The following is a 57,671-nucleotide window of genomic DNA, read 5'->3' as shown; positions in this document are numbered from 1 at the left end:
CAGAAGCCTGCATCAGCGCGTAGCAAATGGTCGGGCCGACGAAGGTGAAACCGGCCTTTTTCAGGCCTTTGCTCATGGCCACGGCTTGCGGGGTGATGGCCGGGACTTCGCTGCGATCCTTGAAATGATTGATCACCGGTCGGTTATCCACAAACGACCAGAGGAAGGCCACCGGATCTTCCAGCGCCAGCCAGGCCTGGGCGTTGCGCCGGGCGGCATTGAGCTTGAGACGGTTGCGGATGATCCCCGGATCGAGCATCAAGTCATCGATTTCCGCGTCGCTCATCTGCGCCACTCGTTGTACGTCGAAGCCGTACAACACCTCGCGATATCGCTCGCGCTTGCGCAGCACGGTGATCCACGAAAGCCCGGCCTGGAACCCTTCGAGCAAAAGCAACTCGAACAATCCCTGCGCATCGCGTAGCGGCGTACCCCACTCCTGATCGTGGTAAGCCATGTACAGCGGATCTTCGTTGCACCAAAAGCAGCGTGGCATAAGGCTCCAGGGGGTGGAGGTGCGACTGAATCGGGTATACTCCCGCTCTTTAAATCGCAGCCCAAGAAACAGGTGAATTTCGTGAGCCAGCCTACGCCAGCCGTGCGTACCTTCCAAGACTTGATCCTCGCGCTCCAGCAATACTGGGCCGAGCAAGGTTGTGTGGTACTTCAGCCCTACGATATGGAAGTAGGCGCCGGCACTTTCCACACCGCGACATTCCTGCGTGCCATCGGCCCGGAAACCTGGAACGCCGCTTATGTACAGCCAAGCCGCCGTCCGACTGACGGCCGTTACGGCGAAAACCCGAACCGTCTGCAGCACTACTACCAGTTCCAGGTAGTCCTGAAGCCGAACCCGGACAACTTCCAGGAACTGTACCTGGGCTCCCTCAAGCATGTCGGCCTGGACCCGCTGGTCCACGACATCCGCTTCGTCGAAGACAACTGGGAATCGCCGACCCTCGGCGCCTGGGGTCTGGGCTGGGAAGTCTGGCTGAACGGCATGGAAGTGACTCAGTTCACTTACTTCCAGCAGGCGGGCGGCATCGAGTGCTACCCGGTGACCGGCGAGATCACCTATGGTCTGGAGCGTCTGGCCATGTACCTGCAGGGCGTGGATTCGGTCTACGACCTGGTCTGGGCTGACGGTCCGTTCGGCAGAGTGACCTACGGCGACGTGTTCCACCAGAACGAAGTGGAGCAGTCCACCTACAACTTCGAACACGCCAACGTCGACAAGCTGTTCGAACTGTTCGATTTCTACGAAAGCGAAGCCAAGCGCCTGATCGAGCTCGACCAGCCGCTGCCGTTGCCAAGCTACGAAATGGTCCTGAAGGCCTCGCACACCTTCAACCTGCTGGACGCACGCCGGGCGATCTCGGTGACTGCGCGTCAGCAATACATTCTGCGCGTTCGCACCCTGGCGCGTTCCGTCGCCCAAGCCTACCTGCTGGCCCGCGCCAAGCTGGGCTTCCCGATGGCAACCCCGGACCTGCGTGACGAAGTACTGGCCAAGCTGGAGGCTGCACAATGAGTGCTCAAGATTTTCTGGTTGAACTGGGCACCGAAGAACTGCCACCCAAAGCCCTGAACACCCTGGCCGAAGCGTTCCTCGCCGGTATCGACAAGGGCCTGCAGGCTGCCGGCCTGAACTACGAGACCAAAACCGTCTACGCCGCGCCGCGTCGTCTGGCCGTGCTGATCACTGCGCTGGCGACCCAGCAGCCGGATCGCAGCATCAACCTCGACGGCCCGCCACGTCAGGCCGCGTTCGATGCCGAAGGCAACCCGACTCAAGCGGCACTGGGCTTTGCCAAGAAGTGCGGCGTCGAGCTGAGCGAAATCGACCAGAGCGGTCCGAAACTGCGCTACAGCCAGAACATTGTGGGCAAGCCGACTGCAAGTCTGCTGCCGACCATCGTCGAAGACTCGCTGAACGACCTGCCGATCCCGAAACGCATGCGTTGGGGTGCGCGCAAGGAAGAGTTCGTACGTCCGACCCAGTGGCTGGTGATGCTGCTCGGCGACCAGGTCATCGACTGCACGATCCTCGCTCAGAAGGCTGGCCGTGAGTCCCGTGGCCATCGTTTCCACCACCCGCAAAGCGTGCGCATCGGTTCGCCGTCGAGCTACCTGGCCGACCTGCGTGCCGCTTACGTGCTGGCCGACGCCAACGAGCGTCGCGAGATCATCAGCAAGCGCACCGAAGAGCTGGCGACCCGTCAGGAAGGCACTGCCATCGTGCCACCGGCGCTGCTCGACGAAGTGACTGCGCTGGTCGAGTGGCCAGTGCCGCTGGTGTGCTCGTTCGAGGAACGTTTCCTCGACGTGCCGCAGGAAGCGCTGATCACCACCATGCAGGACAACCAGAAGTACTTCTGCCTGCTGGATGCCGACGGCAAGTTGCTGCCACGCTTCATCACCGTGGCCAACATCGAATCCAAAGACCCGCAGCAGATCATCGCCGGTAACGAGAAGGTGGTTCGCCCACGCCTCACCGACGCCGAGTTCTTCTTCAAGCAGGACAAGAAGCAGAAGCTCGAAGCGTTCAACGATCGCCTGCAGAACGTGGTGTTCCAGGAAAAACTCGGCAGTGTCTACGACAAGGCCGAGCGCGTGTCGAAACTGGCGGCCTACATCGCCGCACGTATCGGCGGCAACGCTTCGTGGGCTGCCCGCGCAGGCCTGCTGTCCAAGTGCGACCTGGCCACCGAAATGGTTGGCGAGTTCCCGGAGATGCAAGGTGTCGCCGGCTACTACTACGCCCTCAATGACGGCGAGCCGGAAGACGTCGCGCTGGCGCTGAACGAGCAGTACATGCCGCGCGGTGCCGGCGCTGAACTGCCAGCCACCCTGACCGGTGCAGCCGTGGCCATCGCTGACAAGCTCGACACCCTGGTAGGCATCTTCGGTATCGGCATGCTGCCGACCGGCAGCAAGGACCCGTATGCCCTGCGCCGTGCGGCACTGGGCGTGCTGCGGATCCTGATCGAGAAACAACTGGATCTGGACCTGAACGACGCCGTGGCTTTCGCCGTGAACTCCTTCGGTGCGAAGGTCAAGGCTGCCGGCCTGAACGACGCGGTGCTGGAATTCATCTTCGACCGTCTGCGTGCGCGTTACGAAGACGAAGGCGTGGATGTGGCCACCTACCTGTCGGTTCGTGCCCTGAAGCCGGGTTCGGCGCTGGACTTCGACCAACGTGTGCAAGCGGTTCAGGCCTTCCGCAAACTGCCGGAAGCGGCAGCGCTGGCGGCGGTGAACAAGCGTGTGTCGAACCTGCTGAGCAAAGTCGAAGGCTCCGTGCCGACCGACGTTCAGGCCAAGTACTTCGACAACGCCAACGAGTTCTCGCTGTACTCGGCGATCCAGCAAGCGGACCAGGCTGTACAGCCAATGGCAGCGGCGCGTCAGTACAACGAATCGCTGGCCCGTCTGGCCGCCCTGCGCGAGCCGGTGGACGCGTTCTTCGACGCGGTGATGGTCAATGCCGAAGACGCCAATGTGCGGGCCAACCGTTACGCGCTGCTGGCGCGTCTGCGTGGCCTGTTCCTGGGCGTTGCCGACATTTCGCTGCTGGGTTGAGGGATTGCTGTTGAAACTGCTGATTCTCGATCGGGACGGAGTGATCAATTACGACTCCGACGCTTACATCAAGTCGGTGGAGGAGTGGATTCCGTTACCCGGCTCGATCGAAGCGATTGCGCAGTTGAGCAAAGCCGGCTGGACGGTGGCGGTCGCCACCAACCAGTCAGGCATTGCTCGCGGCTACTATGACCTCGCCACCCTCGACGCCATGCACGCGCGCCTGCGCACGCTGGTGGCGGAGCAGGGCGGTGAAGTCGGGCTGATCGTGTATTGCCCGCATGGGCCGGATGAGGGTTGCGACTGCCGCAAGCCGAAACCGGGGATGTTGAAAACCATCGCGCAGCATTACAACGTCGCGCTGACAAATGTCTGGTTTGTCGGCGACAGCCTTGGTGACCTGGAGGCCGCCAAAGCCGTCGATTCACAGCCCGTTTTGGTAAAGACCGGGAAAGGCGAAAAGACTCAGGCCAAGACCTTGCCGGTGGGCACCCTGATTTTTGACGATCTCGCGGCGATTGCCGCAGAACTTATCCACAACTAGAGTACTTCTGAAGTTCCTGACCAGGGATTGATCGGGAGTGCGCTTGAACAGTCGGGCATCGCCCGTAACGGTAAACGTCGCCATGTCGATACTGCAGGCCATCAGAATCTTCCTCTTTTACCTGCTACTGGGCACCACCGCTCTGCTGTGGTGCAGCCTGAGCTTTTTTATCGCGCCCTTTCTGCCGTTCAAGGCGCGCTATCGTTTCATCAACGTGTACTGGTGCCGTTGCGCCTTGTGGTTGACCAAGGTGTTCCTCGACATCCGTTACGAAGTCAAAGGCGCAGAAAACGTGCCTGACCGTCCCTGCGTGATTCAATCGAACCACCAGAGCACCTGGGAGACGTTCTTTCTCTCCGCTTATTTCTCGCCCTTGAGCCAGGTGCTCAAGCGCGAATTGCTGTACGTGCCGTTCTTCGGCTGGGCGATGGCCATGCTGCGGCCGATCGCCATTGATCGCGACAACCCGAAAGCTGCGCTCAAGCAAGTTGCGACAAAGGGTGATGAGCTGCTCAAGGACAATGTCTGGGTGCTGATCTTCCCCGAAGGCACTCGCGTTCCCCACGGCACCATCGGCAAGTTTTCCCGCAGTGGCAGCGCATTGGCGGTGAATGCGGCGCTTCCGGTGCTGCCGATTGCGCACAATGCCGGCAAGTTCTGGCCGAAAATCGGCTGGGGTAAAAAGCAGGGCGTGATTACCGTAGTCATCGGTGAACCGATGTATGCCGAAGGGTCCGGCCCCCGCGCCATCGCCGATCTGAACGACCGGGTGCAGGCCTGGAACGAGCAGGCTCAACGGGAAATGGGTTCGTTGCCACCGGCACCACAAGCCCCGGCAGCCAACGATCAGGTGACTGTCTGAATTTTGTGGATAACCTGTGTACGGTTTGTTGGCAATATTTCGAAAAAATCAATTAAGTGACTGATTTTTATATATATTTCCGAAGCTGACAAAAAACCGTAAAAGGTGCATAAGTTTTTTTCGGAAGTAAGAAAGCCGGCTGATATAGCCGGTTTTTTTATGCCTGCTCCTCGGCGATCAGCGGCAGTTCAAGACGGAATGTGGTGCCCTGATCGATGACGCTGATGCATTCGATCCGCCCACCATGGTGATCCACCACGGCCTTGACCATCGATAACCCCAGCCCCACGCCATCGATGCCCTTGGCGGAAGAAAAGCGCCTATATTGGCTGAACAGATCAGGTAGTTCTTCAGCCGCAATGCCTTTGCCCTGATCGGTCAGTTCGCAGTGCAGCCAGTCATCGTGGCAACGAACGCGCAACCGAACCGTTGACCCGTTCGGGCTGTACTTGATCGCGTTTTCCAACAGATTGAACAGCGCACGGGTCAGCAAGCCCTGGTCCGCCAGCACCAGACGTTCCTGGGATTGTTCATCCATATCGTTCAGCAGCTCGATACACTTTTGCTGGGCAATGGGCAGAGCCTGATCCAACACGTCCATCACCAACATCGCAAACAGACTCGGCTGGAACTGATAGGCCTTGGATTCGGCCCGCGCCAGCAGCACGAAACCATCGGTCAGCTCCAGCGCCCGACGTACCTGGCGTTCAATCTGCTCGAACAACGGCGAATCGGTCCCGGCCTGATGTCGATGGACATCGAGCAGAGCGAGGATCGCCGAATGTGGCGCACGCAGGTCATGGGACAGAAAACGCAGCAGCACGCCGCGCTGTTCTTCGGCGGCACGCTCGGCGCTCAGATCGGTAAGGCTTAGCAGCCAGCCAATCGGTGTGTCGCCGTCCACCGGTAACAATGCTGCGCGTTCCAGCCGCAAACTGCGCTCCTTGTGATCACGAAACTCCACTAGGGGCAGGTCGGACAACAGTGGGTGCGACGCTGTGGATAAATCCGGATAGCCAAGACGCGCCAATCGATCGAGGACTTCATCACCGACCAGATCACTGCCGAACAAGTCACGCGCCTTGCGGTTGCCCAACAGGATCTGACCTTTGGGATCACTGATCAGGGTCGCGACCGGCAGATACTCCAGACCATCGGCGATGAAGCGACGGGTGTCACGCGTGCGGCTCATGGCCTGTTCAAGGGCCATGATCTGGCCCTGCAGTCGGTCGCCACTGGCAAATTGGGTACGGCGACGCTCGGGGAACACCTTCGGTTCATCGTCCAGCCGGGACAACTCCCAGCCGAAGTAGGTCAGCACGACACTCAGACGTCGCCAGTTCCAGATCAGATAACCGAACAGCATTCCCAGCACGGCCGGCGTGGGCGACCACCAACGCTGGATTTCTGCCAGGCCGGCACTGGTCAGCAGCACGCCAACCATGCCGATCAGCGTGAGCCAGAGCGCCAGACGCGGTCGCCACAGCAATAACCCCAGTACGATGGCCACCAGCGCGGTAGACAGCAGTGCGCCACTGACTGGCGCCGGATCATGCAGATTGATCTGCGCACGCCAGGACAACAATGCAGTCAGCGGCAACAGCACTAGACTTATCCACACCCACTCGCGCACCAGTTGCCGAAACAGGCGTTGAACCTGACTTTGCACACGGCTTTCGTGGCGGCGTCGGTTAATCATGGAAAACAGGGCAGGGCGGGTTGAATGGTTTCATAGGCGACAGGTCTGAGGACGTGGACCCGAAGAATCATAGCGGCTCACCCCACGGCGTGCCGCTTACTTTCACTGCTTTGGTCGAACCGCCGGTGTCGACCCCCCATTACCCAAGCGACAAGGAATCCCGCGTATGCGCGTTGCGATACTGGACGATGAACCCGCCGAACTGCGCCGGGTCGAGCAGACCCTGCAACAAATGGCCGAGGCCGGCGAACAGCCCTGGTCGCTGCACAGTTTCGAACGCGGAGAAGACCTGCTGCGACAACTGCGCCGGGAAACCTTCGACCTGCTGATCCTCGACTGGCAGCTTCCCGACCTCACCGGCCTGTCGTTGCTGCGCTGGACCCGCGAGCACATGGAAGCCCCGCCGGCCGCCATCATGCTGACCAGCCGCGACGGCGAAAGCGATATCGTCCAGGCCCTGAATGCCGGCGCCGACGATTACGTCAGCAAGCCCTTTCGTCCTAACGAGTTGAAGGCCCGTGTCACCGCCGTGCTGCGTCGACACAGCCATCAGCGCCCATCAGTCGCCAACGTTCTGCGTTTCAACGATCTGGTGTTCGATGACGCCGAACTGACCGTCACCCGCGAAGGCAAACCGATCATGATGACCGAGCGTGAGTATCGGCTCGCGCATTGCCTGTTCAGTAATCTGGGCCGGCCGTTGTCACGGGACTATCTATACGAAAGGTTCTGGCCCCATGAAGAAATGGCCTTGTCACGACCACTGGATACTCATATCTATCGGCTGCGTAACAAGCTCGGGCTGACAGCAGACAGGGGTTGGCAGTTGCTGACGATTTATGGGTATGGGTATCGGTTGGAGAGTGTGGTGTCTACAGGCGAGTGAACCGCAGGCAATAAAAAAGGCCAACGCATATGCGTTGGCCTTTTCGTTGGTGCCGACCGGGATCAGAAATCCAGGTTGGACACCGCCAGAGCATTGCTTTCGATGAAGTCACGGCGAGGTTCGACCGCATCACCCATCAGGGTGTTGAAGATCTGGTCTGCGCCGATGGCGTCTTCGATGGTGACTTTCAGCATGCGGCGCACGCTTGGGTCCATGGTGGTTTCCCACAGCTGATCCGGGTTCATCTCGCCCAGACCTTTGTATCGCTGGATGGTGTGGCGCTTGGTGCTTTCGGCCATCAGCCAGTCCAGGGCTTCCTTGAACTCGGTGACCGCTTTCTTGCGCTCGCCACGCTGGATGTACGCGCCTTCGTCGAGCAGGGTGCTCAGTTGAGCGCCGAGGGTGACGACGGTCTTGTAGTCGTTGCTGCCGAAGAAGTCGCGGTTGAAGGTGACGTAGTTCGACAGGCCGTGGGAGATCAGTTCGACCTCTGGCAGCCACACGCCACGTTCGCGGTCTTCACGCAGGCTGGCCTTGTAGACCAGGCCCGACTTCTCGACGGTGCGCAGACGGACTTCGTACTGGGCCAGCCAATCTTGCATCTTGGCGTGGTCGCCGAGCATTTCCAGGCTGACGGCCGGCAGGTAAATGAAGTGCTCGGTCAGCTCCTGCGGGTACAGGCGCGACAGACGCTTGAGGGTCTTCATCACCATGCGGAAGTCGTTCACCAGACGTTCCAGCGCTTCGCCGGAAATGCCCGGGGCGTCTTCGTTCAGGTGCAGGCTCGCATCTTCCAGGGCCGACTGCGTCATGTACTCTTCCATGGCGTCGTCGTCTTTGATGTATTGCTCTTGCTTGCCTTTCTTGACCTTGTACAGCGGCGGTTGGGCGATGTAGATGTAGCCGCGCTCGATCAGCTCCGGCAACTGACGGAAGAAGAAGGTCAGCAGCAGGGTACGGATGTGCGAACCGTCGACGTCAGCATCGGTCATGATGATGATGTTGTGATAGCGCAGCTTGTCGATGTTGTACTCTTCGCGACCGATACCGCAGCCCAGCGCGGTGATCAGCGTGCCCACTTCCTGGGACGAGATCATCTTGTCGAAACGGGCTTTCTCGACGTTGAGGATCTTGCCCTTCAGCGGCAGGATGGCCTGGGTCTTGCGGTTACGTCCCTGCTTGGCAGAGCCGCCCGCGGAGTCACCTTCCACGAGGTACAGTTCGGACAACGCAGGATCTTTTTCCTGGCAGTCAGCCAGTTTGCCCGGCAGACCGGCGATGTCCAGCGCACCTTTGCGGCGGGTCATCTCACGGGCCTTGCGCGCCGCTTCACGGGCACGGGCGGCGTCGATCATCTTGCCGACGACCAGCTTGGCCTCGTTGGGGTTTTCCAGCAGGAAGTCCGAGAAGTATTTACCCATTTCCTGTTCGACCGCGGTCTTCACTTCGGAAGACACCAGCTTGTCTTTGGTCTGGGAGCTGAACTTCGGATCCGGCACCTTCACCGAGATGATCGCGGTCAGGCCTTCGCGGGCATCGTCACCGGTGGTGGCGACTTTATGTTTCTTCGCCAGACCTTCCTGCTCGATGTAGTTGTTCAGGTTACGCGTCAGTGCGGAACGGAAGCCCACCAGGTGGGTGCCGCCGTCGCGCTGTGGAATGTTGTTGGTGAAGCACAACAGGTTCTCGTTGAAGCTGTCGTTCCACTGCAGGGCGATTTCCACGCCGATGCCGTCTTCACGCTGGATGTTGAAGTGGAACACCTGGTTGACCGCAGTCTTGTTGGTGTTCAGGTATTCAACGAACGCACGCAGGCCGCCTTCGTACTTGAACAGCTCTTCCTTGCCGCTGCGCTCGTCCTTGAGGACGATACCGACACCGGAGTTGAGGAAGGACAGTTCACGAATACGCTTGGCCAGGATGTCCCAGCTGAAGTGAATGTTCTTGAAGGTTTCCTTGGAAGCCTTGAAGTGAATCTGGGTACCGGTGGTTTCGCTGTCGCCAACGATCGCCATCGGCGCTTGAGGTACGCCGTGGACGTAGGTCTGCTCCCAGATTTTGCCGCTGCGGCGAACGGTCAGGACCAGCTCTTCGGACAGCGCGTTTACTACCGAAACACCTACACCGTGCAGACCGCCGGACACCTTGTAGGAGTTGTCGTCGAACTTACCGCCGGCGTGGAGGACGGTCATGATGACCTCGGCGGCGGAAACGCCTTCCTCTTTGTGCACGTCTACCGGGATGCCACGACCGTTATCTTTGACGGTAATGGACTCATCCGGGTGGATGATGATGCTGATGTCATCGCAATGGCCGGCGAGGGCTTCGTCGATCGAGTTGTCGACCACCTCGAACACCATGTGGTGCAGACCGCTGCCATCGTCGGTGTCACCAATGTACATACCGGGACGTTTGCGCACGGCATCCAGGCCTTTCAGCACTTTAATGCTCGATGAGTCGTACGTATTTTCTTCGCTCAATGCCTTCACTCCCGATGGTCGTGGGTCTGGGTGATACGGCCCTGTTCCACGTGGAACAGAGCGACTGGCGTTTCCGTCTGCCAGCCTTCCCTCAATAATTCGTGATCTACACAGGTAATAAAAACCTGGCAGCGTAAGTCTTCCAGCAAGCGGCACAGCGCACGACGGTGGCTCTCGTCCAGCTCGGACGGCAAGTCATCCACCAGATAAATACACTGGCCGCGTCGGGCCTGGCTCACCAGATGTCCCTGGGCAATACGCAACGCACAGACCACCAGTTTTTGCTGACCCCGGGACAAGATGTCCGCGGCATTGTGTGCGCCCAATCTAAGACGCAAGTCAGCGCGTTGCGGTCCGGCCTGGGTATGACCCATCTGCTGGTCCCGCTGCAGGGATCCGGCAAGTACGGCACTTAATTCCCGATCCTTGTCCCAGCCTCGGTAATAGCTGAGCGTCAAACCTTCGAGCTCAACCAGTTCGCTCAAGGTTTGTTCAAAGACTGGTTTCAAGGCTTTGATGTAAGCGCGGCGGTATTCATCGATTTCAGCGCTGGCCTGGCACAGTTCCCTGTCCCAAACCGCTTGCGAAACGGCGTCAAGTGTACCATGCCGCAGCCAGGAGTTTCTCTGGCGCAAGGCCTTCTGCAAACGCTGCCATGTGGCCATGAACCGCGGCTCGACGTGGAATACGCCCCAGTCGAGAAACTGCCGGCGAATCTTTGGCGCACCTTCCAGCAGACGGAAGCTGTCGGGGTTGATCAACTGCAGCGGCAGGATCTCCGCCAGTTGCGCGGCACTGCGGGCATTCTGACCGTCGATGCGGATCTGGAATTCCCCCTGACGATCGCGAGAGATCCCCAATGCACTGTGGCCACCTTCGGCAAGCTCGACCTGACCGAATACGGTACAGGCAAGCTGTTCATACTGGATGACCGGTAATAGCCGGGTGCTACGAAACGAACGGGCAAGCCCCAGCAGATGAATGGCTTCCAGAACACTGGTTTTGCCGCTGCCGTTGGCGCCGTAAAGAATATTGATTCGGGGGGAGGGGGAGAAGGTCACCGGGTGCAGATTGCGCACCGCGGTGACCGAGACGCGACTTAGCGACATCCAGAGTCAGCTGATTACAGACGCATCGGCATGACAACGTAAGCCGAATCGTCATTGTCGGACTCTTGCACCAGCGCACTGCTGTTGGAGTCGGACAGAATCAGGCGAACCTGCTCGGTGGTCATCACGCCCAGCACATCGAGCAGATAGCTGACGTTGAAGCCGATTTCCAGGGAGCCGCCGTTGTATTCCACGCCCACTTCTTCTTCCGCTTCTTCCTGCTCCGGGTTATTGGCCTGGATTTTCAACTGACCGCTGGCCAGTTGCAGACGGATGCCGCGGTACTTCTCGTTGGACAGAATTGCAGTACGGCTGAACGCTTCGCGCAGCGCCTGGCGATCGCCGAGAACCAGCTTGTCGCCGCCTTTCGGCAGAACGCGCTCGTAATCCGGGAACTTGCCGTCCACCAATTTCGAGGTGAACGTGAATTCGCCAGTGGTCGCACGGATGTGGTGCTGACCCAGGACGATGCTGACGTTGCCGTCCGGCTCGGTGAGCAGACGTGCCAGTTCGAGAATACCTTTACGCGGCACGATCACCTGATGACGATCCTGCTGACCGATGTCGGCCTGCATCGAGCACATCGCCAGACGGTGACCATCGGTGGCCACGGCACGGATTACACCGGTCGAGACTTCCAGCAGCATGCCGTTGAGGTAGTAACGCACGTCCTGTTGGGCCATGGCGAAACTGGTGCGTTCGATCAGGCGACGAAGCTTGCTTTGATCCAGGCTGGTGGTCAGCGAGCCCGGGCCTTCTTCCACAGTCGGGAAGTCATTGGCCGGCAGGGTCGACAGGGTGAAACGGCTACGGCCGGCTTTCACCACCAGCTTCTGCTCGTCAACCTTGATGTCGATCAGCGCATCGTTTGGCAGGCTTTTGCAGATATCCATCAGCTTGCGCGCAGGCACAGTGATGGAGCCCGTTTCAGCCGGCTCCTCGAGTTGCACGCGACCGACCAGTTCGACTTCCAGGTCGGTACCGGTCAGCGACAGTTGCTGGCCATCGACAACCAGCAGCACGTTGGACAGTACCGGCAAGGTCTGTCGGCGCTCGACGACGCCTGCGACCAGTTGCAGGGGTTTCAACAGGGCTTCGCGTTGAATGGTGAAATGCATGGTCTAGTCCCTTGCCTTAATAAGCTGCGCTGGTGTTCATCAAGTGGTCAGAGTACGCAGCAGGTTCTTGTAGTCCTCGCGGATGTCCGCGTCGGATTCCTTAAGCTCGTTGATCTTGCGGCAGGCGTGCAACACCGTCGTGTGGTCACGACCGCCAAACACATCGCCGATTTCCGGCAGGCTGTGGTTGGTCAGTTCCTTGGACAGTGCCATGGCGACCTGACGCGGACGAGCGACCGAGCGCGAACGGCGCTTGGACAGCAAGTCGGAGATCTTGATCTTGTAGTACTCGGCGACGGTGCGCTGAATGTTATCCACAGAGACCAGTTTGTCCTGCAATGCCAACAGATCTTTCAGGGATTCGCGAATCAACTCGATGGTGATGTCGCGGCCCATGAAGTGCGAGTGGGCGATCACGCGCTTCAGCGCGCCTTCCAGCTCACGGACGTTGGAGCGAATACGCTGGGCAATGAAGAACGCCGCATCGTGTGGCAACTCGACTTTGGCCTGGTCAGCCTTCTTCATCAAGATGGCTACACGGGTTTCCAGCTCCGGCGGCTCGACGGCGACCGTCAGGCCCCAGCCGAAGCGGGATTTGAGGCGCTCTTCAAGGCCTTCGATTTCTTTCGGGTAGCGATCACTGGTGAGAATGACCTGCTGGCCACCTTCAAGCAGGGCATTGAAGGTGTGGAAAAACTCTTCCTGGGAACGTTCCTTACGGGCGAAGAACTGAATGTCGTCGATCAGCAAGGCGTCAACCGAACGGTAGAAGCGCTTGAACTCGTTGATCGCGTTCAGTTGCAGCGCCTTGACCATGTCGGCCACGAAACGCTCGGAATGCAGGTACACGACCTTGGCATTCGGATTCTTCTTTAATAGATGGTTACCCACCGCGTGCATCAAGTGGGTTTTACCCAGACCGACGCCGCCATAAAGGAAGAGCGGGTTGTAGCCGTGCTTGGGGTTGTCTGCCACTTGCCAGGCCGCCGCACGGGCGAGCTGGTTGGATTTACCTTCGACGAAGTTCTCGAAGGTAAAGGTGCGGTTCAGGTAGCTGGTGTGCTTGAGCGCGCCTTCGACCTGGACGGTACGCTGTTCGGCACGCACTGGCGCTTGCTGAGAAGCCGCGCCGGCCATCGGGTCGAAGCTGTCGCGGGACGGCTCTTCGCTGACTTCCTCGGTTTTTTGCGTCGCACGCTTAGCCGGGGTTGGAGCCGATGCTGGTGCCGGAGCGCTGACGGGTGCGGCATTGGCCTGAGCCAGGGATGCAGCAGCGGCGGCCAACGGTGCATTCGGCGCGGCACGCGGTGCAGAACTGCGCTTGCTGCCTATTAATAAGGAGAGCGACGGCGCCAAGCCGTTGCCATGCTCATCCAGCAGTTCGAGGACGCGTCCCAGGTACTTTTCGTTGACCCAGTCCAGAACAAAACGGTTCGGTGCGTAGACACGCAACTCGTCGCCTTCGGCTTCGACCTGTAATGGACGGATCCAGGTGTTGAATTGTTGGGCTGGCAGCTCTTCGCGCAAAAGCTCCACGCACTGCTGCCAAAGTTCCACTGACACGGAAATCCCCTAAGTTGAAAGCCGGTGAGGCAAAAACAAGCGGCCATTGTAGCGGCGGGACGTTCACTTATCCACATGCAGGTTGCCCGGTGGACATGATTTATCAATGCCTTAACCGGTGAAAAAGCGACCGACGGTGTGTGAATAAGCTCTGTGGATAACCGTAACTGAGGGCACTGGACAAGTGGGGGCGAAACTCGGTGGATAACGCGCCTGTGGATAACAGCACTTTCCACACACAGGTTATCCGACAGCGCAGCACAGGCTGAACACGGTTTTCCACCGTAGTTGTCATTCTCTGTACATCACGCGGAACAAGGTCTCAGAGCAGTTATCCACAGAAGAGGGCCGTCCCAGCTTTTACAAGCTTTACAGAAAAGCTTTAAATAATTCCCTTCTTTATTTTTATGTCTGGCGTACAAGGTTTCGATCCTGGAGGCATCGGAGATCTATTTATAAGGAAACGTTGGTTGGAAATTGACCTATTGCCTTGCTTTCTCTAGAATCCCCGGTCTCTTAAAACGGGGGCCATTCCGGCCCGTTGTGGACGAACCAGGTAACACGACATGAAACGTACTTTCCAACCAAGCACTATCAAACGCGCTCGTACCCACGGTTTCCGTGCTCGCATGGCTACCAAGAACGGTCGTGCCGTACTGTCGCGTCGTCGCGCCAAAGGCCGCGCACGTCTGGCAGTTTGATAATCCGGCACTGGAGGTGAGTCAGGACTTCAGTCGGGAAAAGCGTCTGCTTACTCCCCGGCATTTCAAGGCAGTCTTTGACTCCCCTACCGGCAAGGTTCCGGGGAAAAATCTCCTGCTCCTTGCGCGCAACAACGATCTCGATCACCCCCGTCTCGGGCTGGTCATCGGGAAAAAGAGCGTAAAGCTCTCCGTCGAGCGCAATCGCCTCAAACGTCTGATGCGCGAATCGTTTCGCCTGCACCAGGATTCACTGGTCGGCTGGGACATTGTGATCGTCGCGCGCAAAGGTTTGGGTGACGTAGAAAACCCCGAATTGATTCAGCATTTCGGCAAACTCTGGAAGCGTCTGGCACGTAACAAGCCGGTACCAGCAGTCAAAACCGAAACTGTAGGGGTAGACAGTCCTGATGCGTAAACTGGCACTCGTTCCGATCCAGTTTTATCGCTACGCCATTAGTCCCCTGATGGCTGATCACTGTCGTTTCTACCCCAGTTGTTCCTGCTACGCGTTGGAAGCCATCGAAAATCATGGCCTTCTGCGCGGTGGCTGGCTGACCTTTCGTCGTTTAGGTCGCTGTCATCCGTGGAATCCCGGTGGTTATGACCCGGTTCCACCTATCCCTACCTCCCGTTCTTCTTCGATGGCCGAGTAATCATGGATATCAAACGCACGATCCTGATCGTCGCCCTGGCAATCGTGTCCTACGTCATGGTTCTTAAATGGAACCAGGACTACGGCCAGGCTGCCCTGCCGACTCAGAATGTTGCTTCCAGTACGACTACATCCGGTTTGCCGGACACAGCCACTGGCAATAGCGCTGCAGCCAGTGACGATATTCCGCGCGCCGCAAGCGATACTAGCGCACCTGCCGAAACACCGGTCGCCGCCAGCAAGGATCTGATCCAGATCAAAACCGACGTGCTCGATCTGGCGATCGATCCACAGGGCGGTGACGTTGCGCAACTGACCTTGCCACTGTATCCGCGTCGTCAGGATCGTCCGGATGTTCCGTTCCAGCTGTTCGACAACGGCGGCGAGCGTACTTACCTGGCACAAAGCGGTCTGATCGGCGCCAACGGTCCGGACGCAAGCCCGGCCGGTCGTCCGGTTTACGCGTCGGAGAAGAAAAGTTATCAACTGGCTGACGGTCAGGACCAATTGGTCGTCGACCTGAAGTTCAGCAAGGACGGCGTCAACTACATCAAGCGTTTCACCCTGAAACGTGGCCTGTATGACGTGACCGTGACTTATCTGATCGACAACCAGAGCGCTCAGCCTTGGTCCGGTTCGATGTTTGCCCAGCTGAAACGCGATGCAAGTGCCGATCCTTCGTCGACCACTGCTACTGGCACTGCGACTTACCTTGGCGCCGCCCTGTGGACAAGTTCCGAGCCGTACAAGAAAGTGTCCATGAAAGACATGGACAAAGGTCAGCTCAAGGAAACCGTCACCGGTGGCTGGGTAGCCTGGCTGCAACACTACTTCGTAACTGCATGGGTTGCTCCGAAGGGCGAAAACAACATCGTCCAGACCCGTAAGGACAGCAAAGGCAACTACATCATCGGTTACACCGGTCCTTCGTTGACCGCTGCACCGGGTGCAAAAGTCGAGACCAGCGCTGTTCTGTACGCCGGTCCGAAAAGCCAGGCAGTGCTGAAAGAGTTGTCCCCAGGTCTGGAACTGACCGTCGACTACGGCATTCTGTGGTTCATTGCCCAGCCAATCTTCTGGCTGCTGCAACATATCCACGCCATCGTCGGCAACTGGGGCTGGTCGATCATCTTCCTGACCATGCTGATCAAGGGGATTTTCTTCCCTCTGTCGGCTGCCAGCTACAAGTCGATGGCCCGCATGCGTGCCGTGGCGCCGAAACTGGCTGCACTGAAAGAGCAACATGGCGATGACCGGCAGAAAATGTCGCAAGCCATGATGGAGCTGTACAAGAAAGAGAAGATCAATCCACTGGGTGGCTGCTTGCCGATCCTGGTTCAGATGCCGGTTTTCCTTTCGCTGTACTGGGTTCTGCTGGAAAGCGTGGAAATGCGCCAGGCGCCGTTCATGCTGTGGATTACCGACCTGTCGATCAAGGATCCGTTCTTCATCCTGCCGATCATCATGGGCGCGACCATGTTCATCCAGCAGCGTCTGAACCCGACTCCTCCGGATCCGATGCAGGCCAAGGTGATGAAAATGATGCCTATCATCTTCACCTTCTTCTTCCTGTGGTTCCCGGCGGGTCTGGTGCTGTACTGGGTTGTGAACAACTGCCTGTCGATTGCTCAACAGTGGTACATCACGCGTAAGATCGAAGCGGCGACGAAAAAAGCCGAGGCGTAACTTACTCTGTGGATAACACCACTCAAAACGCCCCCTAGTGGGGCGTTTTGCTATCTGCCATTTTTGTCTGGATACCGGTTTATGAGCGCACCTCGTGAAACCATCGCAGCCGTCGCTACCGCCCAGGGCCGTGGCGGCGTGGGCATCGTTCGAATTTCCGGGCCGCTGGCCAGCGTTGCGGCCAAAGCCATCAGCGGCCGCGAGCTGAAGCCCCGATTTGCCCACTACGGCCCCTTCTTCAGTGACGATCAACAGGTGCTGGATGAAGGTCTGGCGCTGTATTTCCCCGGGCCGAACTCTTTCACCGGTGAAGATGTGCTGGAACTGCAGGGCCACGGCGGTCCGATCGTCCTCGACATGCTGCTCAAGCGTTGCCTGGAACTGGGTTGCCGACTGGCGCGGCCGGGTGAGTTCAGCGAACGCGCCTTCCTCAATGACAAACTCGACCTGGCTCAGGCCGAGGCCATTGCCGATCTGATCGAAGCCAGTTCTGCACAGGCTGCACGCAATGCTTTGCGTTCCTTGCAGGGCGCGTTTTCCCAGCGTGTGCATAACCTCACCGAACAACTGATCGGTCTGAGGATTTACGTCGAGGCAGCCATCGATTTCCCGGAAGAAGAGATCGACTTCCTTGCCGATGGCCATGTATTGAGCATGCTCGACAAGGTACGCGGCGAGTTATCCACCGTACTACGTGAAGCCGGGCAGGGTGCGCTGCTGCGTGATGGCATGACGGTGGTGATTGCCGGTCGTCCGAATGCCGGCAAATCCAGCTTGCTGAACGCACTGGCCGGGCGAGAAGCCGCCATCGTGACGGAAATCGCCGGCACGACCCGGGATATCCTGCGCGAACATATCCACATCGATGGCATGCCGCTGCATGTCGTAGACACCGCCGGATTGCGCGATACCGACGACCATGTGGAAAAAATCGGCGTCGAACGTGCGTTGAAAGCCATTGGCGAAGCCGATCGGGTGCTGTTGGTGGTCGATGCCACGGCCCCGGAGGCGGCCGACCCGTTCGCGTTGTGGCCTGAATTCCTCGAAACCCGACCAGATCCGGCAAAGGTCACCCTGATTCGCAATAAAGCGGATCTCACCGGTGAAGCGATAGCCCTGGAAGTCAGCGACGATGGGCACGTAACTATCAGTCTGAGCGCCAAGGCTGCCGGCGAAGGCCTGGATCTGCTGCGTGATCACCTCAAGGCCTGCATGGGCTACGAACAGACCTCAGAGAGCAGCTTCAGCGCACGCCGTCGTCACCTGGAAGCACTGCGTCATGCCAGCGCGGCCCTGGAGCACGGTCGTGCACAGCTGACTCTGGCAGGGGCTGGCGAACTGTTGGCAGAAGATCTACGTCAGGCTCAGCAGTTCCTCGGGGAAATTACCGGGGCGTTCAGCTCCGATGATCTGCTCGGGCGGATCTTTTCCAGCTTCTGCATCGGTAAATAACCCTTCCGTTGTCCACAGGCAGGTCCATTCGCGACCTGTCTGTTTCTCCTTTTCGCATTCCTTCCCTTCCAGTGCCGGGCAAATTCCTTCTCCCTGAGCGGATTTCCCCTGTCCGCAGCATGCTCATTCATCCGATTTCTGTGGATTAAGCCCTGTGAATAACTGCCGCTGAGGGCAGTTGATAACAGGGCCTGGAAACTGAACATAACTGCATCTGTGGATAACCGCACCATTCATCCACAGGCTTACACCGGTTATCCAAGGGCCTCATGGCTCCATGGACACAGGGTTTTAAATCTCTGTACATATTGAAAATAAAGGTCTGTAGCAATCTATCCACAGAAAGCATGGGCAGTAAGAATAAGCTTTAAAACAAAGGTTTTATAAATTTCTCTCTTTTTTATTCTTTTAACCGCGAGTTCTCCACAGCTGGTTAAATTTTGTGCAAAGGGTTCTTTAGGAAGGGCGAAGTCCCTATACTTGTCGACCAGGTCCAGAAACCTGATCTCAAACTATTCCTGAATTACCTACTTAAGCAGGCACGAGGTGCGTGGTGGATTTCCCTTCCCGTTTTGAAGTGATCGTCATCGGCGGCGGTCATGCCGGTACCGAGGCAGCACTGGCCTCAGCACGCATGGGTGCAAAAACCCTTCTGCTGACGCATAACGTGGAAACCCTCGGTGCCATGAGTTGCAACCCGGCCATCGGCGGCATTGGCAAAAGCCATCTGGTCAAGGAAATCGATGCCCTCGGCGGCGCGATGGCCATCGCTACCGATCTGGGTGGCATCCAGTTTCGCGTGTTGAACAGCCGTAAAGGCCCTGCCGTACGTGCAACCCGTGCACAGGCCGACCGGATTCTTTACAAGGCAGCTGTCCGCGAAATCCTGGAAAACCAACCGAACCTGTGGATATTTCAACAAGCCGCCGACGATCTGATTGTCGAGCAGGAACAAGTACGCGGTGTCGTTACGCAAATGGGTCTGCGTTTCTTCGCCGATTCCGTTGTGTTGACCACCGGTACTTTCCTGGGCGGACTTATCCACATCGGTTTGCAGAATTTTTCCGGCGGTCGCGCCGGTGACCCGCCATCGATCGCCCTGGCGCATCGTTTGCGTGAACTGCCGCTGCGTGTCGGTCGCCTGAAAACCGGTACGCCTCCGCGTATCGACGGCAAGTCTGTGGATTTCTCGGTGATGACCGAGCAACCAGGTGATACGCCGATCCCGGTGATGTCGTTCATGGGCAACAAGGAACAACATCCACGGCAAGTCAGTTGCTGGATTACCCACACCAACGCCCGTACCCACGAAATCATCGCGGCAAACCTCGACCGTTCGCCGATGTATTCCGCTGCAGGCGAGATCGAAGGCATCGGCCCGCGTTACTGCCCGTCCATCGAAGACAAGATCCACCGCTTTGCCGACAAGGAAAGCCATCAGGTGTTCATCGAGCCGGAAGGCCTGACCACCCATGAGCTGTATCCGAACGGGATATCCACAAGCCTGCCGTTCGACGTGCAATTGCAGATCGTGCAATCGATTCGCGGCATGGAAAACGCGCACATCGTGCGTCCGGGTTATGCGATCGAATACGACTACTTCGATCCTCGCGACCTGAAGTACAGCCTGGAAACCAAAGTAATCGGCGGTCTGTTTTTCGCTGGCCAGATCAACGGCACCACCGGTTACGAAGAAGCCGGCGCCCAGGGTTTGCTGGCTGGTGCGAACGCTGCACTTCGTGCGAAGGGCAAAGAAGCCTGGTGCCCGCGTCGCGATGAAGCGTACATCGGGGTATTGGTCGACGACCTGATTACCCTCGGTACTCAAGAGCCGTACCGCATGTTCACTTCCCGTGCCGAGTACCGCCTGATCCTGCGTGAGGACAACGCCGACCTGCGTCTGACTGAAAAAGGTCGCGAACTGGGTCTGGTCGATGACGCGCGTTGGGCGGCGTTCTGCAAGAAGCGCGAAAACATCGAGCTGGAAGAGCAGCGTCTGAAAAGCACCTGGGTTCGCCCGGGCACCCAGCAGGGCGATGCAATTGCAGAAAAATTCGGCACTCCGCTGACTCACGAATACAACTTGCTCAATCTCTTGAGCCGTCCGGAAATCGACTACGCTGGTCTGGTCGAAGTAACCGGGCAGGGCGCCGAAGATCCACAGGTCGCCGAACAGGTCGAGATCAAGACCAAATACGCCGGTTACATCGACCGTCAACAGGACGAAATCGCCCGTCTGCGTGCAAGCGAAGACACGAAACTGCCTGTGGATATCGATTACACCAACATTTCCGGTCTCTCCAAGGAGATCCAGAGCAAGCTGGGTACCACACGTCCCGAGACGCTGGGCCAGGCTTCGCGGATCCCGGGTGTGACCCCGGCAGCGATTTCGCTGTTGATGATTCATTTGAAGAAACGCGGCGCGGGCCGTCAGTTGGAGCAAAGCGCTTGAGTTCTAAGGTCACTTCGCAACACGCCGAAGAGTTATCCACAGGAGCCCGCGAGCTCGGTGTCAATCTCACTGAAACCCAGCACGAATTGCTGCTGGGCTATCTCGCCCTGTTGATCAAATGGAACCAGGCCTACAACCTGACCGCCGTTCGCGATCCGGATGAAATGGTGTCCCGTCACTTGCTCGATAGCCTCAGTGTGATGTCGTTCATCGAAAACGGTCGCTGGCTGGACGTCGGCAGCGGCGGCGGCATGCCGGGGATCCCTTTGGCGATCCTGTATCCGGACTCGCAAGTGACCTGCCTGGACAGCAACGGCAAGAAAACCCGCTTCCTGACTCAGGTCAAACTCGAACTCAAACTGGACAACCTGCAAGTTATCCACAGTCGCGTCGAAGCGTTCCAGCCTGCACAGGCATTCAACGGGATCATTTCCCGGGCATTCAGCAGCATGGAGAACTTCACCAACTGGACTCGCCACCTCGGCGACGCCGATACGCGCTGGCTGGCAATGAAGGGCGTTCATCCGGCCGATGAGCTGGTAGCATTGCCGGCAGACTTCAAACTCGATAGCGAACACGCCCTGGCCGTACCCGGTTGCCAAGGCCAACGCCATCTGCTGATACTGCGCCGCACGGCATGATTGGGAACACAAGCAAGAATGGCTAAGGTATTCGCGATAGCGAACCAGAAGGGTGGTGTGGGCAAGACCACCACCTGCATCAACCTCGCAGCATCCCTGGTCGCGACCAAGCGCCGGGTGCTGTTGATCGATCTCGATCCACAGGGCAACGCCACCATGGGTAGCGGTGTGGATAAACATGGCCTGGAAAACTCGGTCTACGACCTGCTGATCGGCGAATGCGATCTGGCCCAGGCCATGCACTACTCCGAACACGGCGGTTATCAACTGCTGCCGGCCAACCGCGACCTGACAGCGGCCGAAGTGGTTCTGCTGGAAATGCAGATGAAGGAAAGCCGTCTGCGCAGCGCGCTGGCGCCGATCCGTGAAAACTACGATTACATTCTGATCGACTGCCCGCCGTCGCTGTCGATGCTCACGCTGAATGCGCTGGTTGCCGCTGACGGGGTCATTATCCCCATGCAGTGCGAGTACTTTGCGCTCGAAGGTTTGAGCGACCTTGTGGATAACATCAAGCGCATCGCCGAATTGCTGAACCCGAACCTGAAAGTCGAAGGCCTGCTGCGGACCATGTATGACCCCCGCCTGAGCCTGATGAACGATGTATCGGCCCAGCTCAAGGAACACTTCGGCGATCAGTTGTACGACACGGTGATCCCGCGCAACATCCGCCTGGCCGAAGCCCCTAGCTACGGCATGCCGGCGCTGGCCTACGACAAGCAATCGCGTGGCGCGCTGGCCTATCTGGCCCTGGCGGGCGAGATGGTTCGCCGTCAGCGCAAAAATTCACGCATCGCCGCTGCTCAGCCAACTTAAGGAATCCCCATGGCCGTCAAGAAACGAGGTCTCGGACGAGGACTGGATGCACTGCTGAGCGGTCCGACTGTCAGCTCGCTGGAAGAACAGGCGGCGCAGGCTGACAGCCGTGAGTTGCAGCACCTGCCGTTGGACCTGCTGCAACGCGGCAAGTATCAGCCACGCCGGGACATGGATCCGCAGGCGCTGGAAGAGCTGGCGCAGTCGATCAAGGCCCAGGGCGTGATGCAGCCGATCGTGGTTCGCCCGATTGGCGGTGGTCGTTTCGAGATCATCGCCGGTGAACGTCGCTGGCGCGCAAGTCAGCAGGCCGGGCAGGAAACCATTCCTGCGATGGTTCGCGACGTGCCGGATGAAACCGCGATCGCCATTGCGCTGATCGAGAACATCCAGCGCGAAGACCTCAATCCGATCGAAGAAGCGGTAGCCCTGCAGCGCTTGCAGCAGGAATTCCAGCTCACCCAGCAACAGGTCGCCGAGGCTGTGGGTAAGTCCCGCGTCACCGTGGCCAACCTGTTGCGCCTGATTGCGCTGCCAGAAGTCATCAAGACCATGCTGTCCCATGGCGACCTGGAAATGGGTCATGCCCGTGCGTTGCTCGGTCTGCCGGACAATCAGCAGGTGGAAGGGGCGCGACATGTTGTCGCACGCGGTCTTACCGTGCGCCAGACTGAGGCACTGGTTCGTCAGTGGCTGAGCGGCAAACCCGAGCCTGTGGAACCTGCAAAACCGGACCCGGATATTGCCCGCCTCGAGCAGCGTCTGGCCGAGCGCCTAGGCTCTGCGGTGCAGATCCGCCACGGGAAGAAGGGAAAGGGTCAGTTGGTGATTGGTTACAACTCCCTCGATGAGCTTCAAGGTGTGCTCGCACACATCCGCTGAAACAATTCCTCTTGTAGCGCGCAGTCGGAAATCACTACCTGACAGTTGAATAGGGGCAGAACCGCCCCTATACTCTGCGCGCATTTTGTCGGCACAAATTATGCCAAGTTATTGAATTTCGGCAGCCGACCATTGGAGAGCAATAGTGATGGAAACCCGCAAGCCAAACCGCCTGCCGTTCCATCGCCTGGCGGTTTTTCCGGTGTTAATGGCTCAATTTGTCATTTTGCTCATTGCCGCTTTGGCGCTCTGGCAATGGCACGGAGTCGTTGCCGGATACTCGGGACTTTGCGGAGGCCTGATAGCCTTGCTGCCCAATGTTTATTTCGCTCACAAGGCATTTCGGTTTTCCGGCGCCCGAGCAGCCCAGTCCATCGTCCGGTCTTTCTATGCCGGCGAGGCAGGCAAACTGATTTTGACGGCAGTGCTGTTTGCACTGGTGTTTGCAGGTGTGAAGCCACTGGCGCCGATCGCTGTATTCGGCGCCTTCGTGCTGACTCAGTCGGTCAGCTGGTTCGCTCCCCTGCTGATGAGAACAAGACTTTCGAGACCTTAGGGCGTTTGAGGCAACCATGGCAGAAACAACCGCTTCGGGCTATATCCAGCACCACTTGCAGAACCTGACCTTCGGTCAGCTACCCAACGGCGGCTGGGGCTTTGCCCACTCCGCAGCAGAAGCCAAGGAAATGGGCTTCTGGGCTTTCCACGTCGATACCCTCGGCTGGTCGGTCGCATTGGGCCTGATCTTCGTCATTCTTTTCCGCATGGCGGCCAAGAAGGCGACTTCCGGTCAGCCAGGCGCACTGCAGAACTTCGTTGAAGTCCTGGTCGAATTCGTCGATGGCAGCGTGAAAGACAGCTTCCATGGCCGTAGCCCGGTGATCGCACCGCTGGCACTGACCATCTTCGTATGGGTGTTCCTGATGAACGCCGTCGACCTGGTACCGGTCGACTGGATTCCTCAGTTGGCCATCCTGATCTCCGGCGACCACCACATCCCGTTCCGTGCCGTGTCGACTACCGACCCGAACGCGACCCTGGGCATGGCGTTCTCGGTTTTCGCACTGATCATTTTCTATAGCATCAAGGTCAAGGGCCTCGGCGGCTTCATCGGCGAGCTGACCCTGCACCCGTTCGGCAGCAAGAACATCTTCGTTCAGGCGCTGCTGATCCCGGTGAACTTCCTGCTGGAATTCGTGACCCTGATCGCCAAACCGATCTCTCTGGCTCTGCGTCTGTTCGGCAACATGTATGCCGGCGAGCTGGTGTTCATCCTGATCGCTGTGATGTTCGGCAGCGGCCTGCTCTGGCTCAGCGGCCTGGGCGTTGTCCTGCAGTGGGCGTGGGCTGTGTTCCACATCCTGATCATCACCCTGCAGGCGTTCATCTTCATGATGCTGACCATCGTCTACCTGTCGATGGCGCACGAAGAAAACCATTAAGACCAGTCTCGACTAGTCTGATGTCCTTCCCGGTAAAACGGGGAGGGGCTCCTCACGGGGCACCATGAAACGATTTGTTTTACCGCTTTAATCTAAAAAACCTAAACCATACGACGTAAAAGTCGGGAGGAAAGATGGAAACTGTAGTTGGTCTAACCGCTATCGCTGTTGCACTGTTGATCGGCCTGGGCGCACTGGGTACCGCAATTGGTTTCGGCCTGCTGGGCGGCAAGTTCCTGGAAGGCGCAGCGCGTCAGCCAGAAATGGTTCCAATGCTGCAAGTTAAAATGTTCATCGTTGCCGGTCTGCTCGACGCCGTAACCATGATCGGTGTTGGTATCGCTCTGTTCTTCACCTTTGCGAACCCGTTCGTTGGTCAAATCGCTGGCTAATCATTCGGATTTTCCGAGTGATTTGGTGTGATGGACAACGTAACTGCGAGGTGTTGGCGTGAACATTAATGCGACCCTGATTGGCCAGTCCGTTGCGTTCCTGATTTTTGTACTGTTCTGCATGAAGTTCGTATGGCCTCCGGTCATCGCAGCTCTGCACGAACGTCAAAAGAAGATCGCTGATGGTCTGGACGCTGCCAGCCGTGCAGCTCGCGACCTGGAGTTGGCCCAAGAGAAAGCGGGTCAGCAACTGCGCGAAGCGAAAGCTCAGGCAGCTGAAATCATCGAGCAAGCCAAGAAACGCGGTAACCAGATTGTCGAAGAGGCCGTTGAAAAGGCCCGTGTCGACGCTGACCGTGTGAAGGTTCAGGCTCAAGCCGAGATCGAACAGGAACTGAACAGTGTCAAAGACAAGCTGCGCGCCCAAGTGGGCTTGCTGGCTGTCGGCGGCGCCGAGAAGATCCTGGGTGCCACAATCGATCAAAACGCGCACGCAGAGCTGGTTAACCAACTGGCTGCTGAAATCTAAGCGAGGGCGATCATGGCAGAACTGACCACGTTGGCCCGACCTTACGCTAAGGCGGCCTTCGAGCACGCTCAGGCCCACCAGCAACTGGCCAATTGGTCAGCCATGCTCGGCCTGGCTGCAGCGGTGTCGCAAGACGACACCATGCAGCGCGTGCTCAAGGCCCCGCGACTGACGAGCGCAGAAAAGGCCGCCACGTTCATTGACGTGTGCGGCGACAAGTTTGATGCCAAGGCACAGAACTTCATCAATGTCGTTGCCGAAAACGACCGTCTCCCGCTTCTGCCGGAGATCGCTGCTCTATTCGACCTGTACAAGGCCGAACAAGAGAAATCGGTAGACGTTGAAGTGACCAGTGCTTTTGCATTGAACCAAGAACAGCAAGACAAACTCGCCAAGGTTCTCAGTGCACGACTCAACCGGGAAGTGCGCCTGCAAGTTGCGGAGGACGCTGCCCTCATAGGTGGTGTCGTTATCCGCGCCGGCGACCTGGTTATCGATGGCTCGATTCGCGGCAAAATCGCGAAACTTGCCGAAGCATTGAAATCTTGAGTTTGAAGGGGCAGCAGAGCAATGCAGCAACTCAATCCTTCCGAAATAAGTGAAATTATCAAGGGCCGCATCGAAAAACTCGATGTGACCTCCCAAGCCCGTAACGAAGGCACTGTCGTCAGCGTATCTGACGGTATCGTGCGGATTCACGGTCTGGCCGACGTCATGTACGGCGAGATGATCGAGTTTCCGGGCGGCGTCTACGGTATGGCCCTCAACCTGGAGCAAGACTCCGTAGGTGCCGTTGTACTGGGCGCATACACGACTCTGGCTGAAGGCATGAGCGCCAAGTGCACCGGCCGCATCCTCGAAGTTCCGGTTGGTAAGGAACTGCTGGGCCGCGTTGTCGATGCACTGGGTAACCCTGTTGACGGCAAAGGTCCACTGGGCAACACCGAGACCGACGCGGTCGAGAAAGTTGCTCCGGGCGTGATCTGGCGTAAGTCGGTAGACCAGCCTGTACAGACTGGCTACAAGGCTGTCGATGCCATGATCCCTGTCGGCCGTGGCCAGCGTGAGCTGATCATCGGTGACCGTCAGATCGGTAAGACCGCTCTGGCGATCGACGCGATCATCAATCAGAAAGACAGCGGCATTTTCTGCGTCTACGTGGCAATCGGTCAGAAGCAATCGACCATCGCCAACGTGGTTCGCAAGCTGGAAGAAAACGGTGCACTGGCTAACACCATCATCGTTGCAGCGAGCGCTTCGGAATCTGCAGCACTGCAATTCCTAGCTCCGTACTCCGGTTGCACCATGGGTGAATTCTTCCGCGACCGCGGTGAAGACGCGCTGATCGTTTATGACGATCTGTCCAAGCAAGCAGTGGCTTACCGCCAGATTTCCCTGCTGCTGCGCCGTCCACCAGGACGTGAAGCTTACCCAGGCGACGTTTTCTATCTCCACTCCCGTCTGCTGGAGCGCGCATCCCGCGTTTCGGAAGAGTACGTAGAGAAGTTCACCAACGGCGCAGTGACCGGCAAAACCGGTTCCCTGACCGCACTGCCGATCATCGAAACCCAGGCTGGCGACGTTTCCGCGTTCGTTCCGACCAACGTGATTTCCATCACCGACGGTCAGATCTTCCTGGAATCGGCCATGTTCAACTCGGGCATCCGTCCTGCAGTGAACGCCGGTGTTTCGGTATCCCGTGTGGGTGGTGCCGCTCAGACCAAGATCATCAAGAAGCTGTCCGGTGGTATCCGTACCGCTCTGGCTCAGTACCGTGAACTGGCAGCATTCGCCCAGTTCGCGTCTGACCTGGACGAAGCGACCCGCAAGCAACTTGAGCATGGTCAGCGTGTTACCGAGCTGATGAAGCAGAAGCAATACGCACCTATGTCGATCGCTGACATGGCGCTGTCGCTGTATGCCGCTGAGCGTGGGTTCCTGACTGACATTGAAATCGCCAAGATCGGCAGCTTCGAACAAGCGCTGATCGCTTTCTTCAACCGCGATCACGCCGATTTGATGGCCAAGATCAACGTTAAAGGTGACTTCAATGACGAAATCGACGCTGGCCTGAAAGCCGGTATCGAGAAGTTCAAGGCCACCCAAACCTGGTAAGCCGCAGCGGGAGCCGCAAGGCTCCCGCTTGCTAACCTGATAGGTGTTACATGGCAGGCGCAAAAGAGATTCGCAGTAAGATTGCGAGCATCAAAAGCACGCAAAAAATTACCAGCGCCATGGAAAAAGTGGCGGTCAGCAAAATGCGCAAGGCACAAATGCGCATGGCTGCTAGCCGTCCTTATGCGGAGCGTATCCGCCAGGTAATTGGGCATCTGGCCAACGCCAACCCGGAATACCGCCATCCGTTCATGATCGACCGCGCCATCAAGCGCGTCGGCTATGTCGTGGTGAGCAGTGACCGTGGTCTGTGCGGCGGCTTGAACACCAACCTGTTCAAGGCCCTGGTCAAGGACATGGCGGTAAACCGCGAAAACGGCGTCGAGATTGATCTGTGTGTCGTTGGTAGCAAGGGTGCGGCCTTTTTCCGCAACTTCGGCGGTAACGTCGTTGCAGCTATCAGCCACCTGGGTGAAGAGCCGTCGATCAATGATCTGATCGGCAGCGTCAAGGTGATGCTGGATGCCTATCTGGACGGCCGTATTGACCGCCTGTCCGTGGTATCCAACAAGTTCATCAACACCATGACGCAACAGCCTACCGTGGAGCAGTTGATTCCACTGGTAGCGACCCCGGATCAGGATCTCAAGCACCACTGGGACTACCTCTACGAACCAGACGCCAAAGAGCTGCTTGACGGCTTGATGGTGCGTTACGTGGAGTCGCAGGTGTACCAGGCGGTGGTCGAGAACAACGCGGCCGAACAAGCTGCGCGGATGATCGCGATGAAGAACGCTACCGACAACGCCGGTGATTTGATCAGCGATTTGCAGCTGATCTACAACAAGGCGCGTCAGGCTGCGATCACCCAAGAGATCTCGGAAATCGTCGGCGGCGCTGCCGCGGTTTAACGGTTCAAATATTCAGAGGATCCAGCTATGAGTAGCGGACGTATCGTTCAAATCATCGGCGCCGTTATCGACGTGGAATTTCCACGCGACAGCGTACCGAGCATCTACGACGCCTTGAAGGTTCAAGGCGCCGAAACCACTCTGGAAGTTCAGCAGCAGCTGGGCGACGGCGTGGTTCGTACCATTGCGATGGGCTCCACCGAAGGCTTGAAGCGCGGTCTGGACGTCAACAACACTGGCGCAGCCATTTCCGTACCGGTCGGTAAAGCGACTCTGGGCCGGATCATGGACGTACTGGGCAACCCGATCGACGAAGCTGGCCCGATCGGCGAAGAAGAGCGCTGGGGGATCCACCGCGCCGCTCCTTCCTTCGCAGAACAAGCTGGCGGCAATGAGCTGCTGGAAACCGGCATCAAGGTTATCGACCTGGTTTGCCCGTTCGCCAAGGGCGGTAAAGTTGGTCTGTTCGGTGGTGCCGGTGTAGGCAAAACCGTAAACATGATGGAACTGATCCGTAACATCGCCATCGAGCACAGCGGTTATTCCGTGTTCGCCGGTGTGGGTGAGCGTACTCGTGAGGGTAACGACTTCTACCACGAGATGAAGGACTCCAACGTTCTCGACAAAGTAGCCTTGGTCTACGGTCAGATGAACGAGCCACCAGGAAACCGTCTGCGCGTAGCGCTGACCGGCCTGACCATGGCCGAGAAGTTCCGTGACGAAGGTAACGACGTTCTGCTGTTCGTCGACAACATCTATCGTTACACCCTGGCCGGTACCGAAGTATCCGCACTGCTGGGCCGTATGCCTTCGGCAGTAGGTTACCAGCCGACCCTGGCTGAAGAGATGGGCGTGCTGCAAGAGCGCATCACTTCGACCAAGCAAGGTTCGATTACTTCGATCCAGGCCGTATACGTACCAGCGGACGACTTGACTGACCCGTCGCCAGCGACCACGTTTGCTCACCTGGATGCCACCGTCGTTCTGTCCCGTGACATCGCTTCCCTGGGTATCTACCCGGCGGTAGACCCACTGGACTCGACTTCGCGTCAGCTGGACCCGAACGTGATCGGCAACGATCACTACGAGACCGCTCGTGGTGTTCAGTATGTGCTGCAGCGTTACAAAGAGCTGAAGGACATCATCGCGATCCTGGGTATGGACGAGCTGTCGGAAGCCGACAAGCAGTTGGTAAACCGTGCTCGTAAGATCCAGCGCTTCTTGTCGCAGCCGTTCTTCGTGGCTGAAGTCTTCACCGGTGCTTCGGGTAAATACGTTTCCCTGAAAGACACCATTGCTGGCTTCAAAGGCATCCTCAACGGTGACTACGACCACCTGCCAGAACAAGCGTTCTACATGGTCGGCGGCATCGAAGAAGCGATCGAGAAAGCCAAGAAACTGTAATCCCGGCGCCCGGCAACGGGCGCTCATTTAGGTTGAGGCAATCAGATGGCTATGACAGTCCATTGCGATATCGTCAGCGCGGAAGGAGAAATCTTTTCCGGCCTGGTCGAGATGGTGATTGCGCACGGTGCTCTGGGTGATCTTGGTATCGCTCTGGGTCACGCGCCGCTGATCACGAATCTCAAGCCGGGTCCGATCCGCCTGATCAAGCAAGGCGGGGAAGCCGAGGTGTTCTACATCTCCGGTGGTTTCCTCGAGGTTCAGCCGAACATGGTCAAGGTGCTTGCCGATACCGTGCAACGTGCCGCCGACCTGGATGAAGCTCAGGCTCAGGCAGCTCTCAAGGCTGCCGAGGCCGCTCTGCATGAGAAGAGCGCAGATTTCGACTACGGAGCTGCGTCCGCACGTCTGGCCGAGGCTGCAGCTCAGCTGCGCACCGTCCAGCAGATCCGCAAGAAGTTTGGCGGTTAATCCGCCAGCCACTTGTTGTGCGATTGATAAAAAAGGGTAGCCTCGGCTACCCTTTTTTCTTTTCAGAATTCTACAAACCCGGTCGCAGTTGCTGACCACCCAGGATTGGTAGCCAGTCATGTCTCTTGAAATCGTAATCCTCGCGGCCGGTCAAGGCACACGCATGCGTTCGGCACTGCCGAAAGTGCTGCACCCGATTGCCGGCGATTCCATGCTCGGTCATGTTATCCACAGCGCTCGTCAGCTCGATCCGCAGCGCATCCACGTTGTCATCGGCCACGGCGCTGATGTGGTACGCGAACGTCTGGCTGCCGATGACCTCAATTTCGTCCTGCAGGACAAGCAATTGGGTACCGGCCATGCGACTGCCCAGGCCGTACCGTTCATCACGTCCGATACCGTTCTGATCCTCTACGGTGACGTGCCGCTGATCGAAGTCGAAACCCTGCAGCGTCTGCTCAAGCACGTCGTTCCCGGCCAGATGGGGTTGCTGACCGTCGAACTGGACGATCCGACCGGTTATGGTCGCATCGTGCGTGATGCCAGCGGCAAGGTCGCGGCCATTGTCGAGCACAAGGACGCCACTGAAGCTCAACGCGCGATCACCGAAGGCAATACCGGGATTCTCGCGGTACCTGCCAGCCATCTGGCTGACTGGATGGGGCGCCTGTCGAACAACAACGCCCAGGGTGAGTATTACCTGACCGACGTGATTGAAATGGCGGTCGGTGACGGCCTGGTGGTCGCGACCGAGCAGCCCCACGATCCGATGGAAGTGCAGGGCGCCAACGATCGCAAGCAACTGTCCGAACTGGAGCGTCATTATCAGTTGCGTGCCGGTCGTCGCCTGATGGCGCAGGGCGTGACTCTGCGCGACCCGGCCCGCTTTGACGTGCGTGGCGAAGTGACCATCGGGCGCGATGTGCTGATCGACATCAACGTGATTCTCGAAGGCAAAGTCGTCATCGAAGACGACGTGGTGATCGGCCCGAACTGCGTGATCAAGGACAGCACCCTGCGCAAGGGTGTGGTGATCAAGGCCAACTCTCATATCGAAGGCGCGGTGCTGGGTGAAAACAGCGACGCCGGCCCGTTTGCCCGACTGCGTCCAGGCACTGTGCTCGAAGCCCGTGCCCATGTGGGTAACTTCGTCGAACTGAAGAACGCCCGTATGGGTGAGGGCGCCAAGGCCGGACACCTGACTTATCTGGGGGATGCCGAGATTGGTGCCCGCACCAACATCGGCGCCGGCACCATCACCTGCAATTACGATGGCGCCAACAAGTGGAAAACCGTGTTGGGCGAAGATGTGTTCATCGGCTCCAACAATTCGTTGGTGGCACCTGTGGATATCTCTGCCGGTGCCACCACGGCGGCCGGTTCGACCATCACTCAGAATGTGGATAACGCCCAATTGGCCGTCGGTCGAGCGCGGCAGAAGAACATCGATGGCTGGAAGCGACCGGAGAAGATCAAGAAGAGCTGAGTTATCCACAGCGCTTCAATCTGAAAGATCGCTGCCCTCGGGCAGCGATTTTTTTTCATCGTCGGCTTGACGGTTTTGCTTCGATAGGTTTTGATTACTTTCATTATCTTTCGAATCGAAACTTATCGCACCATGTCGAAACGCAACACACCCCAACGTCGCCACAACATTCTGGCCTTGCTCAATGAGCAGGGCGAAGTCAGTGTCGATGAACTCGCCAAGCGTTTCGAAACGTCGGAAGTTACGATTCGCAAGGATCTGGCCGCGCTGGAAAGCCATGGTCTGCTGCTGCGCCGTTATGGCGGAGCGATCACCATGCCCCAAGAACTGGTGGCCGATGTCAGCCAGAATGTTTCCAAATACAAGCAGGCGATTGCCCGCGCTGCGGTTACACGCATTCGCGAACACGCCCGCATCATCATCGACAGCGGCAGCACCACAGCCGCGATGATTCCCGAGCTCGGCCAGCAACCGGGGCTGGTGGTGATGACCAATTCCCTGCATGTCGCCAATGCGCTGAGCGAACTCGAACATGAACCGGTCCTGCTGATGACCGGCGGCACCTGGGATCCCCATTCGGAATCCTTTCAGGGCCAGGTCGCCGAGCAGGTACTACGCTCCTACGACTTCGATCAATTGTTCATCGGTGCCGACGGCATCGATCTGGTGCGTGGCACCACCACCTTCAATGAGCTGCTCGGCTTGAGCCGGGTGATGGCGGAGGTGGCGCGGGAAGTGATCGTGATGGTCGAGGCCGACAAGATCGGCCGCAAGATTCCAAACCTGGAGCTGCCATGGAGCAGCGTCCATACCCTAATCACCGATGATCGCCTGCCGCAGGAGGCACGGGATCAGATTCAGGCTCGCGGTATCAATTTGATTTGCGCGACGGTCAGTCAGGAGAAATAAGCATGTGTGGAATTGTCGGCGCGGTAGCTGAACGTAATATCACCGCCATCCTGGTCGAAGGCCTCAAGCGCCTCGAATACCGGGGTTATGACAGTGCCGGTGTGGCGGTGTACACCAATGAAGGTACGCTGGAACGCACCCGTCGTGTGGGCAAGGTCAGCGAACTGGATGCGGCCCTGGCGGAACACCCGCTGGTAGGCCGTCTCGGCATTGCCCACACGCGTTGGGCAACCCACGGTGCGCCGAGCGAACGCAATGCCCACCCGCATTTCTCGGGCAACGTCGCGGTGGTGCACAACGGCATCATCGAAAATCATGAGGCGCTGCGCGAGCAACTGAAGGCGCAGGGTTACGTGTTCTCCTCCGACACCGACACCGAAGTCATCGCCCACCTGCTGACCGAAAAACTCAAGGCGCTGCCGGACCTGACCGACGCCTTGAAGGCTGCGGTCAAGGAACTGCATGGCGCCTACGGTCTGGCGGTCATCCACGCGCTGCAACCGGATCGTCTGGTCGCGGCTCGCAGCGGCAGCCCGCTGGTGATCGGTCTGGGTCTGGGCGAGAACTTCCTCGCTTCCGACCAACTGGCCCTGCGTCAGGTCACTGACCGTTTCATGTACCTGGAAGAGGGCGATATCGCCGAAATCCAGCGTGACAAGGTGCAGATCTGGGACGTGACCGGCAAAGCCGTCGAGCGCCAGACCGTGCAATACACCGACGGTGCCGAAGCCGCTGACAAAGGCGAATTCCGCCACTACATGCTCAAGGAAATCCATGAGCAGCCATCCGTGGTGCAACGCACTCTGGAAGGTCGATTGAGCTCGGATCAGGTGCTGGTGCAGGCGTTCGGCCCGCAAGCCGCCGAACTGTTCGCCAAGGTGCGCAACGTGCAGATCGTCGCGTGCGGCACCAGTTACCACGCCGGCATGGTTGCCCGTTACTGGCTCGAAGAGCTGGCGGGGATTCCTTGTCAGGTCGAAGTCGCCAGTGAGTTCCGCTACCGCAAGGTGGTGGTGCAGCCGGACACACTGTTCGTCACCATCTCCCAGTCCGGCGAAACCGCCGACACCCTGGCTGCCCTGCGCAACGCCAAGGAGCTGGGTTTCCTCGGCAGCCTGGCGATCTGCAACGTCGGAATCAGTTCGCTGGTGCGCGAATCCGACCTGACCCTGCTGACTCAGGCCGGTCGTGAAATCGGCGTGGCCTCGACCAAGGCGTTCACCACGCAACTGGTCGGTCTACTGCTGCTTACCCTGTCCCTGGGCCAGGTGCGCGGCACTCTGGAAAAAGGTGTCGAAGCCCGACTGGTCGAAGAATTGCGTCGCCTGCCGACCCGTCTGGGCGAAGCGCTGGCCATGGACAGCACCGTGGAAAAAATCGCCGAACTGTTCGCCGACAAGAATCACACCCTGTTTCTCGGACGTGGCGCGCAGTATCCGGTAGCGATGGAAGGGGCCTTGAAACTCAAGGAAATCTCGTACATCCACGCGGAAGCCTATCCTGCCGGTGAACTGAAGCATGGCCCGCTGGCGCTTGTGGATAACGACATGCCGGTGGTGACCGTGGCGCCGAACAACGAACTGCTCGAGAAGCTCAAGTCCAACCTGCAGGAAGTCCGTGCCCGTGGCGGCGAACTGATCGTGTTCGCTGACGAGAAGGCCGGGATGACCAACGGCGAAGGCACCCACGTGGTGCAGATGCCACACATCCACGACATCCTGTCGCCGATCCTCTACACCATCCCGCTGCAACTGCTGTCGTACTACGTCGCAGTGCTCAAGGGCACTGACGTGGATCAGCCGCGTAACCTGGCGAAGTCGGTGACGGTGGAATAAGTTATCCACACGCCGTAATAGACGACTGGTTTCAGACAATAGATTTTGACAATAGACAAAATATTCTGACATCAGACAATAGATTTTGACACAATGCTCAAAGCCCCTGATTTCAGGGGCTTTTCTATTTTACGTCCTCCACCATATGTCCGATTTTGGATTGTGACCCTGCTTAAGGTTTAGTCTGTTACCAATGATCAGACTTATTCACAGGGCAGATAATTTCCTAGGACTTTTTTGTGCACATTCCATTTGAGGATATGTGGAGGCTGCAGAAGGCATGGGAGGTTGGCTTGCGTGGTCGTAGCTTCAAGACGCAGTCCGATATCGATCGGCATATCGAAAAAGGCTTTGGGCAAGGAAGCCAGGAGCTGTATGTGCCATGGCTGCGTGTGCAGGACGTTCAATCTCACGGCCGCTCACGTAAGGTGCACGGAGTAAAGGTTGATAGGCTTCATCATCTGCTATCAGATCTTGAATATGGGTACTTGCTCGTAGCCGAGTTTTCCCCAGAGGTTTTGGATATCCGTGAGCAATTTCCCCTACTGCCGGTACCAACCCTTCAGTCGATTGCCCATGCTTTGAGTATTCGTTATCCCGTTTATCTAGGCACCAAGGTGCCCTTTGTGATGACGACGGATTTTCTGCTCACTATCAAGCAGCCAGATGGAAGCATGCGCTTGGCAGCGCGTACGATCAAATACACCGAGTCGTTGAAGCCTGGTAAAGGACTTGAACGCACCTTGGAAAAGTTTCAGATCGAGCGAGCCTACTGGTCCGATCGAGGAGTGGACTGGAACATTGTTACGGAGAAAGATCTCCCGGCCCCTTTGATCCAGAATCTTGACTGGCTGCGTAAGTCAGCGACCCTCCAACGACATCTTCAGCAACGTCCACTGATCGAGTCATTTCTGGAAGAGATAACTCGCGTAAGGGAGTACCCGTGGTCGCTTGAGCGCGCATTGCGGCACATAGCGGGTGTCTTGTTCATCCCCTACGCCGATGCCAAGGCCATGTTCATGCATTTGGTATGGCACAAACAGATCCTCCTGGATCTGACTGCCGAGCGTCTTTCAATGAAGAGCGCGGTGCCGGCATTCAGGGTTGTATGGCCTTCCATCAATCATGACCACGAACTAAAGGTTGGTTGAAATGGCAGATCTCGGAAAGAACGATGTCCTTCAGGCTGTGACAGAACCTCCTCTGCTGAAGGGCCTAGTGAGGGTTCTTTGGGTTGATCGGCGAAGTGATCAGATTGTGCTGATTACGATTGAGCCATCGCCAAAGCGACCTTGGGTCATGCGTTTGTCTGATTTGAAGACCTGGTTGAACGCCGGCGATATCAAGACCATCACGATGGCGTCCCCGACCTATATGTTGAAGGTGGAGGATGACCTGTCGGACAAAGAGAAGGCTTTCCGGGATAACAACTGGGCTCGTATTCAACCGCTGGTCGACACTGATCCCCCCGATGAGATTTTTCAGCCAGGTTCTATGGGACGGATGGTCAGTGATCAGGCTTTAAAACTAGAGATACCGAAAAAGACCCTCTACCGCTTGCTGTATCGCTTTTGGGTGAGCGGGCAGGTGCGTAACGCGTTGCTTCCGGATCGAGTTAATGCTGGAGCGCCGGGCAAGCCTCGACAATACCGTGAAGGACAGAAGCCTGGACGGCCGGCTGTATTTCAGGGAGTGAAGGCTTTGACTCAATCGAAGGTGCTCAATCAGGCCGATAAAAGCTGTATCAAGACTGGTTTTGCGTTGTTTGCAAAGGGGTCTGTAGGAACCATATCTGATGCTTACATCAAGATGCTGCGCCGCTTTTATACCGTGAAGCCAATGCCGGGGGACTTCGTTGAAGATGCCCCTTTGCTTCCAGTCAGTGAGCTTCCGACAGCTAGACAGTTTGCTTATTGGGGACACAAAGCCTTCGATGACATTGCGGTTCTGAGAGGCCGTAGTGGGGAGCGTAATTGGCAAAAAGACCATCGGCCTCTGAGCGGCACTGTTCGGGAAAATCTGCGTGGGCCAGGCCATTTATTTGAGATCGACGCCACCATTGCAGATGTCTATCTCGTCAGTCGTTACAACCGCAATTGGATCATCGGCCGTCCAGTTGTGTATGTCGTTATCGATACTTTTTCGGGAATGATCACGGGGGTATTCGTTGGACTGGAGGGGCCAAGCTGGAATGGTGCCCGGCAAGCGCTTTACAACGCGTTCACCTCAAAAGTGGAGTTCTGCGCTGCCAACGGCGTAGAAATCGAAAATGCCGATTGGCCTTGTCATCATCTACCGCATGAAGTTTTCGCGGATCGTGGTGAGATGCTTGGGCAAGCTGCTGAGGGGCTTGCCTCTGGCTTACGCATTAATTTGGGTATCGCGCCTCCTTATCGACCAGATTGGAAAGCGATCGTGGAAAGCTCCTTCAAGGTCCTAAATACCACGACGCAAATACACTGGATCGCTGGTGCCGTGCGTAGCAGGATCATGGAAAGGGGAGAGCGTGATTGGCGACTCGACGCCACGCTGAATCTTGCTGAGTTCACCAAAATCATCATCGAGGGAATCCTTCACTACAACAGCCAGAATCGACAGCCAGCTCGGCTCAATAAGGAGATGATTGCTGATCAGGTCGATCCAACCCCTATGGGGATATGGAATTGGGCACTGAAGAATGATCGAATCGAGGCCAATACCCAGACGGAGGAGTCGATCTATTTACACCTGCTGCCTCGCGACAATGGCTCGGTGCAGAAAGGCGGGATCAAATTCAAGGGGATGTACTACGTTTGCGACTGGGCCATAGAACAGAACTGGTTTGCACGTGCCCGACATCGCGGCGTTAGCAGCATCGTCTGCTGGTATGACCCAAATAGTACTCAACACATCTGGATTCAAGGCCCTGATCGGCACTTCATACGTTGTGACCTACGAAACTCTGAGGAGCGTTATCGTGGTGTCCGGTTTGAGGAAGTGATCGACATGTTGGCGATCGTCAAGCAAGAGTCTCCTGAGCTCAAGTACACAAAGTTGGCGAGTCGTGTCGCGCTGGACGCGACAATTTCGGACGTAGTGTCGAACGCTGTGAAGGAAAAAAAGTCGACGATGGAGCTAGGCTCGAAATCGCAGAAGCTTGGTGACATTCGGACCAACAGGTCTCTCGAGCGCATGCAGGAGCGTTCTGAGTCGGTAGTGCCTGAGGACTTGAGAGCCGCTACTTCACATCAGAATTCTCAAGCCCCCAACACAGGTCTTGGCGTAGCTGAAAATTACGCTGGCACCCGTAGTGCTGAAGTTATTGATCTGCTCAGTCGCTTCCGCCCGGGAGGTAGCAAATGAATCGAAGTGCCCAGGATCTCGCGAAATACCATGAATCTCCCGTTCTGGAGTTTCAAGGTAATCCGTTGATTGAGGCTTTACCTCCAATTCTCTCTGAGAGTGATGCCGCATCGCTGATCTCGCACTTTCCTCCTGTGGTCGAGGAAGAGCGAAAGCACGATAAGTCTGTCAGGCTTCATTGCATCGATCGTCTGCGTTCAGTTGTTCAACCACTACCAATTCATCTTGAGTTGGAGTCTGCATTTTCCTCACTGCTGCGTAGTGGTTATGTAGGACGGAATCCGATGTCTACTGCCACTGTAAGACATTTGCACTCGCTGTCGACATCAGGAGGTTCAGATGGATTTCGTTCAACGGCAACTACTTTCAGCCTTGTAGGGTTGAGCGGAATCGGGAAGTCCACCGCTCTTGAGTCAATTCTTCGGCTCTATCCGCAAACGATCGTTCACCAGCGCTATGAAGGTCGAGCCTTTGTGCAAACGCAGATCACATGGTTGAAACTGGACTGCCCCTTTGATGGATCGCTCAGCGGTTTATGTCGTGCGTTTTTCCGAGCTGTCGACCAAGCGATCGGCCAAGATCGATATGCGAACAGCTATCGTGCGCGGAATGGATTACCTGACCTCATCCAGCGCATGGAGCAGGTGGCGAGTACCTACTTTGTCGGTGCCCTACTGATCGATGAAATTCAGCATCTACGCTCCGCCCGGACTGGCGGCAAAGACAACATGCTCAATTTTTTCGTAAACCTGATCAACTCCATCGGCATCCCGGTCGTCTTCATCGGCACCAATTCGATGATCAGTCTCTTCTCTGATGTTCTGAGAAACGCCAGGCGAGGATGTGGCCTGGGCGTTACCGAATTTCAGAGATTCGAAAAAGAGGATCCAGTGTGGAGAATGTTGGTTATGTCTCTGTGGGAGTATCAGTGGTGTCGTGAGATCAGCCCACTGTCGGATGAGTTGTTTGATGTGCTCTACGACTTGACCCAAGGAGTCACTGACTTTTTGGTGAAACTGCTGATTCTTGGGCAGCGCTTTGCGATCCAGAGCGGAGAGGAACGCCTTACACCCAGTACGTTCAGGCGCGTTTCTGACACCAAAATGCAGATACTCAAGCCGGCGCTCTCGGCTTTGCGCAGCCGAGATTCCCGCCAGCTAAGCCGCTTTGAAGATCTGCTACCGATTGATGATCAGCTTCAAAGCATGATGACTCTGAACGCTAATGAGGTAATTGATCGACTGGCTTTATTGCGCAGTATTACGCCAGTCCCTCGGATGGAGGCTCCCTCAGAGAAAGTCTCAAGCACACCGAAAGCCAAACCGGCTCAGGTCGATTCTAAAAGGTCACCAACGAAAGCAGCTGAGATTGCGCAAGATGAAGACCCGTTGCAGAGGCTAAGAGAGGAAGGTTGGTTGAACACTGATGTGTTCGAGTTTTCTCCTCTGCATCGGGAGGTGTAGTTCGTGAGGTTGAAATGGATCATGAATTTCATTTCTTTCCTGCTCCCTGTCCCGATGAAACGCTGCACAGCCTTTTATCGAGGTATGTTCGCCTATCTGGATTAGGATCTTGGGCTGCGGTATTCAACGCAGCCCAAGGTGACGGAAGCTTCGCGCGTGACCTTCCATTCCCGTGCCATTTGATTGATCTGGTGCACGCGTTGCCATCGGGCGCGAATCTCAGACTCGATTCAATCATTTCCAGGCATACGCTACTGCCGTACTACCAACCCTTCCTCACCGAGCAGCAACTGGCCGACGCCCAGTTTCAAATGGCCTATCGGGGAGGGATTGGCCTTAAAACCAAACTCGGAATAATCGCTAGCCGACTGGAAGCAACTTCCAGAACTCGGCTTTGCCCAATTTGTTTGGTAACAGATATCCGTGATTACGGAACGGCGTATTGGCATCGCGTACACCAATTGCCTGGAGTGTGGATCTGCCCCCGCTGCCAGGCGCCTCTTTCAGTAGTCGATCATCACTGGCTAGCCAAAGGGCTTAGGAAGCTTTATTTGCCACAGGATGAGGACGTCCAAGCACATGCATATCGGTTTTTGGTCAACAAGCGTCAGCACCAAGCCCTGCTTGCTCTTGCCCGAAACTCTCTACATCTACTTGAAGCCAACGCTCCGCCTCAACCAGCCGCACTGATCCGCCAGTCATTGTTAAACGTGGTCATTGAGCGAGGGCTCGCCTCTCCGTCTGGCCGGCTATGCCTCAGTGAAATAGCCCATTTTTTACATAGGCATATTGAAGCGTTCCCCACGAGTGGAGAGTTCCTGATATTGAGAGGTGAGTTGGATAGCCTGCCTGCGTGTTGGGTGACCAAGATTTTGCGCAAGCCGAGGGGAACACATCATCCCCTCAAATATTTGATGCTGGCGGATGCTTTCGGTCTGGACCTCTCTACCGTTTTGAACGCCAATGAAATGTCTTCTTGTAAGCCCTCGAATGGTTCAAACGATGTATTGGGCTGTGGCCGGTTGCACTCATGCAGTGGGAAGCCCCTGCGACCGAGCCAGCGCGTGCATGTTTCGATAAAAGTCGAGCAGATAGTTTGGGAGGACGCCATAAACGGGGTGGGAGCTACAGAAATAGGTGGTTCTCGAGGGGTGTCGGCAGCGACTGTTTACCGATCCATCCGAGCTATTTCAGGCGGCCCGGAAAGATGGAAAAAATTGAAATTTACGAGAGAACGTGCAGCGAGACGTAAGCGGTTCTCGGAACAATACCGGATAGCTTTAGCACACCAGTGCCAAGACTACATGTGGTTGTATCGCAATGATCGGCTGTGGCTTAAGAAGCACTTAGGGAAGATCGTTGCTTGTAAGGAGCAACGGCAATCGGATAATTCATTCGCCGAACTTGATTCACTTCTGGCAGAAAAAATCGTTCTGTGTGTCCGTTCTATTTTTTCGCGAACTGGAAAGCCCGTACGTGTTTGCAAAAATCGGATCGGCCGCGAGCTAGACGCGTTATCACGATTTGAAAAGCAGCTTGATCGGTTTCCAATTTGTGCGGGGGTGTTGGCCGCCGTCAGTGAAAGCACGGATAATTTTCATCGTCGTCGCTTAGATTGGGCAACGCAGGAGCTCATTCGCCTTAAAATGCCGCTCACCTGTTCAGCACTTTACAGACTAGCCTCGATCAGACCGCCGGTTCGAGAGAAAGGTTGAGTGGATGGCTACAGTCAACTTAATTCCGAGAAAGCCGTAGGTGCGCGGCTTTCTCGGAGTAAAAACTGCGCTTGGCCATCCATCGCAGGACAAGGCGTTAATCAAAGCTCCTTCTTATCCTCGCTTTTGCTTTTCGTTGTTCTCCGCCGACGAGTGAGCGGCATGCGAGTGACTGTAGTCGCGGGCCGTGTCGCCTCGTTGCTTATCGCATTGACACCTTCAAGAACTTGGCGAGCAGCAATTTCTCCTGCTTGGCGAGCCACGGCATCAACGCCTCCGGCGATCCCGAGGCGATACTCACGAGCTGCTGCCCCGTATAGCCACCGCTTTCCGTCCCAAGCTTTATCACACCATGAATCTTTCATGTTTTCACCTCGTGGGTGATCTGCGTTGATATGCCGCCTTAGCGACTGTTCCTAAGAATGCTCAAATCCTTGGCGACCAGAGACTGCGAAACGCCTAGCAGATCGGCGATTTCAGATTGAGTCATGCCTTCGCTGTACATCTGACGTTCTATATTTCGGCGTTCCGCCACAGATATTTCGGCGGGATCAAACTGCGTGAGTTGGCGAAATGAATTCCCGCGAACTCGAGCCGAAAGGACTTGCCCGGAAGGTTTCGCTACGTGAGCGACTACAACACCTGCCGCCCCCATGATCTTGAAAGTATCGTTACGAGGGTCAATTGACAGTTCCTCCATAGCCTCAAGCAGCGTTTTACTTGCGCCAGGGACGGTTAGAGACCTACGTGGTGGAAGGGCCATCGGCTCTCTCTACAATGTCTTCATGGGAATCTAGGAATTCCTAGATTTCCATGAAATCTAGTACAGAAATGGCGTGTGTCAAATCTATGGACCGATTTCGGATTTTTTTGATCGCCACCCCGTTCCACCACGTAACCTAATCCTCAAATGGAGCGCTGATTCACTCGTTTCGACAGCTCTTCAGCTGACTCTTTGCGTTCAGAGTAACGGTCTACCAAGTAGTCCTGACGGTCACGCAGCAGCAGGGTGAACTTCACCAGTTCCTGAGTATTCGCATTGGTTCCGACATCAATTCGCATGCCTAACCGACACTGATTCGCACGCAAAACCGATACAACACGGTTCTTCAAAACCGACAGCCATTCGCGCCCGTCGACACCTATTCGCATTCTCCGACAGCCATTCGCACGCCCCGACACCTATTCGCACACGCCGACAGTTCGCTTTGCCGACGCCCGGAGATATCCAGTCACTGACTCGCAGTACCAAATGGCCTCTCGCTGATGACTGCTGCCGGCCAATAGCGGACTTTTCTGCAGAGTCTTATCATGCCTCTGTTGAGGCTCGGAAGCTTCTACGAAACTAGGGGCGATTCAGTTGCGACAGTTTTACCCTTTCTCAACATGCCGCTGGAGCCCGCGAATTTCGGGCTCAGCTGCGACAGTTTTAATTATCAAAATCCAAGGGAGATGGGTGGAGCTAATGTTGCCCCCCCAACCGTACAGGGTCCACGCGATTGGCCCCCGCCGATTTCTACCCTGTGCGACCGGCAGTTACGGGTTGACTGCCGCCCTCCGTGCACCAGGGGCATGCTGGACCTCCACCAACGGAGGTAATGCCATGAACGTAAAAACCACTTCCTGGTACGCGATCGGCTTTTCGATGTCGTCAGTTAGCTTTGTCATCGACAGCCTACCAAATCAGGGGTAGAGCTTGTAGCTACTTCCGGAGCAGCGTTGCTCCGCATCGAGATCGCCGGTTTCCAGACCGTATGTACGCAGCAGCCAACGAGCCTCCCCGCCTACTTCGCCGCCCACTTCTGAGCGTCCATGTAAGCCAATGCGATTGTTCACCAAGAGAATGTCTCCAGGATTCAAGACCACGCTACGCACCCGCTCGCGGCACCGAGCCATGAATGCATTACGTGCAGAGCTAGCCGCGTTTTTCGCATCAACATCCATGCCGTCAGTGCCGTCCTGAATTGGATCCACAACCGAGCTGTGACTAAAGCGAATCCAGAAGCCCTCTTGCCGCCTAAAAAGCACTCGGCGGTTATCGATTCGAGGGGGGCGAGCGTGAGGCCAGTTCATCGCCTGCTTCACCCCCGCAAGGAAGGTTCGCTGCGGAGCAAGGGTGAATTGCGGTTTGCAGAGCTCTTCAATCTCTTGCTCCGAAAGTCCCAGCAGCACCTCGTTCAACGGCATCACCGTCGTGCCCGTGGTATCAGGGTTGCGCAGTCCGGACAGGCATACGAAATCTGGGGATGGCGCGAATCTCGGGTACTTCTCGTCCCGCTCACCACGGATAGGGAAAAACACACCGTCCGTGTGACCTCGCATCTCGCCTTTCGATTTATCGGCCATAGCGCTATCCCCTTCCAGAGCAACGAGGTTCACGAACAAGTGACCCTCATTTTCGGATGCGTAGGAAACGACCGATGACTCGATGGCAGCAATACATGCCACCGAAGAAATCCTGGCGGCGATTGTTGCCTGACAGTCAGGTATTGGAAGAAACGCACACGGCGTTTCAGGCAAAGCTTCGCCTGCGACATCGACCGAGAAGACGGCTTGCAAATGAATGCAGGGCTCACTCCAGGCCAAGCTCTTCAGCTGAGGCAAGGTAACGCCGCGTGCTTCAATGTGTTCCTTAACACGAGGCAGCAGCTCATCGGCAAGCGTCACTGGGTCATCTAAAGACGCAGCGCACTGCTCAAGCGACCGTTCTGCTATCCAGTTCGCAACGGCAGTGCGAATAGCTTCTGCAAAAATGTAATTTAATTGCATACACCAACCTTGGTGATATAGTGTTGATATATCAAGCCTGCGGGCTAACATACACGCATCCGTGACCAGCCCCAAGCCTACCATGAAAAGTGATATCAGTTTGACCTCGCTCCCCTTGCGGAAGTGGGCTGAATACTTCTTGCGCGTCTCAGCAGAGGCGATGTTCACAGACGCTCGCGGTAGGCATGAATGCTCCCTTGGTCTACCCAATGGAGAAGAGCTGAACGTTGTCGCGGATACACCAGACCAATTGGCAAGGAAGGTCATGGCTGAGCTCACCAGCGCATTGGCCTCGCCGCCACCTGTGTCTGAGTGCTCCGGAATGGAAAGCTGTTCAAGCGCAGTTACTCAGGGAAGTCCGAAAGAGACGACGACAATGCACTCTAATGATCAAGCATCAGTACAGGCATCAAAGACGTACTCAAAAGCCAAACAAGTGACTGTCGGGGTTAGCAGTAGTCGAGGCATGTACGACACCCTGGCCAGACTTGCCGAAAAGCGCGGTGCGTCTGCTGCCGAAGTCACACGGCAGCTCGTTGAGCAGAGCCTCGAAAGCTTCTACACCCTTGTTGAGAGCAAAAGCCCTCGCAAGATTTTCGAATGCTATGAACAGCGGCTTCGAAGCTACGAAGGCGAGGCCTATCAGTGGATGGCTCGCCTTGACCATGACTTGGGCGTGGACGTGAAGATCGCCGCTCAGGAGTTCAAGAAGTCAGCCTCCCAGATCGTTGGCTACTTCGTTGCAGAAGGTCTGGCGAACTGCGCAGATGCACAGGAGTTCGTAACAGACGAGTGCTCAGATGAAGAGGTCGAGAAAGCCTTAGTAACCATCGAGGATTTCAAAGGCCCTAGGGCAAAGCAACTGGCACAAGATGTCGGGCTCGGTAAACGCAGAGAGCTCATGAATCAGGTATTAGCAGGTACTGTTTTAGCCCCAACTCGATTGCTGGCGGCATTGGCAAAGCAATTGGAGCTTTCAACTTCATCCCTACGCCGGGCGTTTTCTCTGACGCTGAACCAGTCAGTTGTCCCCTCGCATAAGGCCGAAGGCAGCCCAACGGTATGTGTAACAGCCAAAACCTGGCGAGAAGGCGTTGAAGCGTTACGCCTTCCCAAGGAAGAAGAACAGCAGCTGTTAGAGCTTGAGGATTGACGTGAATCCATTTGATCGAGCCCGGCGCAAGGCTATCGAGATACGCGGTCAGTTGCTGTCGCATTGCCAGGAAGGCATCCCCGACAGTGATGAATTACTGGCCAATCTTGAAGACGTCGTTGAAATCGCTATTGAGCCCGTCCCGCACGATCACTTCGAACTGGGTAACGGCGATGCGGTGCTAAAGCGCTCGATCAAAACCATCTACATCCGAAACGACGCCTCACCTGAGGAGTACGCCTATCTACTTGCCCATGAGCTTGGGCATTGGTTCCTGGACTTCGTTGAAGGCAAGAAAACGATCAGCCAACTCTCCATGCTTAACCCACAAGTGGAGCCTGGCGAGGCCATTATCGTTGAAGGCTATGGCGCCTGGGAACGACAAGAACTACAAGCAAACGTCTTCGCCCGCGAGCTTCTGCTGCCCAGAGAGCTTGCATTTGAGCTGTGGCAGGAGGGAGGGCGCTCTCGCAGTATTGCGAAACGCCTACACCTCCATCTGGAGCTTGTAAGGCAGCAACTCGCCGATGCTCTCCTACTGCCTCGCATCCCGATCCCACCTGCACCCATTGCGCCCACACCAAGCAAAGCTCAATTAGATGCAGCGGAAGCGAAAGAGAGGTTCGTCAACGTTGTAGCAGGGCCTGGCACGGGTAAGACCACCACGCTCGTGCATCGGATCACCTACCTACTCAACCAGGGTGTTCCACCCAACAAGATTCTGGTTCTGACCTTTACTACCCGTGCAGCTCATGAACTCGTCGAGCGTCTGAGGATTGCGAACGTCACTGGCGCCTCGCAGATTTGGGCAGGAACATTCCATGCCCTAGGCCTGGAGTTCCTCCGCAAGTACCACACCCTTTTTGACTTAACACCGCAGATCCGCATCGCAGACGATCTCCAGCAGGTCAAGATGATGGTTCAAGAGCTGCCCAAGATTGAACTCCAGTACTACCGCCGGCTCCAGAACCCGTACGACTGGCTACCAGAGGTACTCGGCATCATCAGCAGACTGAAGGAAGAGCTCGTTACTCCGGACGACTACGCCAATATCCTCGCAAAGCTACCTCCTATGGATGATGAAACCACGCGGAACCGCAAGGATATCGAGCTCATCTACCGCGCCTATGAAGACGCGCTGCAACGAGAAAAATGGGTCGACTACACCGATTTGCTTGTACGCCTTACCCGGCAGGCAGAGTCGAATCGCCCAGCTATCGCACAGTTTGTTGATCTCTTCGAACACGTACTCGTGGACGAGTATCAGGACGTGACCCATGTAATGGTCGAGTTGGTGAAGCTGCTGGGTTCGTCGACCAAGAACCTTTGGGTGGTCGGCGACATTCGTCAGGCGATTCATCACTGGCGTGGCGCCTCAATCCAGAGCTTGCTGAAATTTGAACAAGCTTTTGTATCAGGCACCTCGGCCTCTATTCGCCGGTACTCTCTCGACGTAAACCGACGAAGTACCCCAGAAATTCTCCGGGTCGTGGATTTGGCAGGTCGACTTCATGCACTGCAGCCACGAATCGCAGCAGACGTAGTCACGCCAAATCGCCCACCGAGCGGACAAATACCGGCTCGCTATCAATGCGAAGATTCGGACTCTCAGACTCTCACAGTGGCTCAGCAGATACTTTCTGCCGTCTCGAACCAACACCCGTTCCGAAATCAATGCATCATCAGCGCCACCAACGCGCAGCTCGATGAACTGGCTGACGGCCTTGCCCGTGTGGGTATACCTACGCTTCACATTGGCGATGTTCTTCAGCGTCCCTCAATTCAACGATTCCTCTGCCTGATGCAGTTGCTCAGCCATAAGTGCCCTACCGCACTATGGGGGCTGCGTAGCGACCCTCTGCTGGGGATGCCAGAGGCAGATATCGCTCACTTGATAGCGATCTCAAAGGCTGACAAGCAATGGCACAAGGGAGGTTGGGCAGGAAAGAACGTCCCTGGGTTGTCACCGGCAGGCATTCAGGCCAATGAGCATCTCGGCCACCTTTTCAAATCTCTGAAGGCACACAAGCGACCCTGGGATTTCGTGTGCGAGCTGATTCTGGAACTTGGCTTTGGAATGCCCAGCCTTGATGACGATACAACACCGCGTCAAATCGAGCGCCTGGCTCTTTGGCTGTTTCTGTACGGGGTACGCAATGGTGATGGCTCCGCGAGCCAGGCAACGCTTTCCAAGTTCCTGGAGCGCGAGGACATGCGCCGCCGCATAAAACAGCGTATTGATCGGACGATTCCGCCAGAGGCTTCAGCAATTAATGCAGTCCGGCTCATGACCATCCATGGCAGCAAGGGTTTAGAGTTTCCGGTCGTTCACTTTCCCAATGTCGACAACGCCCGTTTCGGTAGCCGAGGAGGCCATAACGGAGAGAACGATAACGGGGCATTGCTGCTGCCACCCGAGGTACTTAACAGCAACGCTGAAGAGCGGGCGTTTGAAGCGAATGTTGAGCAGAACAACCTGCTCTACGTAGCCCTGTCGAGAGCCAAAGACTGCCTCAACATCTACTGCACTAAAGTGGATATCCCCGCGTGCATTCGTGACGGCAACACAGTTCAAACCCTGAACGGCGTGGCCGGCGTACCGACAAAAAAAGCGAAACCAGCCAAGGCGGTGAAGCCTGCAACGACGCCGACATACTCTTTTGCAGCTATTGAAACCCTGATCGGCTGCCCTAAGCAGTTCAATTACTCTCACGAGCTAGAGCTGCCCCGTGAGCAGGAAATTGATGTATCGATGAGGGCCCGATCAGCCCTACTTGATGCCCTTGAGCGGGTATTCAGGGACGGCGCACCAGCGACAGATACGTTCAATCAGGTGTGGGAGGAACGTGCACTTCCAGCCGAGTCGACAGATCAAAACTTGGTAGCTGAGGCATTCGGAGCGTTCAACATAGGCTTGGGCATTCAGGCAGCAACCAAAGCGCGTTATGTGCCACCACAGAAGGCATTAGTCGAGGGTGTGCAAATAGAAATGCCATGGATGTTGGAGGCGGCCAACGGCAACCTGCATTGGCTGCACACTGGAATGAGCTTGAAATATCTGAGTAGTCACGTCAGGCCATTGATGCTGAACCTGGTCGATAAACCCCAGCACGTGATGCACCTGCACTCACTCTCAAGTGGAAATCACGCAGAATGCCTCCCCTCAGATAGGCCTGGGAACACGTCTCTAGTGAAAGCAGTAAAAGCCCTTGGCAAGCCAGAACGGGGACCCATCAAGAAGTCCTGCAATCGGTGTGCTTACAGAGCGATTTGCACCAGTTGACCCTGGGGCAACGCCAAGCATAAGACATGCAGCCCCACCACGAACCGAGATAAGAAGATGTCACCGGCCCAATTCGCCTGGGAAGCCCTTTCGAACACAATGCGCCTTTATGCGGAGTCGAGCGCGAGATTTCACGCTCTGATGAAGGTCGATCAAGAAGAGGCCGTTGCCAACCATGATCGGGCCTTTGAAGCGAAGCTGGAGTCATTCCATCGACTGTACGATGTCACGAAGAACCTTCCAGGCTTTGATTATTTCAATCATGCGGATACGTCACTGCTGATCGTTCTTCGTAACGCGCTACACCATCGCGATCACAGCCTGTTCACCAGTTGGAATCGAATGATGTCCTCCGATGGCGGTGTGTCGAGCAAGGCTGGGGCCGCTTTTCTAATAGGTGAGTACGAGCGACAAGCTGAGCGGACTTCGCGGTATCCACTTCCTTTGCACGACTTCTATCAGCGACTTTCTCATAGCTCTCTTCGAAGGCCAGACACGCTGCGTAAGCTTTGGAATGATGACCTGGCCTTCGCAAAGATCGCAGACCACGCGCAGCAGAAGGAATATCCCGCCCACCAAGTGTACGTAGATGTGCTCCCAGTCTTCTGCTCGGCACTCAAGCGGGTGACCTCATGGATCCACACCGCAGAGCTTGCTTCGGTCGGCTTTGATAGCAAAACCTACGCTGCTCACTTTTCCCGATCCCCAGCGCTGGATCTACGCGTACCAGTCTTCAAAATCGTGCGGATTCCTATGTTTCTTGCCGATATCGAGGCACCTTGCAACTAAGTCTGATCAGGTTTGGGGCTGGAAGATCTGAAGCGCTCTGAATCAGCCCTGCATCGGTAGATACGCGATGACCACTTTTGGCCGACTGCTGCCGGCCAAAAGCGGACGCTTAGCAAACCTTCGGTAATGGGCTGCGAAGAAGAGCGGGGACTAGCGGTTTTTCTCGATTACTAATCTCGGATAAGCCCCGCTATCCAATCAGCGAATGCGCTGACAGCCGGCGACAAAAAGCGCTGATGCGGATATACCAAGTGCACAGGAACCGAGGCAGGCTGCCAGTCAGCAAGCACTTCGACCAACCGACCCTCTTGCAGGTGTTCGCTGACGACGTTCTCAGCAAGCTGAATCAACCCGAAACCATCAAGGCACATTTTGATGTAAAGCCCAGTCTCGTTGACGGCGGCTGTACCGTTTACCGGTACTGAGATCTTTTCAGTACCGCGTGCGAAGCGCATTTCGCCCGCTTGCTTAGCGCGGCTCGAAAAGTAATGGATGGCCCGGTGGTGTGACAAATCTAGTGGTGTCTGCGGAGTACCGTTTTCTTCGAGATAGGCGGCAGATGCACAGGTCACCCAGCGAAACCGGCCGAGTGGGCGGGCAACGAGCGTTGAGTCATCGAGCTCGCCTGTTCGAACAACGCAGTCGATACCCTCCTGAACAAGATCTACCCGCCGATCATTGACGCCTATCATCAGGTAGATGTCCGGGTAGCGCCGGTAAAAATCCTGCAGGTTGGGCATGACAATGAAGTGTGCAATGCCGCCTGGCATATCGACCCGCAAACGCCCCTGTGGCCGTTTTACGGAGTCCGTCAGACTGGTCTCCGTGTGTTCGATCAGCTGCAATATTTCTCGGCATTGCGCCAGATACTGTGCACCCTCAGGCGTCAGACTAACCCGCCGCGTGGTTCTGTTGAGCAGGCGCACCTGCAGGTACTTCTCAAGATTTTTAACGCTGCTGGTAACCGTCGAGGCCGGCAAAGAGAGCGTCTGCGCCGCCTGGATAAAGCTTCCTGCCTCAGCCACACGGACGAATACTTGCATCGCTTGAATACGATCCATGACTGTTAGCAGCCTCAAAGCAGTGACCGGGGAATGCATTATTATTCGTCATTTTTGAATAATAAAAACAGTTTAACCATCTTTTTTCTGCAGTATCGCCTTGCGTACATTTCTTCCAACGAAATTTGAAGAGGTGTAGCGCAATGACTGAATACAACCGCAGCATCATGCAAGCCCCGGCCGCTTCGGCCGCTCGTACACTTATTCGCGGCGCCACCGTGCTGAGCATGGATGGCGATATCGGCAATCTGGCGTGCGGCGATATCCTTATCGAGGGCAGCACCATCACGGCCATTGGTGAAAATCTCGACGCCTGCGATGCCGTTGTAATCGAGGCGTCCGGCATGATTGCCATGCCCGGCATGGTCGACACGCACCGCCACTCTTGGGAAGGGCAACTACGTCGAATCAATCCGAACGCCGCAACCCTGGAGGACTACTGCAACGCAACCCACTTCTCGTTCGCCAAATACTATCGCCCGGCAGACATGTATATCGGCAACCTCCTGACCGCATTGGGCTGCATCGATGCCGGTATCACGACCCTGGTGGACAACTCGCATAACAGCCGCACCGGTGAGCACTCCGATGCCGCTGTCGAAGCGCTGCTCGATGCAGGCATACGCGCCGTACACGCCTCGGGGGCGCCGGTTGCGGGTGAGTGGGACAAAGCCCACTGGCCGGGCAATCTGGAGCGTCTGCAGGAAAAATACATCAAGAAAGGCGACAACCCGCTGCTCTCTCTGGCGGTAATGGCGCAGCTGGAGCCTGAGCTGTGGGCTGAGGCCCGACGCCTAGGGCTGCCTATCATCACCGAGTTTTTTGGCGGGGACATGGCGGCTGAGTTGGAAGGATTGCATCGGGAGGGGCTGCTGCGCTCCGACAACATCTTCAACCACTGCACCGCGCTGCCGGACGCCGGCTGGAAAATCCTTCGCGAGGCTGGCGTTCGAGTCAACGTATGCCCGCGTTCAGATGCCCACTACGGCATTGAAGATGGAATGTTCGCCATGCAGTCTGCCCAGCGTCACGGTATCAGCCCGGGATTGAGTGTCGATAACGAAACCTCCTACAGCGGCGACATGTTCATGGAGATGCGGGTGGCGTTCTATCTGCAGCGCGTTATGGGCATGCACCATCAGCGCTGCTGCGGCGCAGACCATCATCCGGCAGTGACCCTGCCAGCTCATGACCTGCTCAAAGCCGCCACGGTCGACGGCGCCGCCTGTGCCGGCTTGCTGGACAAAGTCGGCAGCCTGGTCCCCGGCAAGCAGGCTGATCTGATTCTTATCAACGCGCAGGACATCAACCTTTACCCATCAGGTAACGCCTTCGGCACCGTGGTACACGCGGCCGAACGCAGCAACGTCGACACGGTCATGATTGGCGGACGCATCGTCAAACGTGGTGGCAAGGTGCTGGGCGTGGACGGCGAAAGTTTGCGTGCGGCAATCGACGAGTCCCGTGAGCATCTGTTTGCTGCTGCAGGCTACCAGCCGGACATCTTTGCCGAGAAATTCCTGCCGCTTGAGTCAGCCAAGTAAGGAGGCAAGAGATGAACGCAGTCTACTACCTGCTGGCTCTCTGCGCCGGGCTTGGTATCACCCTGCAGACCACGCTGAATGGTCGACTCGCTAAAGGTGTGGGTGGAGATTCCGTAGCGGCGGCACTGTTCTCTTTTATTGCCGGTGCGGTATGCCTGGGCATCTTTTCATTGATGCGAGGTGGGATAGTGGCCTCATTGGCGGCTATCCCTTCCCAGCCCTTGTGGAGCCTGCTGGGCGGTCTGCTGGGTGCCGGTGCGTTGCTCAGTTATGTGGTGCTCGCGCCAAAAATCGGCCTGTCAGCACTGCTTGGCCTCGCTATCGCTGCGCAGATCATTTCATCACTGATTATCGATCACTTCGGATTGATGGGGGCATTGGAAAGACCTGTGTCTCCCATCAAGTTGGCAGGGGCTATGGTGATGCTCGCAGGCCTGGCTGTCGCTTTGCTCGGTGACAGGTGGTCAGCGCTTTTCTCCGGCTAGTGAGGTGCGGATGAAAATTGCAATACCGAAGGTCCGCTTTTGGCCGAGTGCAGTCATTTCGAAGCGGTTGCTCTCGGCCAGAAGCGGCCTTTCGTATGGGGCAAAACCCTTGCTCCTTGGCCTCAGGCGCCAAAGTCAGGTACGTGCTTATTTTCCTTCTTTTTAGAAAAGCCTTTGATCACCAGATACAGAAGTGGCCCCAGAGACACGAAGATCAGGGTGATCAGCAAATGGGGCAAGACGCTGAGCCGCCGTACACCTGCATGACGGCAAGAGTTTTACCCTGGGTCGGACGCACAGCGCCCATCGCTAAAGGCACCCAGTCGATCTGAGCTTGAAGACGGAGATCATCGACCCGTGACGCTCAGGTGAGCACCACACTTGGCCTTCCGACCACTGCATCAGTTCACGCAGTTCAGCGACCTTCGGATGGGTATCCGGAGCATCATCTGGCAGGGGTAATCCTGATGGCTACTTAACCTTTTTGCTTGGTGTAGGCTCGTCCTCCGAGGGACATTTGGTAACCAGGAGGGCCCTCCCATTGGCGGGTGACGTTTGCTTTGGCCAGTTCTTTTTCAACATCTATTCCTTCGCTCACCATTTTTTCCACATCCCATTCGAAGTAGCTAATGAGTGCTTTCCAAGCTTGATTAGGCAAAGACGATAGTTGAACCAAGCTCGTAATATTGGGAGTTAATTTCAGACGGTGCATTTCTGATAGCGCTGAAATAATTCTGCGCAAACGGAAGTGCCACACTGATTCAAAATTAGTTTCGAGTTGTTCGGATACCAGTGGAAATAGGCTTTTTCGTTGAGGGAAGCCTGGTATTCTCTTCGGAAGCAATGCAAGCATGTTTCCAAGATTAACGCGGATCTGTGTTTTGCTGATTTTATAAAGCTCATTAACACCATTTTTAATGATGTCTGCGTATTCGCTATCGAGTTTATTAGTATTAGATTCTCTTAACGCAGTATTTGCTTTTTTTGAGAGTGCACCTAAAAGCCATTTTTTATCGTTTGCTGTGAGCCAAAGGGTAGCTTGATACGCATGTTTCCATAAGTAGTCCAGGGTTGCTCCCGTGCGGGCTTCTATGATGTTGTTAACTTTTAGGCGATGAAGTGCTTTGGTGGCGTTAGGGGTTGTTTTGTTGTATGGTTTTCTGGACTTTGTTCCAGTAAATAGTATTAGCTCTTCCGTAATTCTCTTTTCAAATGTCCCCACGTCCCCAAATAAATGAAGAGCAATGATGAGGTGTCGGGTGATGGGCATATCTAGCTGATCATTAACAGTGGTGGTTCTTATCCACTGATGGTACTTGCCTGACGCGTACGCGTTATCAATTCTAGACAAAAAATCATGACCAAATTTTGATTGGATACTTTCGAACATTTTCGTCGTCGCCATTAGGTTTCCACGAGCAAACCCACTTTTCTTGGCTTGTCGACGATAACATGCGGCTAATACCCCAGATGGAACTGCCGGCAAGTCGCTATGCAGAAGGTCCTTTGCAAACTGCGCAAATTTTTGCTCGATTTCCGACACTCTCGAAGGAGAGTGTGAGCCCAATGGTCTCCAGCCGCATACGCAGGAGCTGGTTAACAAAGGTAATAGCTTGTTTTTTCGGTAAAACGGATGCGTGCAAGTTGGACAGGCCTGCAATAAAGTCTCACCGTGTCTCCAGCAAGCTGTTACACCAGGAATGTGATGAGACCGGTGCCAGTACGAATGTCCTGTCTCAATAAGATCCGATTGGGCGCAGGAAAGGCAAATCTTAGCCATGCTATGAAAACTTACCTCTCTACGAGGAAGTCTGGATACGAGCGAAATGCTATTGCCATCATTGACTTTGGAGATGCCTAAGAACGGCTTGTAAGCAGGAAGAATGGTGTTGCTCGCAAGCAACTCATTTAGATTATCGCTCTTGTCGCCAGGAAGCTTCTCCGCAAGGTCTTCGATTCGTTTAGGGATAATTTTGATAACAAATGGTTCGGCACCAAAAAGATCTTTAAAAGTCTCACGCTCAGTTCTATTTCCCGAAAGTAAATGATATCGGGTAACTCGTGAGTGAAAGGTCTCGTCTGGCATGGACATCGGGAAGAACAGAATTTTTTGAGACATTCGTAAGACTTTAGGTGATGGTCAATTTTCTCAGACTTTACAGGTCTAGAGAGGGTGCGATTTTTCGGGAGAAGGACAGCTTTTTCTATTTCAGCAGCATTTGCTTGGCAGATATTCGTCACGGCTAAGGTCTTTCAGACCGAAGCGTTGTTCGGTGGCTTTGGCGAAGCGGCGTAGCATTTCGATCGCGCCATCACGAGCTTCTTTCGATAAGTCGCAGGCTAGATTACGAGCTTCTCCCACCAAGTCCGACCGAATGCTTTCATAGATGGCCATGCCTTCGGGGGTCACGGTGATTGCCAGTGCGCGGCCGTCACTTGCGTCCGGTACACGTTGAACCAGGCCCTGCTTGGCAAGCGAATCGACCAGCCGGCTGGCATTACTCTTGTCGAGAAAAAGCTCGCTGGCCAGCGATTGAACCCGAACAGGCCCAGCCTTGATCACATGCTCCAGTGCGTAGCATTGAGTGACGGACAGTCCTTCGCAGCAGCTGCGATCTCTGTCACGAAACTGGTAGACGCGAACCAAATGACTCAGCGCTTCATAGAGCTGTTCGGCGTCCTGGTCGATCTGATCGATCTTTGGCCTATAGAAAGCCGCATGTACAAGACTACCCCGAGGTACTCAGGTGTCCATCCAGTCGCTATGTAGTACTGTTGGATGGCTTCTTATATCCAGGCGCAAAGATTGCGCTCTCCACACCATACAGAGCCAGCGGATCACTCAACCATAAACGGTAAGCTAGATCGCTGATGCTGTGATCAGGTGAGCAGTCAATATGGTATTGCTGCAGCACGTAGCCGGCCATCGCGGCGCGAACACGAAGCCGCATGACTCCATCTTCCATTCCGAAATCTCGGATGACCAACTCGGTTGAGTCTTTGTCAGGATGAGGGACTATAGGAAGATCCAACATCCGATTCCACTGATCATCCTGCCCCCAGCTTTCTTCTGCTCGTGGCTTTTCACCGAGAAGAACTTCAGCGCTGCTCATCCGGGTAAATACGAAGTCTGCAAATTTTCCGTTCTTGCGATCAAATGCCCTAGCATGCCAACGAAGCCCGTCACAACCGATGGCAAAGGGAACAATCTCTCGCGTTGAAGACCCTGATTTCGACGTGTACTCAATTCTTACCACTTGGCCAAGGTGAATCGCGCGCGTGACGGGGGCGAGGATTTCAATCTTGGGACGACTGAGTAAGGACACGGATTCGTGGCGAATCAATGAGCCTTCCCCTGAGTCGACGCCATCGCCAAACCCTTGCGAGAGAGTCACTAATACACGCTCGGAAGCATGCATTACCTGAGGGGCGAACTGCTCACGAATAACATAGTGCTTACTCACTGGATCAAGTTCAGTGTTTTCGGGCGCGAGTTCACGGTAGAGCGCAAAGTCGCGTGTGGCGGCTGCTGAAGCCACCCCAAAACGTTCCATTAAATCCGAGCGCGATACGACTCCCAAAAAATAGAGACGGAAGTCTATGAAGGCTAAGCGCTCCTGCTGTGCCTTGCTGTAATCGCTGAGGTCAATCATGTTTTCTCCGTTCGGTCATCAACGGCCGCAACCAATCATTCATGTGTCGAGGATAACACATGATGGGTTGACGTAATCAAAATGATGATGATAGTATTAAATTATGGATTGGTCTCATGCTCTCTGTGAGCATGCTATCAAATCTCTAACGGAGGTTTGTAGTGGCAGCTTGAGGCCAGGAAATAGAAAAGCCGACCAAGGTACGAACTTGATCGGCTTTTGGGAAAAGACGTCTGAACTGGCTCCAGATGTCTCTCGCGCTTCAGGAAAAGCGTTGTGATGGTATCCCCAATGGGTACCGTTCGCAAGGGAGCGAGTTTGTGTTCGAGCCAATCTCTGTGAGAGACGACTATGTCCCAGCAAGAGATGTTCGAAAAGCCAGACGAGGAAGGGGAGGTTATCTATCGTATGACCATCCGCACTAAGTCTGGAAAGGTGATTCGACGTGCGAACGGCCAGCCGTTCCGCATTGTTCTTCGCCCTAAAGCGGCTTAATAGGCCGTCCACTCGAAACCAGGGCATCAATCGATGCCCTGAATCCCCCTTCCAGAATGGATAATTCCCATGAGCCTAGATTTTTACGATCGTAGTGGCACTCCCATCGCATATACCGACGACGGTGCGCATTTGTTCACGTTCAGTGGACGACCAGTTGGGTACTTTCATGATGACTCCCTCTATTCATATGAGGGACAGCATCTCGGTCGCATTTCCAACGGACTGATTCGTGACAACCGCGGCCACGTTGTCTTCTTCTCAAGCGAGGCGACAGGTGGCCCCATGAGACCTGTTCGCCGATTGAAGCCGCTCAAAGGTCTCAAGCGATTAAAGCCTCTTAAACGCCTGCGGCGACTCGCGCCTCTGCGACCGATGCTCAGCAATAATTGGTCGCAGCTTTCCGGGCAACAATTTTTCTTGTGAGAAAAGCCTCAAGCCTAGCGGCCTCCGGTTCGGGGTCGTTAGGCTTGTGTGTTTTTGGCGGGGGCGGAACTTCTCACCATGGTGTCAAAATATATTGTTGAAAATCTGGCTTGCTTTAGAGGCTTGAGCTGCTAGGTGTCAGAATGTCCACCCAGTGGCTCATTCAAAAAAGCAGTTTAGCGCCAGCTATTATCAGGCCACTGGTGTCAAAATATTATGTTTGGCACCAACGACCACAACCTGGAGACTCATTGAGGCCTCCAGGCTGTGGGATGTTTCCTACTTTTTGTTACCGAACACCCCAGCGCGGTGCAATGCCACGCTCCTGTAACAGCCACTCTCCTTTCAAAAAACGCCCCTTCGAAAAATATTCAATCAATCGATGCCCCGTGATTTCGGTGTTCTTAGCGATGTCCGCTGGTTTTGTCAGAAAGCTTCTCCATCAGTTGGCCGTTCAATTGCATATTCCTGTATGTACAAGTAAAGACGTATGCATGTGAGTTGAACGAAACTCCGCATCACGTCCCCTGATTCGCTTGTCGCGCATTGAAGCGCACAAGCCGCTTGCCCATCGCCAGGGTTGGTTTGAATTGATCGCTGAGGAGTCTTTTTCGTGACTGACGCAAAAACTACTAAATTCCGTGACGTCGAAATCCGCGCCGCTCGCGGCAACAAGCTGACCGCCAAGAGCTGGCTGACCGAAGCGCCGCTGCGCATGCTGATGAACAACCTCGACCCGGAAGTGGCCGAGAACCCGAAAGAGCTGGTGGTTTACGGTGGCATCGGTCGCGCCGCGCGTAACTGGGAGTGCTACGACAAGATCGTCGAAAGCCTGACCAATCTGAATGACGACGAGACCCTGCTGGTGCAA

47 protein-coding genes and 3 pseudogenes (1 of these 50 running past the window's edge) are annotated in these 57,671 nt (G+C 56.1%); 37 read left to right on the top strand and 13 right to left on the bottom strand.

The genetic code is table 11. The features are described from left to right. Positions 1 to 496, bottom strand: partial view of a DNA-3-methyladenine glycosylase I gene (gene tag, locus CAF87_RS27355; protein ID WP_085713089.1) — the 5' portion only. The gene continues 62 nt to the left of window position 1, outside the view; 496 of the gene's 558 nt are visible here — the first part of the coding sequence; it begins with the start codon at positions 494 to 496; its stop codon lies beyond the left edge, outside the window. 81 nt (positions 497 to 577) lie between these two features. Here tag and glyQ point away from each other — a divergent pair, with 81 nt between their 5' ends. From glyQ to CAF87_RS27335, 4 genes are all read left to right on the top strand, one after another. Continuing rightward, entirely contained in the window at positions 578 to 1,531 is a 954-nt protein-coding gene (glyQ, locus tag CAF87_RS27350) for a glycine--tRNA ligase subunit alpha (protein ID WP_085696941.1), read from the top strand. Further along, positions 1,528 to 3,582: a glycine--tRNA ligase subunit beta gene (gene glyS / locus CAF87_RS27345; RefSeq protein WP_085733893.1), complete on the top strand. Its 2,055-nt coding sequence runs from the start codon at positions 1,528 to 1,530 to the stop codon at positions 3,580 to 3,582. Before glyQ ends, glyS begins: the two co-directional genes overlap by 4 nt. A gap of 4 nt (positions 3,583 to 3,586) precedes the next feature. After that, positions 3,587 to 4,126, top strand: coding sequence for a D-glycero-beta-D-manno-heptose 1,7-bisphosphate 7-phosphatase (gene gmhB / locus CAF87_RS27340; RefSeq protein WP_166742338.1), 540 nt, complete (start codon positions 3,587 to 3,589; stop codon positions 4,124 to 4,126). A gap of 82 nt (positions 4,127 to 4,208) precedes the next feature. Next, positions 4,209 to 4,988, top strand: coding sequence for a 1-acyl-sn-glycerol-3-phosphate acyltransferase (locus CAF87_RS27335; RefSeq protein ID WP_085733894.1), 780 nt, complete (start codon positions 4,209 to 4,211; stop codon positions 4,986 to 4,988). Between the two features lie 157 nt (positions 4,989 to 5,145). Here CAF87_RS27335 and CAF87_RS27330 read toward each other — a convergent pair whose 3' ends face one another. Then, positions 5,146 to 6,687, bottom strand: a complete 1,542-nt coding sequence (locus tag CAF87_RS27330) for a PAS domain-containing sensor histidine kinase (protein ID WP_085733895.1) — start codon at positions 6,685 to 6,687, stop codon at positions 5,146 to 5,148. Positions 6,688 to 6,853: 166 nt separating this feature from the next. Between CAF87_RS27330 and CAF87_RS27325 the strand changes: the two genes are divergently transcribed. Continuing rightward, positions 6,854 to 7,573, top strand: coding sequence for a response regulator transcription factor (locus tag CAF87_RS27325; RefSeq protein WP_085733896.1), 720 nt, complete (start codon positions 6,854 to 6,856; stop codon positions 7,571 to 7,573). Between the two features lie 62 nt (positions 7,574 to 7,635). Here the strand turns inward: CAF87_RS27325 and gyrB are convergent, their stop codons facing one another. Genes gyrB through dnaA form a run of 4 tightly spaced genes read right to left on the bottom strand, consistent with a single transcriptional unit; the run spans position 7,636 to position 13,843 of the window. Then, complete coding sequence (gene gyrB / locus CAF87_RS27320; RefSeq protein ID WP_085686140.1) at positions 7,636 to 10,053, bottom strand: DNA topoisomerase (ATP-hydrolyzing) subunit B; 2,418 nt, start codon at positions 10,051 to 10,053, stop codon at positions 7,636 to 7,638. A gap of 5 nt (positions 10,054 to 10,058) precedes the next feature. Then, positions 10,059 to 11,162, bottom strand: a complete 1,104-nt coding sequence (recF, locus tag CAF87_RS27315; protein ID WP_007911886.1) for a DNA replication/repair protein RecF — start codon at positions 11,160 to 11,162, stop codon at positions 10,059 to 10,061. A 14-nt stretch (positions 11,163 to 11,176) separates the two neighbouring features. Next, entirely contained in the window at positions 11,177 to 12,280 is a 1,104-nt protein-coding gene (dnaN, locus tag CAF87_RS27310) for a DNA polymerase III subunit beta (protein ID WP_085733897.1), read from the bottom strand. 39 nt (positions 12,281 to 12,319) lie between these two features. After that, positions 12,320 to 13,843: a chromosomal replication initiator protein DnaA gene (gene dnaA, locus CAF87_RS27305; protein WP_085733898.1), complete on the bottom strand. Its 1,524-nt coding sequence runs from the start codon at positions 13,841 to 13,843 to the stop codon at positions 12,320 to 12,322. 566 nt (positions 13,844 to 14,409) lie between these two features. On the opposite strand from dnaA, the gene rpmH reads away from it, so the two are divergent. From rpmH to CAF87_RS27175, 25 genes are all read left to right on the top strand, one after another. Then, on the top strand, positions 14,410 to 14,544 hold the full coding sequence (gene rpmH / locus CAF87_RS27300; RefSeq protein ID WP_003213577.1) for a 50S ribosomal protein L34: 135 nt from the start codon (positions 14,410 to 14,412) through the stop codon (positions 14,542 to 14,544). Between the two features lie 16 nt (positions 14,545 to 14,560). Continuing rightward, positions 14,561 to 14,962 carry a ribonuclease P protein component gene (rnpA, locus tag CAF87_RS27295; protein WP_011336726.1) on the top strand — a complete coding sequence of 134 codons (402 nt, stop codon included), beginning with the start codon at positions 14,561 to 14,563 and terminating at the stop codon, positions 14,960 to 14,962. Then, complete coding sequence (yidD, locus tag CAF87_RS27290; protein WP_010565858.1) at positions 14,955 to 15,200, top strand: membrane protein insertion efficiency factor YidD; 246 nt, start codon at positions 14,955 to 14,957, stop codon at positions 15,198 to 15,200. The genes rnpA and yidD overlap by 8 nt, the downstream gene beginning before the upstream one ends. 2 nt (positions 15,201 to 15,202) lie before the next feature. After that, positions 15,203 to 16,885 carry a membrane protein insertase YidC gene (gene yidC / locus CAF87_RS27285; RefSeq protein ID WP_085733899.1) on the top strand — a complete coding sequence of 561 codons (1,683 nt, stop codon included), beginning with the start codon at positions 15,203 to 15,205 and terminating at the stop codon, positions 16,883 to 16,885. 81 nt (positions 16,886 to 16,966) lie between these two features. After that, on the top strand, positions 16,967 to 18,337 hold the full coding sequence (mnmE, locus tag CAF87_RS27280; protein ID WP_085733900.1) for a tRNA uridine-5-carboxymethylaminomethyl(34) synthesis GTPase MnmE: 1,371 nt from the start codon (positions 16,967 to 16,969) through the stop codon (positions 18,335 to 18,337). 553 nt (positions 18,338 to 18,890) lie between these two features. Then, entirely contained in the window at positions 18,891 to 20,789 is a 1,899-nt protein-coding gene (mnmG, locus tag CAF87_RS27270) for a tRNA uridine-5-carboxymethylaminomethyl(34) synthesis enzyme MnmG (protein ID WP_085733902.1), read from the top strand. Continuing rightward, positions 20,786 to 21,430, top strand: coding sequence for a 16S rRNA (guanine(527)-N(7))-methyltransferase RsmG (gene rsmG / locus CAF87_RS27265; protein ID WP_085733903.1), 645 nt, complete (start codon positions 20,786 to 20,788; stop codon positions 21,428 to 21,430). The genes mnmG and rsmG overlap by 4 nt, the downstream gene beginning before the upstream one ends. 18 nt (positions 21,431 to 21,448) lie before the next feature. Next, on the top strand, positions 21,449 to 22,246 hold the full coding sequence (locus CAF87_RS27260) for a ParA family protein (RefSeq protein WP_007954142.1): 798 nt from the start codon (positions 21,449 to 21,451) through the stop codon (positions 22,244 to 22,246). Positions 22,247 to 22,255: 9 nt separating this feature from the next. Next, positions 22,256 to 23,128, top strand: a complete 873-nt coding sequence (locus CAF87_RS27255; RefSeq protein WP_011336720.1) for a ParB/RepB/Spo0J family partition protein — start codon at positions 22,256 to 22,258, stop codon at positions 23,126 to 23,128. Between the two features lie 148 nt (positions 23,129 to 23,276). Then, on the top strand, positions 23,277 to 23,684 hold the full coding sequence (locus CAF87_RS27250; RefSeq protein ID WP_003229783.1) for a F0F1 ATP synthase subunit I: 408 nt from the start codon (positions 23,277 to 23,279) through the stop codon (positions 23,682 to 23,684). Between the two features lie 16 nt (positions 23,685 to 23,700). Next, complete coding sequence (gene atpB, locus CAF87_RS27245) at positions 23,701 to 24,570, top strand: F0F1 ATP synthase subunit A (protein ID WP_085733904.1); 870 nt, start codon at positions 23,701 to 23,703, stop codon at positions 24,568 to 24,570. A gap of 134 nt (positions 24,571 to 24,704) precedes the next feature. After that, the gene (atpE, locus tag CAF87_RS27240; protein ID WP_003097235.1) at positions 24,705 to 24,962 is read left to right on the top strand and encodes a F0F1 ATP synthase subunit C; all 258 of its coding nucleotides are present in this window, start codon (positions 24,705 to 24,707) and stop codon (positions 24,960 to 24,962) included. Positions 24,963 to 25,020: 58 nt separating this feature from the next. Next, positions 25,021 to 25,491: a F0F1 ATP synthase subunit B gene (locus tag CAF87_RS27235; protein WP_007954149.1), complete on the top strand. Its 471-nt coding sequence runs from the start codon at positions 25,021 to 25,023 to the stop codon at positions 25,489 to 25,491. A 12-nt stretch (positions 25,492 to 25,503) separates the two neighbouring features. Beyond that, on the top strand, positions 25,504 to 26,040 hold the full coding sequence (locus CAF87_RS27230; RefSeq protein WP_007911956.1) for a F0F1 ATP synthase subunit delta: 537 nt from the start codon (positions 25,504 to 25,506) through the stop codon (positions 26,038 to 26,040). A gap of 21 nt (positions 26,041 to 26,061) precedes the next feature. Further along, positions 26,062 to 27,606, top strand: coding sequence for a F0F1 ATP synthase subunit alpha (atpA, locus tag CAF87_RS27225; protein WP_085606310.1), 1,545 nt, complete (start codon positions 26,062 to 26,064; stop codon positions 27,604 to 27,606). A 50-nt stretch (positions 27,607 to 27,656) separates the two neighbouring features. Next, entirely contained in the window at positions 27,657 to 28,517 is an 861-nt protein-coding gene (atpG, locus tag CAF87_RS27220; RefSeq protein ID WP_008084419.1) for a F0F1 ATP synthase subunit gamma, read from the top strand. 27 nt (positions 28,518 to 28,544) lie between these two features. After that, positions 28,545 to 29,921, top strand: coding sequence for a F0F1 ATP synthase subunit beta (gene atpD / locus CAF87_RS27215; RefSeq protein WP_007954162.1), 1,377 nt, complete (start codon positions 28,545 to 28,547; stop codon positions 29,919 to 29,921). Positions 29,922 to 29,966: 45 nt separating this feature from the next. Beyond that, entirely contained in the window at positions 29,967 to 30,392 is a 426-nt protein-coding gene (locus CAF87_RS27210) for a F0F1 ATP synthase subunit epsilon (protein WP_007954164.1), read from the top strand. A gap of 118 nt (positions 30,393 to 30,510) precedes the next feature. Then, positions 30,511 to 31,878: a bifunctional UDP-N-acetylglucosamine diphosphorylase/glucosamine-1-phosphate N-acetyltransferase GlmU gene (gene glmU / locus CAF87_RS27205; protein WP_085733905.1), complete on the top strand. Its 1,368-nt coding sequence runs from the start codon at positions 30,511 to 30,513 to the stop codon at positions 31,876 to 31,878. A gap of 132 nt (positions 31,879 to 32,010) precedes the next feature. Next, a complete protein-coding gene (locus CAF87_RS27200; protein WP_085713102.1) occupies positions 32,011 to 32,787 on the top strand; it encodes a DeoR/GlpR family DNA-binding transcription regulator in 777 nt (258 codons plus the stop codon). 2 nt (positions 32,788 to 32,789) lie between these two features. After that, complete coding sequence (glmS, locus tag CAF87_RS27195; RefSeq protein ID WP_085733906.1) at positions 32,790 to 34,622, top strand: glutamine--fructose-6-phosphate transaminase (isomerizing); 1,833 nt, start codon at positions 32,790 to 32,792, stop codon at positions 34,620 to 34,622. Positions 34,623 to 34,861: 239 nt separating this feature from the next. Next, positions 34,862 to 35,773 (top strand): TnsA endonuclease N-terminal domain-containing protein, encoded by a 912-nt coding sequence (locus CAF87_RS27190; RefSeq protein ID WP_256576064.1) that lies wholly within the window; start codon positions 34,862 to 34,864, stop codon positions 35,771 to 35,773. Position 35,774: 1 nt separating this feature from the next. Beyond that, complete coding sequence (locus tag CAF87_RS27185) at positions 35,775 to 37,964, top strand: Mu transposase C-terminal domain-containing protein (protein ID WP_085733908.1); 2,190 nt, start codon at positions 35,775 to 35,777, stop codon at positions 37,962 to 37,964. Next, positions 37,961 to 39,427 (top strand): ATP-binding protein, encoded by a 1,467-nt coding sequence (locus CAF87_RS27180; protein WP_085733909.1) that lies wholly within the window; start codon positions 37,961 to 37,963, stop codon positions 39,425 to 39,427. The genes CAF87_RS27185 and CAF87_RS27180 overlap by 4 nt, the downstream gene beginning before the upstream one ends. 14 nt (positions 39,428 to 39,441) lie before the next feature. Then, entirely contained in the window at positions 39,442 to 41,142 is a 1,701-nt protein-coding gene (locus tag CAF87_RS27175) for a TnsD family Tn7-like transposition protein (protein ID WP_085733910.1), read from the top strand. 906 nt (positions 41,143 to 42,048) lie between these two features. On the opposite strand, the pseudogene CAF87_RS29140 reads toward CAF87_RS27175, so the two are convergent. Both CAF87_RS29140 and CAF87_RS27165 read right to left on the bottom strand, forming a co-directional pair. Continuing rightward, positions 42,049 to 42,171: pseudogene (locus tag CAF87_RS29140) on the bottom strand (arsenical resistance protein ArsH); the annotation flags it as partial. 654 nt (positions 42,172 to 42,825) lie between these two features. Next, positions 42,826 to 44,079 carry a TauD/TfdA family dioxygenase gene (locus CAF87_RS27165; protein ID WP_085733912.1) on the bottom strand — a complete coding sequence of 418 codons (1,254 nt, stop codon included), beginning with the start codon at positions 44,077 to 44,079 and terminating at the stop codon, positions 42,826 to 42,828. A 97-nt stretch (positions 44,080 to 44,176) separates the two neighbouring features. Here CAF87_RS27165 and CAF87_RS27160 point away from each other — a divergent pair, with 97 nt between their 5' ends. From CAF87_RS27160 to CAF87_RS27150, 3 genes are read left to right on the top strand one after another with little or no spacing between them, the layout of a single operon-like run. Beyond that, the gene (locus tag CAF87_RS27160; RefSeq protein ID WP_170929581.1) at positions 44,177 to 45,064 is read left to right on the top strand and encodes a hypothetical protein; all 888 of its coding nucleotides are present in this window, start codon (positions 44,177 to 44,179) and stop codon (positions 45,062 to 45,064) included. 1 nt (position 45,065) lies between these two features. Further along, positions 45,066 to 48,347 (top strand): UvrD-helicase domain-containing protein, encoded by a 3,282-nt coding sequence (locus CAF87_RS27155; RefSeq protein WP_170929582.1) that lies wholly within the window; start codon positions 45,066 to 45,068, stop codon positions 48,345 to 48,347. 57 nt (positions 48,348 to 48,404) lie between these two features. Continuing rightward, a complete protein-coding gene (locus CAF87_RS27150) occupies positions 48,405 to 49,136 on the top strand; it encodes a hypothetical protein (RefSeq protein ID WP_085733914.1) in 732 nt (243 codons plus the stop codon). Positions 49,137 to 49,306: 170 nt separating this feature from the next. Here the strand turns inward: CAF87_RS27150 and CAF87_RS27145 are convergent, their stop codons facing one another. Further along, positions 49,307 to 50,197: a LysR family transcriptional regulator gene (locus CAF87_RS27145; RefSeq protein ID WP_085733923.1), complete on the bottom strand. Its 891-nt coding sequence runs from the start codon at positions 50,195 to 50,197 to the stop codon at positions 49,307 to 49,309. 143 nt (positions 50,198 to 50,340) lie between these two features. Here CAF87_RS27145 and CAF87_RS27140 point away from each other — a divergent pair, with 143 nt between their 5' ends. Further along, complete coding sequence (locus CAF87_RS27140) at positions 50,341 to 51,741, top strand: amidohydrolase family protein (RefSeq protein WP_085733915.1); 1,401 nt, start codon at positions 50,341 to 50,343, stop codon at positions 51,739 to 51,741. An 11-nt stretch (positions 51,742 to 51,752) separates the two neighbouring features. After that, complete coding sequence (locus CAF87_RS27135; RefSeq protein ID WP_085733916.1) at positions 51,753 to 52,226, top strand: DMT family transporter; 474 nt, start codon at positions 51,753 to 51,755, stop codon at positions 52,224 to 52,226. Between the two features lie 238 nt (positions 52,227 to 52,464). Here CAF87_RS27135 and CAF87_RS27130 read toward each other — a convergent pair. The 4 genes and pseudogenes from CAF87_RS27130 to CAF87_RS27115 all read right to left on the bottom strand — a co-directional run. Then, positions 52,465 to 52,697: pseudogene (locus CAF87_RS27130) on the bottom strand (NAD(P)H-dependent oxidoreductase); the annotation flags it as partial. A 4-nt stretch (positions 52,698 to 52,701) separates the two neighbouring features. Further along, the gene (locus CAF87_RS27125) at positions 52,702 to 54,345 is read right to left on the bottom strand and encodes a TniQ family protein (protein WP_085733917.1); all 1,644 of its coding nucleotides are present in this window, start codon (positions 54,343 to 54,345) and stop codon (positions 52,702 to 52,704) included. A 90-nt stretch (positions 54,346 to 54,435) separates the two neighbouring features. Continuing rightward, positions 54,436 to 54,873, bottom strand: a complete 438-nt coding sequence (locus CAF87_RS27120; RefSeq protein ID WP_256576065.1) for a MarR family winged helix-turn-helix transcriptional regulator — start codon at positions 54,871 to 54,873, stop codon at positions 54,436 to 54,438. Positions 54,874 to 54,988: 115 nt separating this feature from the next. Next, positions 54,989 to 55,879 (bottom strand): YafY family protein, encoded by an 891-nt coding sequence (locus CAF87_RS27115; RefSeq protein WP_085733919.1) that lies wholly within the window; start codon positions 55,877 to 55,879, stop codon positions 54,989 to 54,991. Between the two features lie 564 nt (positions 55,880 to 56,443). Here CAF87_RS27115 and CAF87_RS29830 point away from each other — a divergent pair. Next, a complete protein-coding gene (locus CAF87_RS29830; RefSeq protein ID WP_371850994.1) occupies positions 56,444 to 56,800 on the top strand; it encodes a 4-fold beta flower protein in 357 nt (118 codons plus the stop codon). A 613-nt stretch (positions 56,801 to 57,413) separates the two neighbouring features. After that, positions 57,414 to 57,671 (top strand): annotated as a pseudogene (locus tag CAF87_RS27110) (urocanate hydratase); the annotation flags it as partial.

The organism is Pseudomonas sp. R38(2017), from assembly GCF_002112395.1.
GTDB lineage: Bacteria > Pseudomonadota > Gammaproteobacteria > Pseudomonadales > Pseudomonadaceae > Aquipseudomonas.
Note: the sequence above shows the minus strand (reverse complement) of the source record. Positions and strands in the feature narration are given on the sequence as shown.

Coding starts and splice junctions, on each gene's coding strand:
- glyS (WP_085733893.1), top strand. CDS start 1,528: ATGAGTGCTCAAGATTTTCTGGTTGAACTGGGCACCGAAGAACTGCCA.
- CAF87_RS27335 (WP_085733894.1), top strand. CDS start 4,209: ATGTCGATACTGCAGGCCATCAGAATCTTCCTCTTTTACCTGCTACTG.
- CAF87_RS27330 (WP_085733895.1), bottom strand. CDS start 6,687: ATGATTAACCGACGCCGCCACGAAAGCCGTGTGCAAAGTCAGGTTCAA.
- CAF87_RS27325 (WP_085733896.1), top strand. CDS start 6,854: ATGCGCGTTGCGATACTGGACGATGAACCCGCCGAACTGCGCCGGGTC.
- recF (WP_007911886.1), bottom strand. CDS start 11,162: ATGTCGCTAAGTCGCGTCTCGGTCACCGCGGTGCGCAATCTGCACCCG.
- dnaN (WP_085733897.1), bottom strand. CDS start 12,280: ATGCATTTCACCATTCAACGCGAAGCCCTGTTGAAACCCCTGCAACTG.
- rpmH (WP_003213577.1), top strand. CDS start 14,410: ATGAAACGTACTTTCCAACCAAGCACTATCAAACGCGCTCGTACCCAC.
- yidD (WP_010565858.1), top strand. CDS start 14,955: ATGCGTAAACTGGCACTCGTTCCGATCCAGTTTTATCGCTACGCCATT.
- yidC (WP_085733899.1), top strand. CDS start 15,203: ATGGATATCAAACGCACGATCCTGATCGTCGCCCTGGCAATCGTGTCC.
- mnmE (WP_085733900.1), top strand. CDS start 16,967: ATGAGCGCACCTCGTGAAACCATCGCAGCCGTCGCTACCGCCCAGGGC.
- CAF87_RS27260 (WP_007954142.1), top strand. CDS start 21,449: ATGGCTAAGGTATTCGCGATAGCGAACCAGAAGGGTGGTGTGGGCAAG.
- CAF87_RS27255 (WP_011336720.1), top strand. CDS start 22,256: ATGGCCGTCAAGAAACGAGGTCTCGGACGAGGACTGGATGCACTGCTG.
- CAF87_RS27250 (WP_003229783.1), top strand. CDS start 23,277: ATGGAAACCCGCAAGCCAAACCGCCTGCCGTTCCATCGCCTGGCGGTT.
- atpB (WP_085733904.1), top strand. CDS start 23,701: ATGGCAGAAACAACCGCTTCGGGCTATATCCAGCACCACTTGCAGAAC.
- atpE (WP_003097235.1), top strand. CDS start 24,705: ATGGAAACTGTAGTTGGTCTAACCGCTATCGCTGTTGCACTGTTGATC.
- CAF87_RS27230 (WP_007911956.1), top strand. CDS start 25,504: ATGGCAGAACTGACCACGTTGGCCCGACCTTACGCTAAGGCGGCCTTC.
- atpA (WP_085606310.1), top strand. CDS start 26,062: ATGCAGCAACTCAATCCTTCCGAAATAAGTGAAATTATCAAGGGCCGC.
- atpG (WP_008084419.1), top strand. CDS start 27,657: ATGGCAGGCGCAAAAGAGATTCGCAGTAAGATTGCGAGCATCAAAAGC.
- atpD (WP_007954162.1), top strand. CDS start 28,545: ATGAGTAGCGGACGTATCGTTCAAATCATCGGCGCCGTTATCGACGTG.
- CAF87_RS27210 (WP_007954164.1), top strand. CDS start 29,967: ATGGCTATGACAGTCCATTGCGATATCGTCAGCGCGGAAGGAGAAATC.
- glmU (WP_085733905.1), top strand. CDS start 30,511: ATGTCTCTTGAAATCGTAATCCTCGCGGCCGGTCAAGGCACACGCATG.
- CAF87_RS27200 (WP_085713102.1), top strand. CDS start 32,011: ATGTCGAAACGCAACACACCCCAACGTCGCCACAACATTCTGGCCTTG.
- glmS (WP_085733906.1), top strand. CDS start 32,790: ATGTGTGGAATTGTCGGCGCGGTAGCTGAACGTAATATCACCGCCATC.
- CAF87_RS27185 (WP_085733908.1), top strand. CDS start 35,775: ATGGCAGATCTCGGAAAGAACGATGTCCTTCAGGCTGTGACAGAACCT.
- CAF87_RS27180 (WP_085733909.1), top strand. CDS start 37,961: ATGAATCGAAGTGCCCAGGATCTCGCGAAATACCATGAATCTCCCGTT.
- CAF87_RS27175 (WP_085733910.1), top strand. CDS start 39,442: ATGGATCATGAATTTCATTTCTTTCCTGCTCCCTGTCCCGATGAAACG.
- CAF87_RS27160 (WP_170929581.1), top strand. CDS start 44,177: ATGGCTGAGCTCACCAGCGCATTGGCCTCGCCGCCACCTGTGTCTGAG.
- CAF87_RS27150 (WP_085733914.1), top strand. CDS start 48,405: ATGTCACCGGCCCAATTCGCCTGGGAAGCCCTTTCGAACACAATGCGC.
- CAF87_RS27145 (WP_085733923.1), bottom strand. CDS start 50,197: ATGGATCGTATTCAAGCGATGCAAGTATTCGTCCGTGTGGCTGAGGCA.
- CAF87_RS27140 (WP_085733915.1), top strand. CDS start 50,341: ATGACTGAATACAACCGCAGCATCATGCAAGCCCCGGCCGCTTCGGCC.
- CAF87_RS27135 (WP_085733916.1), top strand. CDS start 51,753: ATGAACGCAGTCTACTACCTGCTGGCTCTCTGCGCCGGGCTTGGTATC.
- CAF87_RS27125 (WP_085733917.1), bottom strand. CDS start 54,345: ATGTCTCAAAAAATTCTGTTCTTCCCGATGTCCATGCCAGACGAGACC.
- CAF87_RS27115 (WP_085733919.1), bottom strand. CDS start 55,879: ATGATTGACCTCAGCGATTACAGCAAGGCACAGCAGGAGCGCTTAGCC.
- CAF87_RS29830 (WP_371850994.1), top strand. CDS start 56,444: ATGAGCCTAGATTTTTACGATCGTAGTGGCACTCCCATCGCATATACC.